Genomic DNA, 56,352 nt, shown 5'->3' with positions numbered 1-56,352 from the left:
ATGCTCGGCATCACCCGCCAGGCAGGGGGCACCCTCATCAACTCCGACCGCATGTGGCACTACACGGAGGGCATCACGAACTTCGATCCTGTCTGGCTGCGGCACGGCATCCGGATCCTGCCGGGCCCGTCGTCGCTCTGGCTCGACGCCACGGGGCGCCGTCTGCCCGTGCCGCTGTTCCCCGGTTTCGACACCCTCGGAACGCTCGAGCACATCCTCTCGACCGGGTACGATCACAGTTGGTTCGTGCTGACGCAGAAGATCATCGAGAAGGAGTTCGCGCTCTCGGGCAGCGAGCAGAACCCCGATCTGACCGGGAAGGACCTGCGGCTGCTGGCGGCGCGCGTCGGCCCGGGCGCCCCCGGGCCCGTCGAAGCGTTCAAGGCGAGCGGGGCCGACTTCGTCGTGGCCTCCTCACTGGAGGAGCTACTGGCGGGGATGAGGAGGCTTTCGGGCGACGCCCCACTCGACTCGGCGCGGGTGACCGCCGAGATCGAGGGGCGCGACCGGGAGATCGCGCACGAGTTCACGAAAGACGCCCAGATCACGGCGGTGCGCGGGGCCCGGCGGTATCGCGGCGACAAGCTGATCCGGGTGGCGGCTCCGCACCGGCTCCTCGACCCGGCGGCCGGGCCGTTGATCGCGGTGAAGCTGCACATTCTGACGCGCAAGTCGCTGGGCGGCATCCAGACCGACCTCTCGGGACGGGTGCTCGACGGGTCGGGGTCGCCGGTGCCGGGGCTGTTCGCGGCGGGCGAGGCGAGTGGTTTCGGTGGCGGCGGGATGCACGGTTACCGTTCGCTCGAGGGCACGTTCCTCGGGGGGTGCCTGTTCTCGGGTCGCCAGGTGGGGCGTGCGGTGGCGGCGGCGCTCTGACGCGCCGACTCCGGACTCCGGACTCCGGACTTCTCCGTGAGACTCCTGCGCGCAGGTGAGACGCGCGCGCTGGTCTCACCTGTCCGGAGGTGTCTCACGTGCGGGGGCGGGGCAGGGGGCAGGGGCGGGGGCACGGGGCGGGAACGCGTCAGCTGGGGGCCGGTCAGCGGGTCAGGATGTGGCCACGGCGGGTGCTGAGCCGCGTCCAGGGGCCCGACTCGTAGAGGGCGACGGGATCATCGGGGCGGAGGAATCCGAGGCTGACCGCGGCGAAGGCGGCGCCCGACGGTGTCGGGCGGCCGATGCCCTCGATCGGGCGACCCCAGACCTGGCTCCGCACGCGATGCACGAGCTGCTCTCCGGTGTCGGACGGTAGGGCCGCTGCAACCTCGGAGATGCCGTCGCCGGCGGTCTTCTCCAGCACGGCCGAATCGACGAGCCCCAGGTTCGTCCAGCCGCCGCGGGGCGGTGAGATCCCGGCCCAGGCCGTCGGGCCCTCGGAGGGCGGAAGAGTGACCTCGACAGGGCCTGTGTCCCCATTCGCGACGACCGAGAGCAGGGCGAGCCGGTCGAGCAGGGCCCGGATCGACACGATCTCGTCGAACTCCAGCTGCCCGTCGCTCAGGGCGAACGTGCGGAGGCCGAGAACCGTCGGGCCGGTGTCGAGTAGGCCCTTGGGCGCGAGCACGGACGCATAGACGGCGAGAACCCCCTGGCCGGCGATCAGGCGCACCGAGCCGGTGCCCACCCGCGCGGAACGCCCGAGATACACCTTGAGGTCGCCGAGGGAGAGTGCATCGACGAGGGAGAACGTTTGAACCATCAACTCCTAAACTACAGAAGGCGAGGACGCCCCGCATGACCATCGGGCAGCCGTGGCCGGATCGAGACGGAGAGAACATGACCGACGCCTTCACAAGCCTTCTGGCAGCGCTCGACATCACCGAGAGTGCGGTGAGAACGACCGAGGACATCTTCGTCGCTCCGTCGATCTGGACGCCGCTCGGTCGGGTCTTCGGCGGGCAGGTCCTGGCGCAGTCGCTGGTCGCCGCGAGTCGCACCATCGAGGGCGATCGTCCTGCTCATTCGATGCACGGCTACTTCCTCCGGCCCGGAGACGCCAACCAACCCATCACCTTCTCGGTCGACCGCATCCACGACGGGCGCTCGTTCTCGACCAGGCGCACGCAGGCCTACCAGAACGGGGTGCCGATCCTGTCGATGATCGCCTCGTTCCAGACAGACGACCCCGGTCTCGACCACCAGATCGGGATGCCAGAAGGCATTCCCGATCCCGAATCGCTGCCAACCACCGCGGACGTGATCGGGGCGCTGGATCATCCGGTGGCGCGCAGCTGGGCCCACGAGCGACCCTTCGACGTACGCCACATCTCGCAGCCGGTCTATCTCCAGGCGGATGAGAGTCGTGCTGCGCACCAGGCGGTCTGGGTGCGCGCTGTCTCGCGGCTGCCCGATGACCCGGTGCTGCACCGGGCGGCACTGGCCTACGCCAGCGACTATTCCATCCTGGAGGCGGTCTTCCGCCGGCACGGCCTCACCTGGATGACACCGGGCATGAAGGTCGCGAGCCTCGACCACGCGATGTGGTGGCACCGCCCCGGCCGCGCCGACGAGTGGGTGCTCTACACGCAGGAATCCCCTTCCGCGACCGGTGGGCGTGGACTGGCTCTCGGGCGGATGTTCTCGCAGGACGGAACGCTCCTGGCGAGCATCGCCCAGGAGGGGACGATCCGCGTCCCGGGCGTCTAGGCTTTTCCGGTCCTGCTCCGTCCGGCTCCTGCCCGCGTCAGCGACGGTGCGTGAACTCGAGCGGGGCCTCGACGAACGGCTCCCATGCCGCGCGTTCCGTGGCGGAGATGCGCCGGGGCCGCTCGAGTTCTGCGTCGAACAGCACGAGGGTGGTGGCTGCCCGGGTGAACAGCACACGTGTCTCGGATGCCACGGGGTTCCAGACCTCGTAGCAGACGTCGAGGCTCGCACCCGCGAGACGCCCGATCCACAGTTGGAGGTCGAGGGGCTCCCGCAGGTACGGGATCTGCGCGAGGTACTCGATCTCCTGGCGAGCGATCAGGGAGAGCGTACGCGCGTCGGCGCGGCCGTCGAGCACCGCCATGGCGGAGTTCCCGGTGAACTCGGTCACCTCGCCGTCTGCGGTCTGGTGCGTCGTGGACTCTGTCGACCAGAACGCCTCGATGCGCGCCTCTTCGAGGAGGCGCAGCATCGACACGTTGTTCACGTGCCCATAGGCATCGAGATCGGACCAGCGCAGTCTGGTCGGAACGTTCAGGCGCATCTCAGCGGCCCACTGGGTGCTCGTTCACGGCAGTCGATCGGCGGTTGCAGATCAGTCGCGTGTCAGCTTGCGGTACGCGGAGCGGTGTGGCTTCGCGGCATCCGGGCCGAGGCGTTCGATCTTGTTCTGCTCGTAGGCCTCGAAGTTGCCCTCGAACCAGTACCAGTTCGCCGGGTCATCCTCGGTGCCCTCGTAGGAGAGGATGTGCGTCGCGATGCGGTCGAGGAACCACCGGTCGTGTGTGATCACCACAGCACAGCCCGGGAACTCGAGCAGGGCATTCTCGAGGCTGCCCAGGGTCTCCACGTCGAGGTCGTTCGTCGGTTCGTCGAGCAGCAGCAGGTTTCCGCCCTGTTTGAGCGTGAGCGCGAGGTTCAGCCGGTTGCGTTCACCACCGGAGAGCACACCCGCGGCCTTCTGCTGGTCGGGGCCCTTGAAGCCGAACGTCGAGACGTAGGCGCGGGACGGGATCTCGGTCTTGCCGACCTGGATGTAGTCCTGGCCGTCGGACACGACCTCCCAGAGGGTCTTCTTCGGGTCGATGCCGCCACGGTCCTGGTCGACGTAGGAGATGTCGACCGTGTCACCGATGCGGAGCTCGCCCGAGTCGAGCGGCTCGAAGCCGACGATGGTCTTGAACAGGGTCGACTTGCCGACGCCGTTCGGGCCGATCACGCCGACGATGCCATTTCGGGGAAGAGTGAACGAGAGGTCGTTGATGAGCACGCGCTCACCGAAGCCCTTGCTCAGCTTCTTCGCGTCGATGACCTGCGAGCCGAGACGTGGGCCCACGGGGATCACGATCTCCTCGAAGTCGAGCTTCCTGGTGCGCTCGGCCTCGCTCGCCATCTCCTCGTAACGCGCCAGGCGTGCCTTCGACTTGGCCTGGCGGCCCTTGGCGTTCGAGCGAACCCATTCGAGCTCTTCAGCGAGGCGCTTCGAGAGCTTGGCGTCTTTCTTGCCCTGCACCTGCAGGCGCTCCTGCTTCTTCTCGAGGTAGGTCGAGTAGTTGCCCTCGTAGGGGTAGAGCTTGCCGCGGTCGACTTCGGCGATCCACTCCGCGACGTGGTCGAGGAAGTACCTGTCGTGTGTGACGGCGAGCACAGCGCCCGGGTACTTCGCGAGGTGCTGCTCGAGCCACAGCACGCTCTCGGCGTCGAGGTGGTTCGTCGGTTCGTCGAGCAGCAGCAGGTCGGGCTTCTGCAGCAGCAGCTTGGTCAGCGCGACCCGTCGCTTCTCTCCACCGGAGAGGTTCGAGACACTGGCGTCTCCGGGAGGGGTGCGGAGGGCATCCATGGCCTGTTCGAGCTGGGAGTCCAGATCCCACGCGTCGGCGGCGTCGATCTGCTCCTGGAGCGTACCCATCTCTTCGAGCAGGGTGTCGAAGTCGGCGTCAGGGTCGGCGAGCGCGGCGGAGATCTCGTTGAAGCGGTCGACCTTGGCCTTGATCTCGCCGACTCCCTCCTGCACGTTCTCGAGCACCGTCTTCGACTCGTCGAGCTCCGGCTCCTGCATCAGGATGCCCACGGTGTAACCCGGGGAGAGCGTCGCGTCGCCGTTGCTCGGAGTGTCGAGCCCGGCCATGATCTTCAGGATGGTCGACTTTCCGGCACCGTTCGGACCCACCACGCCGATCTTCGCCCCCGGCAGGAACGACATCGTGACGTCGTCGAGGATCAGCTTCTCGCCCACGGCCTTGCGGGCGCGCACCATGGAGTAAATGTATTCGGCCATGTCTAGAAGTCTATGGTGCGGGTCTCCCCGATCAGGCACTTGCCGGTGCCGAGCAAGGGGGCCACGAGGCTGTGGTACTCGCCGAAACCGTACTGGCCGATGAGGCACTGGCCACCGAGTGCCACCGAGAACTGGATCGAATCGGCCTTCACCCCGACCGTGGTGATGTCGGGGGTGACCTGCATGTCGGCGACGGTGAAACCCCCGTCGCGGAGCGCTGAGACGAATCCCTTGCCGTCGGCCGTCGAGTTCGCCGCGGTGGCAGCGCCGATCACCCCGTTGTTGACCGAGTCGAAGAACGGCAGGTTGTCGGTCGCCGATCCGCCGGGAACCAGCTTCGGTGCCGCAGTGGGCGGTGCGGTCGGGGCACCTGACTGCACCGAGGAGGACTCCGTCGGGGCCGGAATAGGGGTATCCGTCGCCGTGCAGGCGGCGAGGGCGAGCGCGGTGGCTGCCGTCAGAACCGCAGTGAGCATGACGCGATACGAGCGCGCTGGCATGAAAACTCCATTTGTTGTGGCGGGATCCCCTACAGACGGGTCGAGTCTAGGTGAGGAGTGAGCGCGTCATGCTCCGAATCGGCCGTGGACGCCGGGGTGAAACCGTCGGATTCGAGTCCGGCGGCGGGTTCGGACTGCGCTCCGGGTATCGCCCAGCCACCCGATCCGGTGACAGCCGGTGCGGCCACGTCGCTCGACCCGGACCCCCCGTCGCCCTGTCCGGATCCCACTCTGTGCCCTCCGCCAGGACCAGAGCCGAGCGCAGCGGACGATCCCCCGGCCTGCGCCTCGGGCTGCACGGTCCGGCTGAACTGGGTCGTTCCCCAGCTGAGGTCGTGGCCCACGGAGTCGACTTCGATCTCCACTGTCATCCCGCTCTTCTCCGCGTTCTCCCACTCACGGATGCGGAGCCTGCCCGCGGCCACCACCCTGTCCCCCTTGGAGACCGACGTCGCCAGGTTCGACGCGAGTTGGCGGAACGCCGTGAGGGTGTACCAGTTCGTGCCCATGTCGACCCAGCTGTTCTGGTGCCGATCGAACCGGCGCTGGCTGGACGCCAGCCGGAAACTCGTGATGTCGAGCCCCTCTGTGGTGGTGATGTGCCGCGGCGTGGTCGCGACGACCCCTGTCAGGGAAATGGTGTCGGGCATGGTGCGCTCCTCAAGATGATTGGGCCGACGTCCGACGCGGAATGCGAGGGGCGGTGGTTCGGGCCGCTGCGACGATTCTGGTGCCGTCATCCGGCTCCGCTGGGGCCTCGGCAGTCATCTGTGGAGAGATCGCTCGATGTCGTCGCTGTGGGGGACAAGACAGCCCGGCGTTCGCCCTCCGCCGATGTCGGTGGTCGCACATAGCCTGCAATCACACCATCAGCCGGGCCGGCGCGATCACAGGAGGTACGACATGAACACCCTCAGAGCCAGCCGATTCCCTTCGTCGCCCCCGACCCTCCGCCAGGTGCGCCCCACTCTCTGGCGGGTGCTCCGATCCGACGGCAGCATGGCCGGCTACATCGAGCAGGCGACCGAACGGTTCGAGGCCCGCCGGATGATCGCCTCCACCCGCCAGGTGGTGGGCGTCGGCGACTTCGCCTCGATCGACGACGCGCTCTCGTGCTTCCGCTGATGGCCGTTCTGCCGGTCGCAACACACGCCCGCGTCATCCGGAGCCAGACATCAGGCCGGAGGTAGTCTTCCCCCATGCAATAGTGGAGCGATTTTCTGAACTGGGCCAACACCGACGGGGGCGCCTATGTGATCACGAGCATCGCGGTGCCCGCGGTCTCGATCATCGTCGCCGGGCTGCTCGCGGCATGGATCGCGAGCGGTTCGATCAAGCGGCTGCTGGCAGGTCGTGACCGCGACCTCAAAGTCGCAGCGATCGGCGCGCTGGTGGATGCCGCGGAGCAGGCTTCCGTCTGGAATTCCCTCACCCCGCAGGAGCAGGTGCTCTCCGACCGCGCTACAGGGCAGGCCGACATCCAGGTTCGCCTGCTGCCGATCAAGGGCGCCGCGGTCGCGGCAAACTGGGCCACGCACTCTCTCGCCGAGATGAAACGGAGCTCTGCGACCTTCGGCTACCAGGTCGAACCGGCCGTCATCGTGTTCCGCGACCAGCTCGTCGAATGGCAGAACCGTCCCGGCCGCACGCGGCGCTCGTTCCAGAGCGACCTCGACCGCTGGTCGACGCAGGGCTCAGACACCGAGCGCACCCTGAAGGAGCAGCAGGAGGCCTGGGTGGCCCAGCAGCACCACGAGCAGCACGGGGCTCCCGCAGCACAGAAGCAGGGTGCCACGACCGCCGCGGCGCCGACGTCGGCCGAAACATCCACCGTGCGCGAAGCTGCGCCTGCCGCACCCGTGCGCCAGGCGCCCACCTACCAGGCCCCCACCTACCCTGCGCATTCGACCGAAGCCCCCCGCGCAACAACGGGCACGCTCGACACAGCACGCGTTCTGAATGATGTCGACGCGGTGCAGCGCCAGATCGACAACCCGGCCCCGCGCTGACAGCCCGCCCGGCAGGATCCCCCGCAGAAAGAGCATCCCCCCCGGAGTCCCCCCGGAGGGATTCGAACCCCCGGCCTGATGGGTAGAAACCATTTGCTCTTCCGCTGAGCTACGGGGGGAGGACTCCAGCACCCATTATGCCGTAGCGGCTCCGGTTGCTCCGAGCATCCGACAGACGGCTTATTTCTTTGCCGGGGTCTTTCGCGGTTTCGACTGGTTGTGCGCGATCGCCGCGCGAACCAACGCCGTGAAGGCTTTCTCATCGACGTCGTCGCCCTCGGCGAATTCCACAGAACGTCGCTGGTTACCGCCCAGCTCACCGTTGAACAGGCCGTCAGGGTCGTCGATCAACGCGCCGTACATAAACCCCAGCTTCACTTTGGTCTTGAAGATGTTGCCCACCACGAGGATGCCGTCGAGTTCCCAGACGGGGGCTCCCATCCACTTCCATTCCTCGACGATGGCCGGATCGACCCCGCGGATGATGCCGCGCATTTGAGCGAGCTTCACCCCCCGCCAGTCCGGGTGCTTCTCGATCAGGCTGTCGATCTGCTCGCTGGGGTTCATATCCGTCTCCATCGTCTGTGGGCCTGATCGTATGTCATCCGGTCGGCAGGAGGGTGCCGAGGAGTGCAGAAAGGCGCCGCTGCTCGGCGGGTTCCAGTGCAGCCCTGCTGGCCGAGGTCGGCGACGGCTGACGTGGATCGAGATCGGCTCGGTTGCGGGGGCCACGGCATCCATTCCGTCTGCCGCGCTCCGTTCATCACGGCTCAGCATCGTGGGCAGCGGCCAGGGGTCGGTGAGCCCGCGGGACATCCTCGGGGAGCTCCCCTCGCTGGTCGCCGCGATCTCTAAGGGCTCGTTCGAGGTCGAGACCCGCAGCATCCCGCTCCGAGACGTCGAATCGGCGTAGCTCGACTCGGCAGACCCGCGACGGGTCGTCTTCACACCGTGACCGGGCTCTGGGAGCAGGGACCTACACGCCGGCGCGCGGCGCGGGGGCGTTCCACAGCAGGACGACAGGCACATCGTGCTCGTAGCCGAGGGCGCTCATGGTCGACGTTCCGAGCGAGAAGACCTGCCCGCCCGTCGGCGGGAGCTCGACCCACGCCGCGGCGAGCGCGCGCAGGATGTGGCCGTGTGCGACCAGCAGCACGTCGTTGCCGGCAAGCACGTCGGCCCGCACCCGGCCGAGAACCCTCAGGGCCCGGGACTGCACCTCGGCGTTGTTCTCACCTGGCGTCTCGCCAGCGGGTACGCCGTCGGTCCAGAGGTTCCAGTGCCCGCGCTCGGCCTTGATCTGCACCGAGGTGAGGCCCTCGTAGGCTCCGTAGTCCCACTCGGCGAGGTTTGCGTCGACGGTGGCCTGGTCGCCGAAACCGATCAGGTCGGCGGTCGTGCGGGCACGGAGGCGGGGACTGGTCAGAACCTGGCTGAAACGGCGACCCGCGAGCGCCCGGCCCACTGCGCGTGCCTGCTCTTCACCGTTGGCGGTGAGCGGGATGTCGGTGACACCGGTGTGCTGGCCCGTCAGGCTCCAGGCGGTCTCGCCGTGCCGCACGAGCACGATCTGGCCGGGCGTCTGGGCGGGCGTCGGAGCGGGCGTCTGGCCGGGCGTCGGAGCGGGCGTCTGGCCGGGCGTCTGGGCGAGAGGTTCTGGTGACACGGGTGACACTCCACTTCAGTTGCAGCTTCAACCGTATCGCACGGCGCGAGGCGGGCAGCGGCCCGGCCGGTGTCGGGGGCCGACGGTAGACTCGCAGCATGAGTGCACAATCAGACCGATTGGTCTGGATCGACTGCGAAATGACCGGCCTCGACCTCAGCGTCGATGAACTCGTGGAGGTGGCTGTCGTCATCACCGACTTCGAGCTGAACCTTCTCGACCCCGGTTTCACCATCGTGATCAAGCCCGACGACTCCGCCCTCGAGCACATGGGCGACTTCGTGCGCAACATGCACGCCACGTCGGGCCTCGACAAGCTGATTCCGAACGGCGTGAGCCTCGCTGAGGCGGAGTTCGAGGTGCTCGAATACATTCTGAAGTTCGTTCCCAACGAGCTGAAGGCGCCGATTGCGGGAAACACCATCGGCACCGACCGCATGTTCCTCGCGAAGTACATGCCGCGGGTGGATGCCCACCTGCACTACCGCAGTGTCGATGTCTCCTCGATCAAGGAGCTTGCGCGCCGCTGGTTCCCGCCGATCTACTTCCACGCACCCGCGAAAGACGGCGGTCACCGTGCTCTGGCCGACATCCTCGAGTCGATCCGCGAGCTCGAGTACTACCGCAAGGCGATCTTCGTGGCGCCGCCCGGGCCGCCGTCAGCGGATCTGAAAGCCATCTCGGCAGAAGTGGTGAACGAGTTCGCCGCGAAGCTGTAGACTCGGTTCGTTCCAAAAAGCGCTTCGCCTCACGGCGGAGCCATGGTGGGTATAGCTCAGTTGGCAGAGCGCCTGGTTGTGGTCTAGGAGGCCGCGGGTTCGAGCCCCGTTACTCACCCCACCGAAGCGAGCGGCCCGGCACTGTCGGGTCGCTCGTTTTTCTTTCGCCTGGAGGTTCCGGATGCTCGAGCTCGACGCCGATGCCTTCGAAGCGCTCGTGGTGGCAGAACTCGACCTTCTCCCGGACGACATGATCGACGGGCTCGACAACGTCGCCTTCGTGGTCGAGGATCGCCCCGAGGACGGATCCCTCGACCTGCTCGGCCTCTACGACGGCGTCGCCCTGACGGAACGCGGGCAGTACGGTTTCGGCGAGATGCCCGACCGCATCGTGCTGTTCCGCGTGCCGCTGCTGGCGATGTGCGCCGACCTCGGCGAGCTGCGGGACGAGATCCACGTGACACTGGTGCACGAGATCGCGCACTTCTACGGCATCGACGACGAGCGGTTGCACGAGCTCGGCTGGGCCTGACCGCACCCGGAAGCAACCGAAGGGACGCAAAACGCTCCAACGTAGGCCCGCAAGAGCGCTTTGCGTCCCTTCGGCCGGGCGAACGTGGGCGGGGCGGGCGTGGCAGGGCGGCGCGCGGCGGGCGCTGGGTAGACGTGGGCGGGGCGGACGTGGGCAGGGCGGGCGGCGCGAGGCGCGCGGGTCGCTCGGGGCGATCAGGGCCACCCCGCGCTAGCTTGGGGGGCATGACCTCGACCGCCGCACATCGCATCCGGCGCGGCGTGGTGATCGCGATCGGCACCGTCGTGATCCTCGGGCTCGGGGTGTATGGGCCGGCCACGCTGCTGGGGCCGCTTCCGGCCGCGACCGCGCGGGTGCTCGACACCCCCGCCATCACTCCTGCCGCTGCCGCTCCGGCGCTGCCGTCGACCGGCGCGAGCGGGGTCACGGTGGCCGGCGGGAGCCCTGCCGCCGCGACATCCGGAGCCGCAGCCGGCACACCCGCGGCCCCCGGCGCGACCGCTGTACCCGGCACACCCGCGACCTCCGGCGCGACCGCTGCACCCTCAACTCCCGCCACCCCGGGCGCGACCACGGCACCCGGCACAGCCGCCACCCCCAGCGCGACCGCGCCACCGTCCGCGCCACCCGCGAGTGCCGTCACCACCGCGGGCATCGCAGATCCGGTGCCCCTCGGCGGCACCACCAAGGTCATCACGGCGCTCGTCGTGCTGAGCGCGCATCCACTCGCCGCCGGCACGCCGGGCGACCCTGTCGTCATCACGGCCGAGGACTATGCCGACTACGTGCGCTACATCTCGGAGAGCTCCCGCGCGGTGTCGTTCATCACGAACGAGAGCTGGTCGGAGCGCGACATGCTCATCGCGATGCTGCTCGGATCCAGCAACAACCACGCCGATGCCCTAGCGCGCTGGGCATTCGGCACGACGGACGCCTACGTCACGGCCGCGAACGCCTGGCTGGCGGCGAACGGGATGACCGGCACGACCGTCACGGACACCACCGGTCTCAGCGAGACGTCCGTCGGCACAGCCTCCGACCTCACCCGCATCGCAGAGCTCGCCTTCGAGACCCCGGTCATCGCCGAGATCATGGCCCTGCCGTCGGCCACCGTGAACGGCAACCGGCAGGTGCAGAACCTCGCGGTCTACCTGCCGGATCTGGGCATCACCGGGCTGTCGCTGAGCTACACCGACGAAGCGGGGCTGTGCCTGCTGTACCGGGCGACGGTGCCGCTGGCGGGAGCTGCAGGCGCGGCGGCGACCACGGATGCCACCGCGGACGCCACCGCGCCGGACGCCACCGCGCCGGCCACCGCCGCGGACGCCACCATCTACGGCGCGATGCTGCGGGAGCCCGACTACCCCACGCTCGAAGCCGACCTCACGGCGCTGGTGGGGAGCGCATCCACCGGCCTGAAACCGACCGAGATCGCGGCGGCCCAGACACCCTTCGTGGAGTACACCGCCGCCTGGGGGCAGACCGCGCGCGGAGTGACCTCAGAAGCGGAGTCGCGGATGCTCTGGGCCACCACTCCCGTGACACAGACGGCGACGCCGCTGACGCTCACCACCGCGCCCTCAGGCGCTCCGGCGGGAACGGTGACATTCGCGCTGCCCGAGGGTGCGGTGGATGCTCCGCTCACGCTCGACGGGCCGCTCACCGATCCCGGGCCGCTCTGGCGCCTGGCGCATCCGTTCGACGTGATCGGGGCGTTCATCGCCTCGCGCGGCTGATCTCCAGCGCTGCTGACCCGACTGTAGGAATGCGCCCAGCGAAACTGTGGCCCAGACGGGTGAGGATCGGCTCAGCGCATTCCATGGTGGCGGCAGGGCGAGAGGTCAGACGAGTGCCTCGCCGGGCTCCACGCCGTCTTCGTCGCTGACCGGGGAGTCGCTGTTCGCAGCGTCGAACGAGTACGTGACGTGGGTCTGGCCGTTCAGTTCGCGGGTGCCGGTCGCGTGGTATTCGAAGTTCGCTTCGATGCCGTCGACGAGGGCGATCACGCCGAACGTCTTGTCGTACTCTCCGCCGACGAAGATACGCGTGTCGGTCTGGCCGACGAGGGGGCCGTCGGTGTACTCGACGACATAGGAGTTCGGGGTCTGTGTTGCATCAGTCATGCTCCCACCGTACCGGGCGCAGCGGTCAGCTCTGGCTGCCGATGAAATTCCAGTATCCGGTTGACACGGACACCACCACTGCCGCCAGCGCCACGACGACGGCCAGGGCGATGAGCACACCTTCCCGCCAGCCCATGACGGATGCCCGGGCGTAGGTCCGCTCGCCGGGCGACCCGAATCCCCGCGCCTCCATGGCCGTCGCGAGCTTGCTGCCGCGGCGGATCGAGAGCACGAGCAGCGCAAAGCCCTGGCTGAAGAAACGCCGGAAGCGCCCGGAGTCTCCGACGCCCCGGGCGCGCCGGGCCAGTTCGAGCGAGCGCCAGTCCTCGACGAACAGACCGACGAGCCGGAGCCCCGCCAGCCCGCCGAGCACGAAGCGGCTGGGCAGATGCAGCACCTGCGCGAGGCCGTCGGCGAGGTCGGTCGGATCGATCGTCACGAACAGCACGATCGCGGGCAGTCCGATGGCGAGCACCCGGAGCCCGGTCGCCACGGCGAGCTCGATGGACCCGTCGGTGACATTCACCAGCGCGAACTGCAGGTAGACGTGGCCCGACGGGCGTCCGTAGAGCAGCGTGGTGAGCGCGGCGGCGGGCGAGGCGATCAGCACGGGCAGCGTGCGGAGGAGGAAGGTGCGGAACCCGAGCCCGGCCCAGAAGAACAGCACCGCCTCGAGCACGAGGGCGACACCGGCCGAGACCCAGTCGATCGAGAGCACGAGGGTGAGGCTGAGCAGGAGGGCCGCGACGAGTTTGGCGACCGGGTTGATCGCGTAGACGGCCTGCGTGCCGCGCACCGGGTTCAGGATGCTCATGCTGCGGTGCGCCGTGCCGTGCAGGTCGCCGAGGCGGGGCCAGCTGGGCCGGGCATCCGGAACTCTCGGGCGTTCACGATGCACCACCCGGAACCGGAGCCCCGGGCATCCGGAACTCGCGGTCGGCCAGCGCGTCGACGAAGTCGGCGTCGTGCGTGACGGCGACGAGGGCGGTTCCGGAGTCGAGCAGTTCGGCGAGGAGGGCGACGAGTTCGGCCCAGGTGCGGGAATCCTGGCCGAAGGTGGGTTCGTCGAGCACGAGGAGTGCGGGGCGGGTGGCGAGGGCGGTGGCGACGGAGAGGCGGCGCTTCTCGCCGCCCGAGAGAGTGAACGGGTTGGCCTCCGCGAGCGCTGTGAGGCGGAGGCGGGCAAGGAGTTCGTCGACCCGTTCGACGATCTCGCGCTGCGGGAGCCTGAGGGCGGCGGGGCCGACGGCGAGCTCTTTGCGGAGGGTGCTGGCGAGGAACTGGTGCTCGGGATCCTGGAAGACCGTTCCGATGCGGGTGAGGAGCTCGCGCGACCTCCAGCGGATGGGTTCGGGTCCAGCTCCTGCTGCAAAGTCGTCGCTCGCGACGAGGTCACCGCCGGCGGGTGGGATGAGGCCTGCGAGAGTGAGGGCGAGCGTCGATTTGCCGGCGCCGTTCGGTCCGGTGACGACTGTCGCGAATCCGGGATCGATGTCGAGCTTGAGGCCGGTCGCGACGGGTGGGCCGCCCTTCACCCGCGTAACGGCGAGGTCGCGTGCGCGAAGCAGTGGCGCGTCGACACCATCGGGATCGGGATCGTCGAATCGGCGGCCCTCCGCCAGACCGTCGCAGATAGCGGCGAGGTTTCGAGCAGGGCCGCCCGTTCGGTCTGCCGCGCCCGTCGCGATGCGGGTGGTGCGTGGCGGGCGGGCAGCGCGGGCGGCACGTGGCGGGCGGGCGGGCGGGAAGCCGGGCACCCAGACTCCGGATGCCGCGAGCTCCGCACCACGCGCGGCGAGTACCTCATCGGGCGGGCCGTCGGCCAGCACGCCGCCGCCGGACGCGAGCACGACCACGCGGTTCACCACGTGCCGCCAGACCGCGACGCGGTGTTCGATGACCACGAACGTCGCCTCCGAGTGCGCGAGCACGCGGGCAACGGCATCCCGCACTTCCTCGACGCCGGCCGGGTCGAGATTCGCCGTGGGTTCGTCGAGCAGCAGGAGCCCGGGCTGCATCGCGAGCACCCCGGCGAGCGCCAGCCGCTGCTTCTGTCCACCCGAGAGTGACGAGGAGGGGTGGGAGAGGGGAAGGTGGAGCCCGACGGCGTCGAGCGCGGAACCGACCCGCCGCCAGATCTCCTCCCGTGGCACGCCGAGGTTCTCGCAGCCGAAGGCGACATCGTCGCCGACCCGCGCGAGCAACACCTGGGAGTCCGGGTCCTGGAGCAGCAGCCCGACGCGGCCTCGGGCATCCTGGGGCCGCGTGCCGCCGACGAGCAGCGACCCGCGTTCCTCTCCCTCGTCGGCGGCGCCGAGCACCCCCGCGAGGGCGCTGATGAGCGTCGACTTGCCGGCCCCGGAGGCACCGAGCAGCAGCACCCGCTCCCCCGCCGCGATCTCGAGGTCGAGCCCGTCGACGGCCCAGGCCCGCCGCCCGGCGTGTCGCCACCCCCATCCCCGCGCCGACACCGTCGCACCGCCCGCGCGCCGCGACGCGCCGCCGCTCACGTGCCTGCCCGTTTGCTCGCGAGAACGCCACCTCGCACCGAGACCGACACGTCTACCTGTCGCTCTCGGCCGGATGTGTCGTTCTCGCGAGAAAACCGACGGGCGCGCGACGCGCGGAGCGCGGGCGCACGCGACACGCGGGGTGCGGCGCTCAGACCAGCGCCCGAGACTCGCGTCCGGCCGCGAATCGGTTCAGCGCTCCGGTCGCCGCGATGCCGCGCATCGCCAGCCACGACAGCAGCCCCGCGAGAACGATGCCCGACACGATCGACGTCGCCGAATAGATCAGGATGAACGGGGTGTCCGACCCCGGGTACGACAGCGTGAGGTCGGTGATCGAGAGCGCGATGCCCGCTCCCACTCCCGCGAGCAGCGCCACCCAGATGCGGTAGCTCGAGTACAGGAACAGCGCGAAGACGATCTCCGCGCCGATTCCCTGGATCGCCCCAGAGACGAGCGTCGTGATGCCCCACTGCGTTCCGATCAGAGCAGACACGATGGCGGCGACGAGCTCGGTGTAGAGAGCAGCGCCGGGCTTCCGGATGATCAACCCCCCGAGCACGCCGGCGAACAGCCAGCCGCCATTGAACAGCCCCTGGAGCCCCGGCAGCGCCGCGCTCAACGGAGTGGTCACGGGGTTGTAGGCGAGCCCCCACGCCCAGAAGATGAGGCCGGCGGCCACACCGACGACGCTGGCGACGATGATGTCGACCACCCGCCAGCGGAAGCGCCCACCCCCGGCCGGAGACGCTGGGGAAGAAGAGGAGGTCTTGAGGGTTGAGGTTGTCGCGTGCACTTGTCGTGCCCTTTCGTCGATACGAATTGTGTAGGGCACGGGTTGTGAGACGCCGCGAGCGGAAACTCCCACGGGCAGGACGCCTGTTTCAGTCAGCACAACGACGGCTCGAGAGATTGTCCTCCCTGCGCTGGCATGATCCAGATCAGGTTCGACGGTCGAAGGTTGAGAACCTTCCTCTCAGCCCGGCTCACCGGACTCCCGTGTTACGGCAAGTATCCCATAGTGTGAGGTTCCATGCAGGTACTCATCGTTCTTGCCGTGCTGATCGTGATCGCAGGGTTGTTCCTCGCCGTGCGCGCGCACCGGCACATGACCGAGACGTGGCTGCTGCGGAAGGGCACCCGCGCGCCGGGCCAGGCGGTCACGGTCGCGCCTCCGATGTCGGCCGGGCTGATCTCGCGGCTGACGTCGACCGTCACGATCATCTCGTTCACGTCGGCGGATGGCGCGGCCCGCAGCCTCGTTCCGCGTTCCGGCGCCGCCACGTTCAAGCTCTCGGGCGCCGGCGGCGGGGTGACCGTTCTCTATGACGGAGCGCATCCGCTGAAGGAGGACCGCATCCGTGTCGGCTTCGGAACCGCCCCCGAACGGTGGCACCGGGTGCGCATCCGCCAGGCAGCGTAGCCGCAGACAGCGACATGGCCCTGAGGGGTGATCGCCCGGCTCGCACCGAGAAGTGTGAAAAACTGGGGCCATGCAGTTGCGAATCTTCACAGAGCCACAGCAGGGCGCCAGCTATGACGACCTTCTCGCCGTTGCTCAGGCGACCGAGCGGCTGGGCTTCGACGCGTTCTTCCGCTCCGACCACTACCTGGCGATGGGCGACAGCGACGGCCTCCCCGGCCCGAGTGACGCCTGGACCACCCTTGCCGGCCTCGCCAGGGAGACCAGCCGCATCAAGCTGGGCACCCTCGTCTCGAGCGTCACCTACCGGCACCCGGGCATCCTCGCGATCCAGGTCGCCCAGGTCGACCAGATGTCAGGAGGCCGAGCAGAACTCGGCCTCGGCACCGGCTGGTTCGAGGCCGAGCACCTGGCATACGGCATCCCTTTTCCGGCGAAGCGGTTCGGGATGCTCGAGGAGCAGCTCGAGATCATCGAAGGCCTCTATCGCACCCCGGTGGGCGAGAAGTACTCGTTCGAGGGCGAGCACTACCGCCTCGTCGACTCCCCTGCCCTGCCGAAGCCCGTGCAGAGCCCGATGCCGGTTATCGTCGGCGGCAACGGCCCCCGTCGCACCCCGGCCATCGCCGCCCGCTTCGCCACCGAGTTCAACACGCCCTTCGCCGGCTTCGACGAGGTCGGCCCGCAGTTCGACCGGGTGCGGAGCGCCTGCGAGGCGATCGACCGCGACCCGGCGAGCATGGTCTACTCCTCCGCCCTCGTGGTGGCGGTGGGTGCCGACGAAGCGGAATTTCGCAAGCGCGCGACAGCGATCGGCCGCGACCCCGAAGAACTGCGGGCCTCGGGCATCGCCGGTACGGCATCCGAAGCCGTCGACCGCATCAACAGCCTCGCCCAGTTGGGCGCAGAACGTCTCTACCTCCAGGTGAACGACCTGCACGATCTGGAGCAGCTCGAATTCATCGCGGCCGAGATCACGCCGCACGTACAGTAGGACCGGTCTCTGACGAGCGCCCACCCGGGGCGCCGTAAGACCGTGCGATCTTTGAGGAGTTTCCTGTGGACAGTTGGCCTGGATCCGCGTATCCGTTGGGGGCGACCTTCGACGGCAGCGGCACCAACTTCGCCCTCTTCAGTGAGGGTGCCGAGAAAGTCGAGCTCTGCCTGTTCGGTGAGAAGGGAGCGGAGACCCGCGTGCTGCTGCACGAAGTCGATGCCTTCGTCTGGCACTGCTACCTCCCCCAGGTGCAGCCGGGCCAGCGGTACGGCTACCGCGTGCACGGGCCCTACGACCCGGCGAACGGACAGCGGTTCAACCCCAACAAGCTCCTGCTCGACCCGTACGCCAAGGCGACGAGCGGCACCATCGACTGGGACCAGTCCCTCTTCTCGTACAACTTCGGTGACCCCGACAGCGAGAACGACCTCGATTCGGCCAAGCACATGATGTTCGGCGTCGTGATCAACCCGTTCTTCGACTGGTCGGGCGACCGCGTGCTGAAGGTGCCCTACCAGGACACGATCATCTACGAGGCGCACGTGAAGGGGCTCACTGAGCTCAACCACGAGATCCCGAAGGACCAGCGCGGCACCTACGCAGGCATCGCGCATCCGGCGACCATCGAGCACCTGCAGAAGCTCGGCATCACCTCGCTCGAGCTCATGCCCGTGCACCAGTTCGTGCAGGATTCGACGCTGCTCGACAAGGGCCTCTCGAACTACTGGGGCTACAACACGATCGGGTTCTTCGCCCCGCACAGCTCCTATTCCTCGGCCGGCGAGCGCGGCCAGCAGGTGCAGGAGTTCAAGGGCATGGTCAAGGCCTTGCACGCGGCGAACATCGAAGTGATTCTGGATGTCGTGTACAACCACACCGCCGAGGGCAACCATCTGGGCCCGACGATCTCCTTCCGGGGCATCGACAACGAGGCGTACTACCGGGTCATGGACGATGACAAGCGGTACTACATGGACTACACCGGCACCGGCAACACCCTGAACGTGCGGCATCCGCACTCCCTGCAGCTCATCATGGATTCGCTCCGCTACTGGGTGACTGAGATGCATGTCGACGGCTTCCGTTTCGACCTCGCGTCGACCCTGGCCCGCGAGTTCTACGACGTCGACCGCCTGTCGAGCTTCTTCGAGCTCGTGCAGCAGGATCCGGTGGTATCGCAGGTGAAACTGATCGCCGAGCCCTGGGACGTCGGCCCCGGCGGCTACCAGGTGGGCAACTTCCCGCCCCAGTGGTCGGAGTGGAACGGCAAGTACCGCGACACGGTGCGCGACTTCTGGCGCGGAGAGCCGTCGACGCTCGGTGAGTTCGCCTCGCGCTTCACCGGCTCAGCCGACCTGTACGAGCACTCGGGTCGCCGGCCCGTCGCCTCGATCAACTTCGTCACCGCCCACGACGGTTTCACGCTGGCCGACCTCGTGTCGTACAACGAGAAGCACAACGATGCCAACGGCGAGAACGGCAACGACGGGGAGTCGTCGAACCGCAGCTGGAACAGCGGCGCAGAGGGCCCCACAGACGACACGGCCATCCGGAGCCTGCGCGCGCGCCAGCAGCGCAACTTCCTTGCTACTCTCCTGCTCAGCCAGGGCGTGCCGATGCTGCTGCACGGCGATGAACTCGGCCGCACCCAGAACGGCAACAACAACACCTACGCGCAGGACAACGAGATCTCGTGGGTGCACTGGAAGCGCGCCGACGAACCCCTCACCGAGTTCACCGCCGCGCTGATGCGGCTCCGCAAGGAGCACCCGACGTTCCGGCGTTCGCGCTTCTTCGACGGCCGGCCGGTCAGGCGGGGGCGCGGCGAGCCGCTGCCCGACATCGTGTGGCTGAACCCCGACGCGCTCGAGATGGAGCCGGAGGAGTGGGATGCGCCGCTACACCGTTCGCTCGGCGTGTTCCTCAACGGGCAGGGCATCCGCGGCCGCGACTACCGCGGTGAGCGGGTGGTCGACGTCAACTTCCTCGTCTATTTCAACGCCGATGACTCGGATGTCGCGTTCACGCTACCCGCGGCCGAGTACGGTTCCGCGTGGGACGTCGTGATCGACACCGCGGGCCAGGCCACAGACGAGGCGCCCTCCCGGCCCGGCGACGTGCTCACCGTCTGGCCCAAGTCGATGATGGTGCTCCGCGCCCATCGCCGCGAGACCACCGACCCCGATCACTCCGTGGCTGCCTCCCTCAGCAGCATGACGGGTGCGATCCAGACGATCATCCCAGCCACCCGGCCGTCGGCCGGCTAGCCCCTCCATCACCCCGCGGGTGCCCGGTTCGCCGGGTTCCCCGCGGGGCCTCCACGAGACGAGTCCCATGCCTGTCCCTGCCCCCAAGTCGACCTACCGCCTGCAGATCACCCCGTCGTTCACTCTGGACGACGCGGCGGCCACGGCGGACTACATCCACGATCTGGGAGCCGACTGGCTCTATTTCTCCCCGCTCCTGAAGGCGGAGAAGGGGAGCGATCACGGCTACGACGTGGTCGACCATTCGCTGGTGGACCCCGACCGGGGCGGCGCCGCGGGTCTGGATGCCGCGGTGGCAGCCGCACGCGCTCTGGGGCTCGGTGTGCTCATCGACATTGTGCCCAACCATGTGGGGGTCGCGACGCCGACGATCAGCGCATGGTGGTGGGATCTGCTGAAACACGGTCGTTCGTCGGCCTTCGCGTCGTACTTCGACGTCGACTGGTCGTTCGGCGGCGGCAAGGTGCGGATCCCCGTGCTCGGCTCGGCACCGGTCGCGGGTGAGGAGATCGAGGGCCTCGAGATCGTCGGCGACGAGCTGCACTACTACGACAACGCGTACCCGATCGCTCCGGGCACCGCCACGGCGGGCACCCCCACGGAGGTTCTCGCCCGCCAGAACTATGAGCTGATGGACTGGCGGCGCGCCGACGACAAGCTCAACTACCGACGCTTCTTCGCCGTGAACTCGCTGGCGGGCATCCGGGTCGAGGAGCACGTCGTGTTTGACGACTCGCACGTCGAGATCGCGCGCTGGTTCCGCGAGGGGCTCGCCGACGGGCTCCGCGTCGACCACCCCGACGGCGTGCGGGATCCGGAGGGCTACCTCGAACGGCTCGCGACGCTCACGTCGCACGGCTATGTGCTCGTCGAGAAGATCCTCGAGGGGCGCGAGCAGCTGCCGTCGTCGTGGGCCACGGCGGGCACGACCGGGTACGACGCGCTGGCCGACTTCGACCGGGTGCTCGTCGACCCGGCCGGGCAGGCGGCTCTGGATGCTCTCGATGAGGCTTCGGCCACGGATGACCGGCCCGTTCCGTCGTCGTTCGAGTCGCTCATCCACACCACCAAGCGGGGCATCGCCGACGGCATCCTCCGCTCGGAGGTGCTGCGCATCCAGCGCGACCTCGTGGCGAGCGGGGCGCTCGACGGCGATGCGGGTGCCCTCGCGGGCGGCGCGGCAGGGCCCGGCGCCTCGGGGCCGGGCGCATCCGGAATCGACGCCCACGACGATTCCGTCGCCGACGCGATCGCCGAGCTGCTCACCTGCTTCCCGGTGTACCGTTCCTACCTGCCGCTCGGCCTCGACCAGCTCGAAGCCGCCGCGGCCCTCGCCGTGTCGCACCGGCCCGAGCTCGCTGCCACGATCGAGGCGATCCTTCCGGCGCTCTCGGATGCCTCGAATGAGGCCGCGAAGCGCTTCCAGCAGACCTCCGGGATGGTGATGGCGAAGGGTGTCGAGGACACGGCGTTCTACCGCTACAACCGGCTCACGTCGCTGAACGAGGTCGGGGCCGATCCGGGTGAGTTCGCGGTCGATGTGGCCGAGTTCCACAAACGGCAGGTGACACGCCTGCGGGGCTACCCGAACGCCATGACCACCCTGTCGACACACGACACCAAGCGCGGTGAGGACACCCGGGCGCGCATCAGTGTGATCTCCGAGCTGCCAGCGGAATGGGCATCCACTCTGCAGCAGCTGCGCACGCTCGCACCGCTCGGCGACGCGCAGCTCGAGAACCTGCTCTGGCAGGCGATCGTCGGTGCGTGGCCGGCCTCACGGGAGCGCCTGCACGCCTATGCCGAGAAGGCGTCGCGCGAGGCTGGCGACTCGACCGGCTGGCTCGACGTGAACGACGCTTTCGAAGAGAAGATGCACGCGCTCATCGACAGTGTGTTCGACAACCCTCCCGTCGCTGGCGTGCTGTCGGCCTTCATCGCGAAGGTGGAGCAGCCCGGCTGGTCGAACTCGCTCTCGCTGAAGTTGCTGCAGCTCACCGCCCCCGGCTCGCCCGACGTGTACCAGGGCAGCGAGCTCTGGGAGACGTCGCTGGTCGATCCCGACAACCGGCGACCCGTCGACTATGCGAAGCGGCGGACTCTGCTGGCGTCCCTCGACGGCGGGTTCCGACCCGCGATCGATGCGACGGGTGCGGCGAAACTGCTCGTCACCTCGCGGGCGCTCCGGCTGAAGCGGGATCGGCCGGGGTTCTTCCAGGGCTATCGTCCCCTCGCGGCTTCCGGGTCGGCTTCGGTTCATGTCATCGCTTTCGACCGGGACTCAGCCGTCACCGTCGCGACTCGACTGCCGGTCGGCCTCGCTGCCGCCGGAGGCTGGGGCGACACGTGCCTCGACCTCGACTCCGAGCGCGTCGTGGATGTGATCACCGGGCGGTCGTTCGACGGCTCGCGCGTGATGCTGTCAGAGCTGCTCGATGAATACCCGGTTGCGTTGCTCGTGCCGGCACCCGAAGCGTAGGAGCGACACGAGATGACGATTAAACAGTTCGATGTGTGGGCGCCGCGGGCGTCAGCGGTGACGTTGCGGTTGCGGGAGGTGGCGGCTTCGGACGAGGCGGTCGACCTGGCGGCGGCCACAGCGGCGGCGAGCGCCGACCCGGCCACGACGGACGTGGATGCTGCGGGTGCGGGTGCTGCGGGTGCTGGCGCTGATGCTGGCGCCGCGGGTGCCGGCGCCGGCTCTGGCTCCGATGGGTCGCTCCGCTCCGTTCCGATGGAGCCGCGTGGCGACGGCTGGTGGACGGCGCCCGGACTCGACGGCTTCATCGAGGCCGACTACGGCTACGTCGTGGTTCCGGCCGACTCCGACAATGCTCCAGACGATGACGGCGACTCCTACGCCGACGCGGGTGGTCCCGGCCCCGTGTACGACGCGGTGGCGCCGAGCGTCGGAGATGAGCAGGTGCTGCCCGATCCGCGTTCCCGGCGCCAGCCCGCTGGCGTGCACGGGCTCTCGCGCAGCTACGACCCCACCACGTTCACCTGGCACGACCAGGCCTGGAAGGGCCGACAGCTCGCGGGTGGCGAGATCTATGAGCTGCACCTCGGCACCTTCACGCCGTCGGGAACCCTGGATGCAGCGATCGAGAAGCTCGACCACCTCGTGTCGATCGGGGTCGACTTCGTCGAGCTGCTTCCCGTGAATGCGTTCAACGGCACGCACAACTGGGGCTACGACGGTGTGCTCTGGTTCGCCGTGCACGAGCTCTACGGCGGGCCGGAGGGATACCAGCGATTCGTGGATGCCTGCCATTCGGCAGGTCTCGGCGTCATCCAGGACGTCGTCTACAACCACCTCGGGCCGAGCGGCAACTATCTGCCGCTGTACGGTCCCTACCTGAACGATGCCGCCGCGAACACCTGGGGCTCGGCGATCAACCTCGACGGACCGGACTCCGCCGAGGTGCGCCGCTACATCATCGACAACGCGCTGATGTGGCTGAACGACTACCACGTCGACGGGCTGCGGCTCGATGCCGTGCACGCCCTGCACGACTCATCCGACCCGCACCTGCTCGCCGAGCTGTCGACCGAGGTGGATGCCCTCTCGTCGTTCCTCGGCAGGCCCCTCACCCTCATCGCCGAGAGCGACCTGAACGACCCCGTGATGTTCACCCCGCGGGAGAGCGCCGGGTACGGGCTGACCGGGCAGTGGAGCGACGACTTCCACCACGCGGTGCATGTTGCGCTCACCCGCGAGACGACCGGCTACTACGAGGACTTCGATTCGCTCGCGGCGCTCGGCAAGGTGCTGACCGAGGGGTTCTTCCACAACGGAACGTACTCGTCGTTCCGCGAGAAGAACCACGGCAAGCCGATCGACACCGACCACACCTCTTCGTGGCGACTCGTGGTGGCGAACCAGAACCACGACCAGATCGGAAACCGGGCGACCGGCGACCGGCTCACCGCCTCGCTGACGGATGGCCAGCTCGCGATCGCCGCGGTGCTGACGCTGCTCGGGCCGTTCACCCCGATGCTGTTCATGGGTGAGGAGTGGGCGGCCTCGACTCCGTGGCAGTTCTTCACGTCGCATCCGGAACCAGAGCTCGGCGAGGCGACCGCCAAGGGGCGGATCGCGGAGTTCGCGAAGATGGGCTGGGACGAGGCGTCGGTGCCCGACCCGCAGGAGTTGTCGACGTTCGAGAACTCGAAGCTCGACTGGCGCGAGGCGGAGGGTGGCGCGGGTGCGAGCTCGGGCTCGGGCTCGGGCTCGGGCGAGACGCGGCACACGAAGCTCCTGCGCCTGTACCGCGAACTGGCGGTGCTCCGCCGGGAGGCCCCCGAGTTCACCGACCCCCGCTTCACGCAGGTGTCGGTACGATTCGACGAGGCAGCGCGCTGGTTCGAACTCCGCCGTGGTGACATCAGCATCCTGATCAACTTCGCGGACGCCCCCGTCGACGCGGCGACGATCGACGCCGGCGCTGCCGCGGGAGAACTGCTGCTCGCGACCGCGGACGTGCTCGCAGACGCCCGCCCCGCGACATCCACCCGCCCGCCGCTCGGTACCCTCCCCGCCCACTCGGCAACCGTCTACCGCCGCCCCTGACCCCACCCACCCGGCCACCCCACCCTCCCGCCCAGCCCTCCCGCCCAGCCGTCCCGAAGGGACCCATAGCGCGCCAAGCGGGAATTCGTATGACGATATGCGACCCTTGGGCCGCGGATCGGGTCGGATCGGATAGGGGTGGAGGGGGGCTAGGCGGGCGGAGCGGGGCGGTCGGGGCGGCGGCGCTCGCGGGGGCCCGGCTCGACGAGTGAGGCGCGCTTCAGGATGTCGCGGCCGAACTTCGCGGCGACACGGTCGACCGTGACCTCCGCGTCGCGCCAGCTCGACGGGGCCGCCGACTCGTCCTCCCAGAGCGAGGGCTGGTGCACGGTCTCGTGCGCCTCGACGAGGTTCTCGGCCCGCACGCCGATCAGGCGCACGCGCTGGTCGAGTCCGACATGGTCGAAGAGGTCGCGCGCCGCGTCGGAGATGGTCTGGGCGAGATCGGTCGGCTCGGTGAGCGTGCGGGAGCGCGAGATCGTCGAGAAATCGCTGAACCGCACCTTCAGTGCCACGGTCTTCGCCGCGAGGCCGGCGCGCCTGAGCCGCACCGCGACCTGGTCGGAGAGGCGCAGCAGTTCGAGGCGGAGCTGGCGCGGATCCGACAGGTCGAACTCGAACGTCATCTCGTGGCCGATGCTCTTCTCCACCCGTTCGGTCACCACCGAGCGCCGATCGTGACCGTTCGCCAGACTGTGGAGCTTATGGCCTGACGCCTCACCGACCCGCGAGACGAGCGTCTGCAGCGGGGTGACGGCGAGGTCGCCGACCGTGCGGATTCCGAGCCGGGTGAGCGCCTCGGCCGTGCTCGCGCCGACACCCCACAGGGCGCCGACAGGCAACGGATGCAAAAACGCGAGCGACTGCGCTGCGGGCACCACGAGCATCCCGTCGGGCTTCGCCCTGCCCGACGCCATCTTGGCGATGAACTTCGTCGACGCGGCACCGACGGAGCAGGTGAGCCCCGTCTCGGCGTAGACGCGCTCCCGCACGGCGGCACCGATCGCAGACGGCGACCCGAGCAGGCGTCGGGCGCCCGCCACGTCGAGAAACGCTTCGTCGATGCTCAGCGGTTCGACGAGCGGCGTGACGTCGCGGAAGACGTTCATCACCTGTGCCGAATAGTGCCGGTACTTCTCGTGGTGGCTCGGCAGCACGATGGCCTTCGGGCAGAGCTGCAGGGCACGGGCCGTGGGCATGGCGGAGTGCACCCCGAACCGCCGCGCCTCGTAGGTGGCACTGGTCACGACGCCCCGACCGCCCGCACCGCCGATGATCACGGGCAGGCCGCGGAGTTCCGGATGCTCGAGGAGCTCCACCGAGGCGAAGAACGCATCCATGTCGATGTGCAGCATTGTCGACGTGCCGTCGTCGGGGCCGCCCCCGAAGATGTGCTCCCCCGCGCTCGGCATGGCTCCGGATGCTGCGCGGTCCTCGCCCGGCGCCTTCGAGCTGCCCGGGGTGGGTGTGCGCTCAGGAATCGGCGTGCGCGACGGAATCGGCCGGGACTCCCACCCCGCCGCCCGCTTCGCTTCGCTCACCCCACCAGCCTAAGCGCCACCCCCGACACCCGCCCCCACCGAGCCTTCCCTCCCACATCCGCCCCTGTTTGTTGCTTCAGCGCATGCGCGCGCAGCCGCGGAAGCGACAGGTGGTGGCGGAATCCGACGAAGCGGGTGCGCAGGGCGGGTAGGCGAGGCGAATTCGCGCGGGGAGGGGAGGGGGAGGTCAGGTGGCGCGGGCGCGGAGGAGGGCCGCGAGCTTGTTCGCGGTGTTGACGTTGCGGGCGGTGTAGACGGGGCCGAGCCGCTTCCAGAAGGTGGCGGGCACACGGCTGTTCGAGATGCCGTCGGGATGCCAGGAGTAGACCGCATGGGGGCCCGCGGCAAAGACCTCGGGGAGGATGGATGCCGGGTCGGGGAGCTCGATCGCGGTGCCCACGACCGGCGGGGAAACTGCCACCGGCGCCGCAGCTGCGGTGGCTGGCAGGGCGGGGGTGGCTGCGGCGACCGGCTGGGCAGCATCCTGGGCCGGGGGGCCGGTCGGTGCGGCGGCGGACGGCGCGGCAGCAGCGGCCGTCGGGGCGGGAGGCACCGGGGCGGGATCCGGAGCCTGCGGCAGGAACGTGACGACGAGCCGCGAGAGGTCTGTGCCGACGGCGAGGAGCGGGTTCGCGTCGAGCACGGAGAGGAAATGCGCGGCCGACAGCACGACGAAGCCCGCGCGAAAACCTGCGGCGGCGGCGAAGGCGGCCTCGATGGCAGCGACATCCGCCAGAACGAGAGGGCGGGCCGCGGCGAAGACCACGTTGCCGCTCTGCAGGAGTGTCGCGACCTCCATGTAACCGAGACCCTCGAAGACTGCGCGGAAATCGGCCATCGTGATGCGGTTGTTGCCACCGACGTTGATACCGCGCACCAGCCCGACGTAGTGCTGCGGATCGGCCGCAGCCACGCCCGCTTCCGCAGCGGCAGGGCCGGACGCGCTCACAGCTCGCTCACCTGCCCCGCTTCCACACGCAACTGGCGGTTCAGCGTCACCGTCTCGAGCATGCGGCGGTCGTGGGTGACGAGCAGAAGCGTTCCCTCGTAGGCGTCGAGTGCCTGCTCGAGTTGCTCGATGGCCGGCAGGTCGAGGTGGTTCGTGGGCTCATCCAGAACCAGCAGGTTGACCCCGCGGGCCTGCAGCAGCGCCAGGGCCGCACGGGTGCGCTCACCGGGCGACAGGGAGTCGACGGGCCGGTCGACGTGGTCGGCCTTCAGCCCGAACTTGGCGAGCAGGGTGCGCACCTCGGCGAGCGGCATGTCGGGCACGGCCTGGCTGACCACCTCGAAGAGCACTGTCGCACCCGCCAACTGCGCCCGGGCCTGGTCGATCTCCCCGACGGCGACGCTCCGGCCGAGCGATGCCGATCCCGACGACGGCGCCTGGGTGCCGAGCAGCAGGCGTAGCAGCGTCGACTTTCCGGCACCGTTCGGGCCCGTGATGCCGATCCGATCGCCGCCGTCGACCTGCAGCGAGACGGGGCCGAGCGTGAACGATCCCTGCGAGGCGACGGCAGCGCTGAGCGTCGACACGACGGCGCTCGAGCGCGGCGCCTGCCCGATGGTGAACTGCAGCTGCCATTCCTTGCGCGGTTCGTCGACCTCGTCGAGACGCGCGATGCGGCTCTCCATCTGACGCACCTTCTGCGCCTGCTTCTCGCTCGACTCCGCGGCGGCCTTCCGTCTGATCTTGTCGTTGTCGGGCGACTTCTTCATGGCGTTCCGCACACCCTGAGACGACCATTCGCGCTGCGTGCGGGCGCGACCCACGAGGTCGGCCTTCTTGGCTGCGAATTCGTCGTACTCCTCGCGGGCGTGGCGACGGGCCGTCGTGCGCTCCTCCAGGAAGGACTCGTACCCGCCGTTGTACACGGAGATGCTGTTCTGGGCCAGATCGAGCTCCACGACGGTCGTCACGCAGCGCGCCAGGAACTCGCGGTCGTGCGAGACCAGCACCACTCCCCCGCGCAGCCCCTTCACGAAGCTCTCGAGACGGGCGAGCCCGTCGAGGTCGAGATCGTTCGTGGGCTCATCGAGCAGCACGAGATCGAAACGCGAGAGCAGCAGCGCGGCGAGCGCCACCCGGGCGGCCTGCCCGCCCGAGAGACCGGTCATGGGCAGGGTCACGTCGAGCCCGAGACCGAGTTCGGCCAGGGTGGCGGGGATCCGGTCATCCAGATCGGCGGCGCCGCTCGCCAGCCACCGGTCGAGCGCGACGGAGTACGCGTCGGCATCGGCGGCGTCACCCGACCCGAGCATCTCCGAGGTGCGCTCCATTTCGAGTGTCGCCGCGGTCGAACCGGTGCGCCGGCCGATGTATTCGGTGATGCTCTCGCCCGGGATGCGCTCGTGCTCCTGGGGCAGCCAGCCGACGAAGGCGTCCGCCGGAGCGAGGGAGACGGCACCGGCGAGTGGAGCATCCACTCCGGCGAGCAGGCGCAGCAACGTGGTCTTGCCGGCACCGTTCGCCCCCGTCAGACCGACGACATCGCCGGGAGCGACGGTCAGGTCGAGCCCGGAGAAGAGGGTGCGGTGGCCGTGGCCGCCGGAGAGGCCCTTGGCGACGAGTGTTGCTGTCATGCGTCCAGTCTGTCAGGGCCGGGCGCCGTCGGCGGGCTCTCCACAGCCCCGGCCCCCAGAGAGGGCGAAGAGACGCCCTGTGGACGAGAGGAGCTACCGTCGGGGCGGGTGATCGGCGAGGATCTGGTTCACATCGATCTGCTTCAGCAGGGCATCCCAGTCGATCTGGCGGGCCTGTTCGGCCACGTTCTCGTCAGCGAAGGCACGGCCGTTCCGGTGCACGACGACGCCGGCCGGAACCAGCCTGTTCAACTCGGCGAGCACGGCATCGTCGACCGCCTCGCTGTCGAAGTCCGCCCCGACTTCGGCGAAGTAGTCGGCCGAGACCGTGTACGAGACGATTCCCACATCAACTTGGCTCATGCACGGAGCCTACTCCGCCTGCCGAGCCCGCCCCCCTTCGGGTGAACGTCCGCCCACCCGACGCAGGTCTACGGTGATGGCATCGCGGCGACTCCTAAACTGGGTTCCATCAGACGGGGGGCGCCCACGCCCGCCGTCGCATCAAGGGGGCTCCACGTGGATCATTGGCTCGGCACCATCCCTCCCGTCGCGGTTCTGCTCGTCGTGCTCGTCTTCGTCGCGGTGGAGAGCCTCGGCGTGCCGCTGCCCGGGGAGACCATCCTCGTCGCAGGCACCCTGGTGTCGCTCGGCGGCAGTGTGTCCCCGTGGCTGGTCGGGCTCGCAGCCGCGGTCGGCGCGGTCGGGGGTGACACGGCGGGCTACTTCATCGGCCGCCGGTTCGGGGTGCGCCTGTTGGCGGTGCTGGCCAGGCGTTTTCCCGACCGATTCAGCCCCGACCGCATCCACCGCGCCATCGGCGTGATGAACCGCTGGGGCGCCCTCGCGGTGTTCGGCGGGCGGTTCGTCGCGTTCCTGCGGGTGATCGTCGGGCCGCTGGCCGGCACGCTCCGGATGCCGTACCGCCGTTTCCTCGTCGCCAATGTGCTCGGAGCCATCGTCTGGAGCGGAGCGGTGACGCTGGTCGTGACCCTGCTCGGCCGTGCTGCGGAGGAGTTCATCCACCAGTTCACCTGGTTCGCACTGCTCGCGGTGGTGGTGGGCATCGTGGTGCTCGCCACGGTCGCGGTCTACCGGTCGCGCCGCCGGGCAGCTGCGGCAGCGACCGAAGGCGGCACCCCCGTGTCGTCCGAGACTTCGGATGCCTCCACCCCCACCCTCACGATGAGCGACCTCTTCGAGACCGACGGCAGCCTCAGCCCCCTCGCCGCCTCGGCCGGCCTGAAGCCCGGCACCCCCGGCAGCGCCGCGGGCCCAGGCGTCGCCGGGCTCGCCGGAGTCGGGGCCGCCCTCGTCACCGTCTTCACCCCCGTCGGCCGCGCCATCAGGCGCACCCCGTTCACCGCAGCGCTTCTCGGCCTCTTCCTCGTGGCGGGCATCGCTACCGGCGCCCTCTGGGATCCGATCACCGAGCGGCCCTGGTACGCATCCATCGCCTACGGGGTGCCGGCAACACTCGACGGCCACTGGTGGACCGTCATCACCGGCACGTTCTTCGCACGCCTGCCGATCCACTACGCGATTCTGCTGGTCGGGCTGATCGTGGGGGTCGGCTGGGCCGAGCGCGCTTTCGGCACGTTCCGCACGTTCGGCATCTTCGTCGGGGGCCAGATCGTGGCCGTGACCGGAACCGTGTTCTTTCTGCTCGCCGCCCAGTCGTTCGACAGCGAATGGGCCAGCAGACTGTCGTTGCAGCACGACGTCGGGCCCTCCGGCGGCATGTTCGCCTGCCTCGCCGCGGTGCTCGTGACGCTCCGGGCACCCTGGCGACTCCGGGCACGCTTCGCGCTCTTCGCCTTCGTGACCGTGTCGCTCATCTACATCGGCACGCAGTCCGACATCCAACACTTCTTCGGAGTGATCGTCGTGATGCTCATCGTGCCGTTCCTGCAGCCGCGCGGAAGCCGCCTCGGCCGGCCGAGCAGCCGCGAATGGCGGATCCTGGCCTTCGCCAGCCTGGTCATCCTCGCCGTCGTCGAGGCCGTCGGCACACTGCTCCCCGCGGACGACGCCACCACCAGCGCCCTGGCGGGGGCGAGCACCTGGGTCGACGTGGCGATCGACGTCGTTGTCATCGCCCTCATCGCGAACGGCGTGCGCCTGGGGCACCGTCTGCCCTGGCTGATCGGAGTGGGCCTCGGGGTGTTCAACGTGCTCGAATTCCTGGGTCTCGCCGCCTACGCGATCGTCGCGCGCGACTTCCCGCCGGACCTGTTCGTCACGATGACGAACTCCTCCCTCTGGATCGCGCTGCTGGTCATACTGTGGCTCGGCCGTGGCTCCTACCGCGTGCCGTGGCGGCGATCGCGTCGTGTCGTCCGGCAGACGACGGATGCCCGCAAGACCCCTCTCGCCATCCTCACCAACGACGGCGGCGGCACCCTCTCCTGGATGACGATGTGGGACGAGAACCAGTACTTCGTCACCGCCGACGGCGAGAGCTTCGTCGCGTACCAGCGTCGCTCAGGCGTCGCGCTCGCCCTCGGCGACCCGATCGGCCCGGCCGACAAGCTCGGCGCGACGATCGCCGAATGGGTGGCCGAATGCGAGCGGATCGGTCTCGCGCCCGCCCTGTTCTCGGTCTCCGATGCCACCCTCGCCGTCGCCCCCGAGGGCTGGACGCACCTGCAGGTCGCCGAAGACACGATCATCGACCTGCCGACCCTCGAGATGACGGGGAAGAAGTGGCAGGTCATCCGATCGGCCCTCAATCGTGCGGATCGCGAGAAGGTGAGCTTTCGGATGACCGTGCTGGCCGACGAGCCGTGGGAGATCGTGTCGCAGGTGCGCGCCATCTCCGAGGAGTGGGTCGGCGACAAGGCCCTGCCCGAGATGGGCTTCACGCTCGGCGGTGTCGACGAGGCGCTCGACCCGCACGTGAAGACCGCGCTGGCTCTGGATGAATCGGGCACCGTTCAGGGCGTGCTGAGCTGGCTGCCCGTGTTCGGTGCCGACGACACCGTGCGTGGCTGGACGCTCGACCTGATGCGCCGCCGCGACGACGGCGCCTTCCGGCCCGTCATGGAGTACCTGATCGCTTCGTCGTGCCTGCACTTCCAGGCCGAGGGCGCGCTCTTCGTCTCCCTCTCGGGCGCACCGCTCGCGCACGCTGCGGGGTACGAGGCGAGCGGGATCGACGCGGTGCTCGACTCGCTCGGCAAGGTGCTCGAACCGCTCTACGGATTCCAGTCGCTGCACAACTTCAAGACGAAGTTCAACCCGCGCTACGAACGCATGAGCCTGCTGTACCGGGATGAGGGCGACCTGCCGAAGATCGCGCTCGGGCTCACGCGGGCCTTCCTGCCGCACGAGTCGCTGCTCGGCATTGCCAAGATGGGGCTGCAGCGCTGACCGATGCCCGGGGTACGGGTTCGCCGGGCATCCGCAGTCCACCGGCTGAGGCCCCGCCGGGCATCCGCCCACCCGGAGAAGCTACCCTGAGAACATGGAATTCAGGTACCTCGGCAACAGCGGGCTCAAGATCTCGGAGATCACCTACGGCAACTGGCTCACGCACGGTTCGCAGGTCGAGAACGAGGTGGCGCGCGCGAGCGTGGCCGCCGCCCTCGAGAACGGCATCACGACGTTCGACACCGCCGACGCGTACGCCGCGACCGCTGCGGAGAAGGTGCTCGGCAAGGCGCTGAAGAACGAACGCCGCTCGTCCATCGAGATCTTCACGAAGGTGTACTTCCCGACCGGTTCCGGCCCGAACGACACCGGTCTCAGCCGGAAGCACATCATGGAGTCGATCGAGGGCTCGCTGACGCGCCTCCGCACCGACTACGTCGACCTGTACCAGGCGCACCGCTACGACTACGAGACGCCGCTCGAGGAGACGATGACGGCTTTCGCCGACATCGTGCGCCAGGGCAAGGCGCTCTACATCGGGGTGAGCGAATGGACGGCGGCGCAGATCCGCGAGGCGTCGACCCTCGCCCACCGGCTCGGCTTCCAGCTCGTGTCGAACCAGCCGCAGTACTCGATGCTCTGGCGTGTGATCGAGGCCGAGGTGGTGCCCGCGTCTGTCGAGGCCGGTCTCTCGCAGATCGTCTGGTCGCCCGTCGCCGGCGGCGCTCTCAGCGGTAAGTACAAGCCCGGAGCCCCTGTGCCGGAGGGCTCGCGCGCGACCGACACGAAGGGCGGCGCGAACTTCATGACGCGCTGGCTCGACGACGACACCCTCACCCGGGTGCAGAAGCTGCAGCCGATCGCCGATGAAGCCGGGCTCACCATGGCGCAGCTCGCCGTGGCCTGGGTGCTGCAGAACCCCAACGTCGCCTCGGCGATCATCGGGGCATCCAAACCCGAACAGATCGCGTCGAACGTCGCCGCGTCCGGAGTGAAGCTCGAGGCCGGCCAGCTCACGGCAATCGACGAGGCGCTCGGCGACCTCGTCACGCGGGACCCCGCGCTCACGGTGTCGCCCGCCTCGCGGGTCGGTTAGGACTCCGGATGGATCGCGCCACACGTTTCTCGCTCCTCGGCCTCCTCGGGTCGTTCATCACGGTTGCGGCGGCCGTCGCGAGTGCGGTCACCCACGGCGCCTACGGCACGCCGCTCCTGATCGTGATGCTCGCCGGAATCGTCTTCGCCGCGGTCATGGTGGTCTCGGCGCGGCTCGAGCGGCGGCGCATCCGCAAGCTCTCGGAGCCCCCGAAGCCCCTGCCGCCCACCATGCGGTTCCGCTAGCCCCGCACCCGACTCGTCATCCGGTACTGCCACTGTTTGTCGCTTCCGCGCCTGCGCGCGCATGCGCGGAAGCGACACCGTGCGGCGGAACGGAAGCACAGCGCCTGGGCGGCGGGGGCGGAACGCGGCTACGCGCCCGCGCGGCTGGAGCGCTCGGCGGAGGCGAGGCGGGCGAGGCGCTTGCGAGCCTGCGTGGCGCTCGGCTCGTCGTGCCCGAGCATGTTCCCGATGATGCCGAGCACCACCGCCGTCGACCGGCGGGCGGGCAGACGCAGCGGCCCGAGGCGCGCCGGCTGAAGCCTGAGCATGTCGCGGTAGATCGGCGGAATCGACGAGACGGCACCGTTGAACAGCACCGCATAGCCGGGCATCATCCCCTTGCCGAGCGGCGGGCGCCGGATGAACCTCAGCGCCTCGGCAGCGCGTTCGTCGCTCTTCAGCACTCCGGCGTCGTGGAACGCCCGCAGCTGCGCGGCGAGCTCAGCCTCCGACCGGGGCGGATTCGGCACGCCCATCAACTCCCCCGCCTTCGCCCACTCACGCACATACGCATCGGGGCCACCCGGGATCGGAGTGCTCCAGAGCTTCGCCGTCGCCAGGAACGAATCGGTGAACGCCAGGTGCACCCACGACAGCAGTTCCGGATCGTTCGCCGAATACGGCTTCTCCACACCGTTCGCATCGAGGTAGGTGCCGTGCACCTTCTCGTGGAGTCTGAGCACCCAGTTCGACGTCGAGACGGCCGTGGCGGTGTCGGCGTAGCTGACGGTGAAGATCCAGCGGATCGTGCCGGCCAGCCGTCCCAGCGGATCCTCCTTGTAGCGCGACCAGTCGTGCACCCCGGCCATCGCTCCCGGGTGGAGCGCCTGCATCAGCAGGGCCCGCACACCGGCGACGATCGTAGCGGTCCGGCCGTGCACCGCCCATGTTGCCGAGTCGGGCGCGAAGAAGCCTGCGTCGTCACCCTGTTCGAGTGCGAGCACCCAGTCGGGCTGACCCTCGGGCTGATTGGTGAAGGTCGAACGCAGCCGATCGCGCATGGCCTGGGGAAAGATGTTCACCTCTCCAGTGTCTCCCGGCCCCAGAAGTGCGAGGGACCCTTGACGAACGACTCCCAGCAGTCTCGGGGTCGCCGGTTTCAGCGCGCGATGACCTCGACCGCCGCCGAGAACAGCCCGGGCATCCGCTCGGCGGTCGGAACGATCATCCGGCGAACCGGCGACTGCGAGGCGAGCAGCAGCCCCGCGGTGAACCTGTTGGCGGCACCGGATGCTCGATGCCACTCCCGCTCGTACGATGCCGCCGCGCGCACCCCCGCATTCCACCCCGACAACTCGGCGAGCGGCGTGTCGACGGTGCCGGCGATGGCCCGGACGGCGGCGGCGGCCTGCGCGAAACCGATCCGCATGCCCTCACCCGTGAGCGCGTCGAGGTAGCCGGATGCATCGCCGACGAGCAGCACGCGGCCCGAGGCGTGCGCCCTGACGCGCTGGCGGAGCGGCCCCGCGCCAGAGAGGGGGCCGGCGGGTTCGGCGCCGCGCAGGAATTCGGCAAGTAGCGGGATCCGCGCGATCTCATCGGCGAACACCAAGCCGCGTGGCCCGAGCATCGCGACGCCGACCAGTTCGTCGTCGACCGGGGTCACATAGATCTCCGCGCTGCCGCTCCAGAACACCTCGACGACATCACTCCACGGCGCCCGGCGGAAGTGCCGGCGGAGACCGTAGCGTCTCGCCGCGCCTCCTCGCGGGGCGGCCGCTTCGAGCCCGGCGAGGCGCCGCACGCCGGAGTGCAGGCCGTCGCATCCGACCAGCCACCGGCACCGGATGCTCGAACCGTCGGCCAGCGCCGCATCCACCCCCCGGGCATCCTGCGTCACACCCACGACCCTGCCCGCGCCAACGCCGACACCCGACTCAGCCGCCCGCTCGTGCAGCGCACGGGAGAGCTCGGTGCGGCGCACACCCAGCCCGGGCGACCCGCGGAACCGGTGCTCGGCTTCGTGCGAACCGTCGTGGTAGCTGATGCCGGCGATCGGATGCCCGTGCGGGCGCACCCCGAGCCGGTCAAGTTCGGCGAGCGCTCCCGGCATCAGCCCCTCGCCGCACGCCTTGTCGATCGGTCCGGGGCGCGGTTCCACGACGAGCGCCCGGAGCCCTGTGCGCCGGGCGCCGATCGCGGTAGCCAGGCCGACAGGTCCGCCGCCGACCACGAGCACATCCGGATTCTCCATGCCAGACCGCTCAGACGTTCCGCACGGTCTGGGCCAGCCCGAACTCGAGGGCCTTCTCCTCGACGGGGATGCGGAAGCGCAGCAGCAGAACGAGGTTCACGACGGTGAACACCAGTGCGGTGATCCACGCGGAGTACACCAGCGGCAGGGCGACGCCCTCGGCGATGACAGCGACATAGTTCGGATGTTTCAGCACGCGGTAGGGCCCCCTGTTCACCAGGGGAAGCCCGGGAACGATGATCACGCGCGTGTTCCAGCGCGGCCCGAGGGTGCCGATGCACCACCACCGAAGCGCCTGGCAGGCGAGAGCTGCGACCAGCATCGGCCAGCCGAGCCACGGCAGGAAGACACGCTGCAGCAGGAACACTTCGAGCAGGCACGCCAGCAGCATGCCCGTGTGCAGGCTCACCATGAAGGGGAAGTGGTTGCGCCCGAACTCCACCCCGCCGCGGGCGAACGCCCAACCGGCATTCCTGGTGGAGACCCGGAGTTCCACCAGACGCTCGACCCCGGTGGCGAGGATCAGAGCGGCGTAGAACAGCATCAGACGGCCTCGGCGGCTCGCGCGGCCGGCATCAGCTGCTCGCTTCCGGCCACTGGAGCAGCACGATCTCGGCACAGACGCCGGGGCCGAGGGCGAACAACAGCCCGAGGTCGCCCGGTTCGAAGGCATCCCGATCGAGCGTCATGGACAGCACGTCGAGGATGGATGCCGACGACATGTTGCCCTTTTCTGCCATCGACTCCCAGCTGACGTCGAGGGCGCCCTCGGGGAGCGAGAGTGCGGACGCGAAGGACTGCAGCACGCGCGGACCGCCGGGATGCGCCAGCCAGACGTCGATGTCATCGACAGCGCAGTCGTGCTCTTCGAGGAACCCGACCACGTCGGAGTCGAAGTGTTCGTCGATGACATCGGCCACGCCTGCGGTCAACACGATCCTGAAGCCGCTCTCGCCCGGGTTGAAGCCGAGAACGCTCTCGGTGCCGGGATAGAGCCTGCTGCGGGAATCCAGCACGTCGGGCCCTGTCACCGGAAGGGATCTGGCTCGCTCGTCGCCGACCATGACCACGGCGGCCGCTCCGTCACCGAAGAGCCCGCTCGCGACGAGGTTGGCCATCGAATCGTCTCCCCTCTGCACCGTCAGGGAGCAGAGTTCCACCGAGACGAGAAGGGCGACCGCGTCGGGGTGTCCGAGGAGGTAGTCGTTGAGCCGCGCGATGCCGGCAGCGCCCGCCACGCAGCCGAGACCGAACATCGGAACACGTTTGACATCCGACCGGAATCCGAGCCGGAGGGCGAGCAGGGCGTCGACCGAGGGGGCGGAGATTCCGGTCACCGAGGTGAAGATGATGTAGTCGACGTCTTCGGGCGCCAGGGCCGCCTTCTCGAGGGCCGCGGCGACAGCCTTCTCGGCCAGCTCCACCGCCGCCACGATGAACAGATTGTTGGTGAGGGTGAAGTTCAGGTCGCTCTCGCGGTACCAGTCGTAGGGCATCACCAGGTGGCGGCGATTGACCCTGCTGTTGGCGTGCAGCCGGTTCAGCAGGGCACGTTTCGAGGGATCCTTCGTGATCAGGGGTCCCAGGAGGTCTGTGATCTCGGATTGGCTGTACGACTGGGGAGGGAAGGCCGTGGCGACCCCCGAGATTCGTGGCATTTTTGCACGCTACCACGAGGAGGAAGGGCATCCTGAACCTGTCGGGCTCCGCGTCGCTCTGCTACAGCCTTTCACCCGTGTCGATTCGTCGCCGTGGGATCAGCGGGAGCGCCACCAGGGGCAGGGCTGCGGCCACGGCGAAGGAGGCGGCGAACCCGACCGCACCGATCAGGAGGCCGACCAGGGGCGCTGTCGCGGCGGCGGCGAGGAACTGGGCGGTGTTCTGGGCGCCGAGCGCGCGACCCGACCATCTGCTCCCCGCGATCTCCGCAACAGCAGTGAAGGCGAGGCCGTTGTCTGCCACAGTGACGGCAGACGCCAGCACGATCGCCACCGCGGCGAAACCGGAGAGGTGCAGCCAGTCGGTGAGGGCCAGCAGCACCATGACGAGGCTGGCCAGTGCGGCGACGACGCGAAGCGGCCCCATGCGACTGCCGACCCTGTCGGAGACCACACCGACCACGATGCGCCCGAGCGCCCCGACGAACTGGGCGACCCCGACGACGATGCCCGCGACGAGGGGCTCCCAGCCCTCTGAGTTGATGAGCCACACCAGCGCGAACGTCGAGACGACGAACTGGGGAACGACCAGCAGCACGGAGACGGAGTGGATCTGCCAGAGCAGGGACGACGACCGGTAGGGGTTCGCGAGCCTCCGCGCCCGAGCGAGCTCGGCACCGCTGTCGTCGTCGGCTGCGGTCACCGCTGCGCCTGCTTTCGCCGGGCGCGGCGGGTCGACGATGAACACCACCGCGGCGAGCGCCGCCAGAGTGACGACGATGAACGGGAACACCAGCGCAACCGGCAGCCCGCCGGCCGCTGCGAGCGGCGGGATCACGATCGCCGCGACAGCGACCCCGAGCGGCTGGGCCATCTGGCGGATGCCCATGGCCAGCCCCCGCCGGCCGGGTGGGAACCAGCCCACGACGAGGCGGCCCCCTGCGGCGTTGGCACTGGCGGCGCCCATCCCCGCGACCAGGAAGAACACCCCGGTGGAGACCAGGTCGCCGGCGAGCAGCGCTCCCAGCGCCGCCAGGGCGGCCACCGCGAGCCCCGCCCCGATGACCCAGTGCTCACCGATGCGGTCGGCGAGTGCACCCCAGAGGATGAGCGTCAGCACCATTCCGACCGAGGGCGCCGCGACGAGGAGGCCCGCCTCGGCGAGCGAGAGGCCACGGTCTGCATTCAGCGAGGGCACCAGGAATGCCGGAGTGGTCACGACGATCGTGCCGGCGACCTGGGAGAACAGGCCGAGGGCGAGCATGAACCAGGGGCGGGCTCCGAGAGTGGCCGTGCTGGAGGTGGCGGAGGTGGTCTGAGTGGTCACGGGTGTCCTTTCTGCACTGCCACTCTAGTGGTATACCAAAGCGGTATACCACTGTGCTATGCTCATTTTCGTGAACGAGACAGTGCAGGCCCCATCGCAGACAGAGCAGATCTACAACCGACTCCGGGAGAACATCCTGGCGCTTGAAGTGACTCCCGGGGCGCGCCTCACGGAACGGGGTCTCGAGGCCGAGCTGTCGGCGTCGCGCACTCCGGTCAGAGCCGCGCTGATGCGTCTCGAATCGGAGGGGCTGGTGCAGCGCGACGGGCGCGGCTGGATGGTGGCTCCGATCGACCTCGGCGAGGTGGGGTCTCTGCTCGAACTGAGGGTGGCCGTCGAGAGCGCCGCTGCCGGGCTCGCCATCGAACATGCGAGCGACGAAGACCTCGAGGCGCTCGACGAGCTGTTGCGCTCCTTCGACCCGCGTGACTCCCAGGCGGCCGGCCACCGCATGGGCACCGACTTCCATGTCGAACTCGTGCGGCTCAGCGAGAATCCGTTCATGGTCGCCTCGACCGTCGACTCCATGACGCGGCTCTCCCGCACACGGTGGCTCGAGGTGCGCACCGAGCAGTCCCGCGCGCTCGCGGTCGCCGAACACCGGGCCATCGTTGAAGCCCTGAAGGCGCGCGATGCCCCCGAGGCCGCGCGGCTGGTGGCCCTGCACATCACCAACACCCAGGAACGGCTGGGCGCGTCCCTCGACGAGGAACGTTCGAAGTCCCTCAGGGCCCGTGGATTCGTCGTGTTGCGGGGGCTACCCGGTGCCGCGCGCTGAGGCGTTACCAGCCGAGCGTGCCCGGCGCTCCCTTGAAGGGCCCGACAACCCGCGAGGTGATCCAGCCGCCGTAGAAGTCGCCCTCCTGGCTGAGCACCACCTCGCCGTCGACAGTGCACTCGTCCATCGCCGCCGGGTAGAGGGCAACCCTGCCCCGAAGTGCCTCGTAACCCGCCGAGGGAGTGGGGTAGAACCACGCCGCCCCCACCGCTTCCATGCCTCCGGCTCGCACGCTCAGGTACCCGGCGAGGCCCTTGAACTCACAGAACGAGGAACCCGGGGCGTCCACGAGCACGCCCGGCGCGAAAGCCTCCCGCGGCAGGTAGTACACCGGCGGATGACTCGTCTCGAGCACGCGGATCGAATCCGTCGAGTCGACGATGCGCTCACTCCCGAGAGTGACGACGATCCGTTCGACGCTCGGCTCCGCGCGGGGTGGCCGGGGGTAGTCCCAGACGGACTCCTGGCCCGGACCGGGAACATCTCTCCGGGAACGAGGTGGTTGCATGGGCCGAGCCTAGACCGCGCGGCCGAGAAGCGACACCACGACCGATCCACCCTTGGTCTGCTGGGTGTCGAGCTGTTTAAAACCGAGCCTGCTGTGGAACACCAGCGAACCAGGGTTCGGGGGCTCGATGTTGACCTCGCAGAACATCTCCGCGCACCCCGCCGCACGTGCGACGGCGAAGAGGTCGTCGTAGAGAACCTGCCCGAGACCCTGTCCCCGCGCTCGGCCTCCGACAACAATGCGGTCGACGTAAAGGAAACTTCTGGATCGAGCCTCGAACCAGCGGTAGTTTTCGCTCTCATACGCCGCACCGGTCAGCAGCGCCAGGGCGAAACCGACGGGTGTGGCGGGATCCGCGTCGTCCGCCACCGCCACGGCCCGGTGGCTGAGCGCAACCAGCGCCTCGAGCCCCTCTTCGTCGAGGTGGTTCACCGCCGGCACGGCATCGTTGTTCATCGCGAGAAGCACGGGCAGGTCATCCGTTCGCACGGCGCGGGTCAGGGCAGTCACGACTCGACGCTACACGCGGAATGCCCGGGTCTGCTCGAGGCTTTACTCTTGAGAAAGAAGGAGACCCCACCATGAGCATCGACTGGATCAGCCTCCACGAAACCGCGCACACCGAATTCGGTCGGCGCCTCGCCGCCGTCACGGACTGGTCGGCACCGACACCCGACACCGACTGGAACACCCACCAGCTCGTGCGGCACGTCATCGAAGAACAGCAGTGGGTGCCTCTGCTGTTGGCCGGCCGAACCGTTCGCGAGGCCAAGCCTCTGATCAAGCGGCTCGGCGACGACCTGATCGCCGAATGGCACAGGTATTCCGCCGCCGCCGCGTCCGCCTGGTCGAAGGCAGACAGCGAAACTCCCGTGCATGTCTCCTACGGCACCATCCCCGCCCACGAGTACCTTCGCGAACAGGTCTCCGACGTCACCATCCACACCTGGGACCTCGCCCGCGCCACCCACTCTGCAGACACGCTCGACGTCTCGCTCGTCGAAGCGGTCTACACGGTGTTCGAGCCGCAGAAGGACACCCTCGAAGCGAGTGGGCTCTTCGCCTCCCCGGTTCCCGTTCCCGAAGACGCACCTCTGCAGTCGCGACTGCTCGCGCTCACCGGCAGGGACGACAGAGTGTGACCAGCCCCGATCAGACTCCGACTCCCCCGTCTCGTCGCCACGACATCGACCTGCCCGACCTCACCGGTCGGCGGGCCCTCGTCACCGGCGGCAATTCCGGGCTCGGGTTCGAGACGGCCGCCCGCCTGGGTGCCGCTGGCGCCCACGTGACGATCACGGCCCGCTCTCCCGAGAAGGGCAGGGAGGCTCTGGCGCAGGTCCGCGATCGCCTCGCGGCGGCGTCGGATGCACGGAGCGATGGAGCGCGCGGCGTCGGAGCGCGCGGCGTCGGAGCGCGCGGCGAAGTCCACCTCGCCTCGCTCGACCTGGCGAACCTCTCGTCGGTGGCCCGGCTTGCCGACGAAGTGACCTCCTCCGGGCATCCACTCGACCTGCTGTTCAACAACGCCGGGGTGATGGCCGTGCCGAGACGCACCCTCACGGACGACGGCTTCGAACTGCAGTTTGGAACCAACCATCTCGGCCACTTCGCGCTTACCGGCCGGCTGATGCCCGCTCTTCTGGCCGCCGACGAACCGCGCGTCGTCACGATGTCGAGCATCGTGCACTGGATCGGGCGGCTCGACTTCGACGATCTCCAGCGCGAACAGCGCTACAACGCCTGGACTGCGTACGGTCAGTCGAAGCTCGCAAACCTGATGTTCGCCAAAGAGCTCGGCCGGCGAAGCCGGGAACTCGGCTGGGAGATCACCAGCGTGGCCGCCCATCCGGGATTCAGCCGCACGAATCTCCAGTCGTCGGGGCCGAATCTCGGTCGCGCGAAGCCGCGCGGAGGATCCCGGCGGTCGATGTCGTTCCCCGGCCTGTCGCAGTCGGCCGCCGAGGGCGCACTGTCCGAGCTCTTCGCTGCAACAACTCCGCATGCCCTGAACGGCGACTACTACGGGCCATCCGGGTTCTTGGAGTTGACGGGCACGCCCGGCTTCGCGCACTTCGCGAAACGCGCCGAGAAGGAGTCAGCGGCACGCCACCTGTGGTCGCGCTCAGAGGAACTCACCGGAGTGAGCTTCCCCACCGACTGAGGCTACGGCTGAGGCTGAGGCCGCGGCTACGACTGCGGCCACGGCCCAGCCGAGCCGGACTCGCACTGTCAGACCCCGAAGTCGCCGAAATCAGAACCGAAGTCCGACCCGAAATCGCCCTGCCCGTCGAAGCCTGTCTCTCTGCCGCCGTCCGCAAGCGTCGTCCCGTCGTCCACGGCAGCGAAGTCAGCGCCGTCCGATGCTGCGCCGTCTGAAGCCGAGCCCTCCGTGGCCGAGCCGTCGGTACCGGCATCCGAAGCCTGGTCGTATCCGATCGAGTCGGGAATGAACGCCTGGGCGATGACCGAACCGATGGCGAAGCCGGCGACCGACCCAAGCAGCGAACTTGCGAACATGCCGCCGAAGCCGATCCCACCCACTCCGCCCGCCGCCGTGCCGCCCGCAGTGCCGGCCGCACCCGCCGCCGCCGCGCCTGCGGTTCCGCCCGCACCCGCCGCCGCGCCCCCGCCGCCAGCGAACGACTTCTCGAGCGACCCGGGCTGGCGGAGCTCCGACCGGGTCGCCGAACGGGCGAGCGCCGCCGGGGATTCGTCCACGGGCGCGTCGCCCGCCGGCGCATTCCTCGTCAGCTCGCTGAAGACAAGGGCCCGCTGCTCGGTGGTCAGCCGACCGAACGCCTCCGTGTGCACCTGCTCGAGCGTCTCCGGTGGGGCCGTGCGCAGGAGGTAGCGGTATCGCTCCACGGCGATCTCGTCGTCGGTGCGCTTCGGGTTCGCGCGAGCATCCTGTTGCCGCGCATCTGCCAGAGACTCATCGCGGCCCAGAAGCCGATCCAGAAAGCCCATCGTCGTTCTCCCTCACACCGTTGGGGCCGTCGCCGGATGGCGCGCCGTCACCTGCAACGCTAGGTCCTGACGTCGAGTCTTCACTGAGCGCGCAGCGCAGCCACTCCCACTGCCGCTCCCACTGCGACTCACCGCACCGGCCTGCCCACCGGCCTCCCCATGATGGCGGAGGTCAGCGCCTCGATCGGCTCTGCCGCCGCCGACGGATTCGAAAGCAGCCGAAAGTCGACGTGCCCGAGTTCCGGCAGAGAGAAGCGTTCGCCCACGATCACGAGATCGTCGGGAATCAGCGACTGGGGGAAGACCGCGATCCCGAGCCCCGCCCGCACGGCGGCGAGCATCCCATTCACCTCACGGGTGTTGCACGTGATGCGCCAGGTGCGCCCACCCGCCTCGAGGGCATCGATTGCGCTCTGCCTGCTGATGCTCGGTGCCTGGTAGACGATCAGCGGCACGTGGGCGCCCGGTTCGATGAGTGTTCGCTCCTGCCCGACCCAGACCAGGTCGTCGCGCCGAACCAGGGAGCCCTCGTCCGAATCGGAGAGCTGTTTAATGAAGATGAGGTCGAGTTGCCCGCTTTTCAGCCGCCGGTAGAGGGGCGTGCTCTGGTTCACCGTCAGCTCGAGGTTGATCTGCGGATAGAGCTGCCGGAAGTGACGGAGGATGCGCGGCAGCTGGGTGATCGCGAGATCGTCGGCTGCTCCGAACCGCAACCGGCCGCGCATCGCAGACCCCGAGAAGTACGCCTCGGCCGAGGAGTGGGCCGCGAGGATGGTGCGCGCGAATCCCGCCATGGCGTCTCCGTTGTCGGTGAGCCTGACATCGCGCGTGTCCCTGGCCACCAGCTGTCTCTTCGCGGCCTCCTCGAGCTTGCGGATGTGCTGGCTGACCGTGGGCTGGCTCACCCCCAGCCTGCTGGCGGCAAGCGTGAAACTGTGTGTTTCAGCAACAGCAAGGAATGTGGCGAGCAGCACGGGATCGAGCACGGGACGGGCCTTTCATTCGAAAACGTAATGCGACTAATAGTCGTGATTCAGCCTAACAATGAACACGACACCAGTAACGTCGAAGTGACACATCATTCGAAACGTTCTTAGGTTCCTCCCCGTGACTCCCCCGTTCCAGCCCGCACTGCAGCACACCGCACCCCTCACCGTCATCACCGAACGGCCCGCCTGGCGCGACACCCTCGTGTCGCTCCGGATCCGCAACTACCGCCTCTTCACGTTCTCCAACCTGCTCTCCATGACCGGCACCTGGATGCAGCGCATCGCCCAGGACTGGCTCGTGCTCGAACTCTCCGGCAGCGTCGCCGCGGTGGGCATCGCCGTCGCGATGCAGTTCGCGCCGATGCTCTTGTTCGGGCTCTTCGGCGGCGTCTTCGTCGACCGGCACTCCCGCCGCGCCATCCTGATCGGCACGCAGCTCGCCCTGTTCTTCTTCGCCTCCCTTCTCGCGGCCCTCACCCTCACCGGCGTCGTCGAGGTCTGGCATGTCTACGTGATCGCGTTCCTCGTCGGCTCGGTGACGGTGCTCGACAACCCGGCGCGGCAGGTCTTTGTGAACGAACTTGTGGGCCCGAAGAACCTGCACAACGCGATCAGCATCAATTCGTCGGTCTTCCAGCTCGGCGGTCTGGTCGGTCCGGCGCTGAGCGGAGTGTTGCTGGTGGCGGTGGGGGCCGGATGGTCGTTCGCCATCAACGCTGTGAGTTGCCTGTTCGTCGTGGCAGCCCTGCTGATGCTGAAAGTCGCGGATCTCCACCCGATGAGACAGGCCGTGCGGGCCAGGGGCCAACTGCGCGAGGGGCTCCGCTACGTGGCATCCAAACCCGCCATCCTCTGGACGGTCATCATGATCGCCGTCCTCTCGCTCTTCACGTTCTCGATGCCCGTGCTGCTCGCGGCCTTCGCGAACGACGTGTTCCGGGTGGGCGCCAGCGGGTATGGACTGTTCAATTCGCTCCTCGCCGTCGGGGCCTTCACCGGGGCCATCGCCTCGACCCGCCGACGCGGCATCCGGCTCCGTACCGTGATCATCAGCGCCGGTGTGTTTGGCCTGCTCCAGGCTCTCGCCGGCTTCATGACCGACCAGCTCTTCTTCTCAGCCGTGCTGATCGGCGTCGGATTCGCCAACCTGCTCTTCATCACCGGGGCGAACTCGCTCGTGCAGCTCTCCTCGAACACCACCGTGCGCGGTCGCGTCATGTCGGTGTACGTCATCGTCCTGCTCGGCGGCCAGGCCATCGGCGGACCGCTGATGGGGTTCATCGTCGAGACGTGGGGTGCTCACGTGGGCATGGCGATCTCGGGGCTGGCACCCGTGCTGGCCGCCACCGTCATCGGGATCGTACTCGCCCGCCAAGGGCGCCTCCGCCTGCGGCTGCACCTTTTGCGGGCGCCCCGGTTCATCAGCATCGAGCCACAGCCGGGCTCGCGCGACACCGTCGTCGAGAAACCGCTGGTGGCGAGTCGGATGCCCGGCTGAGGGGATGCCTGGCTCAGTGCGTTCTGGCAGGACACAGTGCTTTCTGACAAGAAACTCACCGGCTGAGCACCCTTCATCAGGGAGCTCACGGCGACTCGGATGCTCGGCTGGGCATCCTCCGTCGGTCGACGTGGCAGGATTCCCCTCATGACCACTTCCCGACCGGCTCCCATCCCGCTGATGCACCGTTCCGCCGCCCGCGTCGTGGCGATGTTCGTCGTCGGTGTCGTTGCGGCGCTGCTCTGCGGCCTGTTGGGATACTGGTCGGGCGCGGCCGTGGTGGGGTGGATCTTCGCGGCTGCTGTCTACATCTCCGTCGTTGCCGTGCACACGCATGGCCGGGATGCTGAGCAGACGGCGAAGCATGCCACCCGCGAGGATCCATCGCGGGGAGTGAGTGAACTGCTCCTCCTGCTGGCGAGCCTCGCGAGCATTGCGGCCGTCGTCATCGTGCTGCTCGGCTCATCCGACTCCCGCGGTCTCGAACGTTTCGGGGTCGGAGCGCTGGCCGTGCTGAGCCTCACCCTCTCGTGGGTGCTCGTGCACACCCTCTTCATGCTGCGGTATGCCTCACTGTACTATCGCGAGCCCGATGGCGGGGTCGACTTCAACCAGAAGGAGCCGCCGCGCTACAGCGACTTCGCCTACATCGCGTTCACCATCGGTATGACTTACCAGGTGTCCGACACGAGCTTCCAGACGAGCGACTTCCGTTCGACAGCGCTCCGCCATGCACTCCTGGCATACGTGTTCGGGGCGGTCATCCTAGCGGCGACGATCAACCTGGTCGCGGGGCTCGCGGGCTGAGCCGCCCACCCCGCAACGGCTGACGCCGCGACCCGCGGACATCGCCGAACGTCGCGGGCGTAATTCAGGAGGAACGACCCGCCACGTCGTATCCCGACGCGCCAGCCGCCCCTGCCTGAATCACCGCACGGAAGTCAGGCGTTCGCGCGCTCCAGCACCAGCTCGCGCACGCGCGCAGCGTCCGCTTGGCCCTTCATCGCCTTCATCACTGCACCGATCACGGCACCGGCGGCCTGCACCTTGCCGTCGCGGATCTTGGCGAGCACATCGGGTTGCGAGGCGAGCGCATCGTCGATGGCGGCGATGAGTGCCCCGTCATCGGAGACCACGGCGAGCCCGCGGCTCGCAACCACCTCATCGGGGGTTCCCTCGCCTTCGATGACGCCCTCGAGCACCTGCCGGGCGAGCCGATCGGTGAGCGTACCGGCGTCGACGAGGGCGACGAGCTCGGAGACATGAAGCGGAGAGACAAGGGTCGACGCATCCACCCCCCGGGCGTTCGCGACGCGGGCGATCTCCCCGGTCCACCACTTGCGGGCGGACTGCGCGGATGCACCAGCCGCCGTGGTCTCGATGATCTCGTTCAGCAGGCCCGAGTTCACCACGTCCTGGAACTCGAGGTCGGTGAAACCCCAGTCCGCCTTCAACCGACGACGGCGGATGGCCGGCGCCTCGGGCAGTGCGGCCCGGAGCTCCTCGATCAGCTCGGCGGACGGCTCGACCGGCAGGAGGTCGGGCTCAGGGAAGTAGCGGTAGTCGTCGGCGTCGCTCTTCGGCCGGCCTGCCGAGGTCTGGCCCGTGTCCTCGTGCCAGTGCCGGGTCTCCTGGATGATCGTTCCGCCGCCCTCGAGAATCGCGGCCTGGCGCTGGATCTCGTAGCGGATGGCGCGCTCGACCGAACGCAGCGAGTTGACGTTCTTCGTCTCGGTGCGGGTGCCGAGCTTCGCGGGAGGTTCGCCCGGAGCAGTGCGGCGGCGAAGCGAGATGTTCGCGTCGCACCGCAGGTTGCCGCGCTCCATCTTGGCGTCGGAGATACCGAGCGACACCACGATGTCGCGGATGGTCGAGACATACGCTTTCGCCAGCTCGGGCGCGTCGTACTCCGCCCCGTAGATGATGTCGGTGACGATCTCCACGAGCGGAACACCGGCACGGTTGTAGTCGACGAGCGAGTACTCGGCACCCTGGATGCGGCCCGTGGCCCCGCCGACGTGCGTGAGCTTGCCGGCATCCTCCTCCATATGGGCGCGTTCGATCGGCACCGTGAAGAGCCTCCCGTCGGGCAGTTCGACCTCCACAGATCCACCGAAGGCGATGGGTTCGTCGAACTGGGAGATCTGGTAGTTCTTCGCCAGGTCGGGGTAGAAGTAGTTCTTCCTGGCGAAGCGCGACGAGGGGGCAATCGAGCAGCCGAGGGCCAAGCCGAGGCTGATCGAGTACTTCACGGCCTGCTCGTTCACCACCGGGAGCGAGCCCGGCAGTCCGAGGTCGACCGGGGTGACGTTCGTGTTCGGCTCACCGCCGAAGAAGTTCGGCGCATCGGAGAACATCTTCGTCTTCGTGTTCAGCTCGACATGCACCTCGAACCCGAGAACCGGCTCGAAGAGTTCGAGCGCCCTGTCGTAATCCATCAATTCGGCCTTGGCCATCAGACTGCACCTTCTTCAGAGGCGAACATTTCCTGCGGGGCGAGATCCGGGGCCTGGCTGAGCAGCGTGTGCCCCCAGCGGTCTTCGAGCAGCGTTTCGAGCGTCGCCCCCACCGAATAGAGCCGGGCGTCTTCACGAGCCGGTGCCATGAACTGGATGCCCACCGGCAGCCCGTCCTCGGGAGCAAGCCCGACGGGCAGGCTGATTCCCGGCACACCCGCGAGGTTCGCCGGGATCGTGGTGAGGTCGTTGAGGTACATCGACAGCGGGTCGTCGAGCTTCTCGCCGAGCTTGAAGGCGGTGGTCGGCGCACTCGGGCTGACCAGCACATCGACGTCGGCGAACACCCGGGCGAAGTCGCGCTGGATGAGCGTGCGGACCTTCTGCGCGCTGCCGTAGTAGGCGTCGTAGTACCCGGCGCTGAGGGCATAGGTACCAAGGATGATGCGCCTCTTCACCTCGGGGCCGAAACCGGCCTCGCGGGTGGCCGACATGACGTCTTCGACCGTGCCTCCGCCTGTCGGGTTGATACGCAGGCCGAACCGCACGGAGTCGAACTTGGCGAGGTTAGACGAGGCCTCGGCCGGGAGGATCAGGTAGTACGCCGCGATCGCGTACTCGAAGCTCGGGGTGCTGACCTCAACGACCTCCGCACCGGCCGAGGTGAGCAGTTCCAGCGCTTCCTGGAAGCGCTGGGTCACACCGGCCTGGAAGCCGTCGCCACCAAGCTCTTTGACGACGCCGATCTTCAGACCCTTCAGGCTGAGGTTCTGCTGGCCGGCGCGCGCGGCTGACGCGAAGCTCGGCCAGGCGTCCTTCAGGCTGGTCGAGTCACGCGGGTCGTGGCCGCCGATCACGTCGTGAAGCAGGGCCGCGTCGAGCACGGTGCGGCTGACAGGCCCGACCTGGTCGAGACTCGAGGCGAGCGCGATGGCGCCGTAACGGGAGACACCGCCGTAGGTGGGCTTCATCCCGACGGAGCCGGTGACGGCGGCGGGCTGGCGGATCGATCCGCCCGTGTCGCTGCCGAGCGCGAGCGGTGCCTCGAAGGCGGCTACGGCCGCGGCCGAACCTCCACCCGAGCCGCCGGGGATGCGGTCGAGGTCCCACGGGTTGTGGGTCGGACCGTAGGCGGAGTGCTCGGTGGAGGAGCCCATGGCGAACTCGTCCATGTTCGTCTTGCCGAGCGGAATCAGATCGGCATCGCGGAGCTTCCGCACGACTGTCGCGTCGTAGGGCGGAACCCAGCCCTGAAGGATCTTCGACCCCGCCGTCGACGGCATGTCGAGGGTGCAGAGCACGTCTTTGATCGCGATCGGAACGCCGGCCAGTGTACCGAGCGTCTCGCCCGCTGCGCGGCGGGCGTCGACGGCACGTGCGGCGGCGCGGGCGCCCTCCGCCGCAACGTGCAGGAACGCGTGCACGTCACTGTCGACGGCGTGGATGCGGTCGAGGTGGGCATCCGTCACCTCGAGGCTCGAGACCTCGCGGCTGGCGAGTTTCGACGCGAGGTCGGCCGCACTCAGCCTGGTGAGGTCGTGCTGGCGGGTCGCTTCGGGGCTCACTGCTCTTCTCCCAGGATCGCGGACACCCGGAACCGGCTGCCGTCATGGTCGGGGGCACCGGAGAGCGCCTGCTCCTGGGTCAGCGTCTCGCCGACGACGTCGGGACGATAGACGTTGGAGAGCGGGATCGGGTGGCTCGTCGCAGGCACGTCGGGCGTGGCGACCTCTGTCACCTTGGCGACGTTCTCGACGATTGCGACGAGTTCTCCCGTGAGCTTGGTGATCTCCTCGGGCGACAGGTTGATGCGGGCGAGTCCCGCGAGGTGAGCCACCTGGTCTGTCGTGATCTCACCGGGCGTACCCGAACCGGCCGGGCGGCTGTTGGCGCTCGTGCTGACGGTCGGGGGTGTTTCAGATGACATGCGACTCCGTAATGCTTCTGCCCGCAGGATCGCGGGCTGGACAACCAATCGATTCTATTCGGTGGTGCTGTCGGCGGGCGGCTCGGGGGTTTCGACGTCTGTCTCCGGAACGGCCGGTACCAACAGAGCGCCCGGACCCTCGGCCAGCAGCAGCGCGAACTGGGCGGCGTCGATGATGCGCACGCCGAGCGCCTCGGCCTTCGGGAGCTTGGAGCCGGCACCCGGGCCGGCGGCCACGAAGTCCGTCTTCTTGCTGACCGACGATGCGGCCTTGCCGCCCGCGGCGATGATCGCCTCGATGGCGCCCTCGCGGGTGAACCCTTCGAGGCTGCCTGTCGCGACGACGGTGAGACCGTCGAGAGTTCCGCCCGCACCGACGGCAGCACCGGGCCCCGGGTGCCCAGGGGTGCTGAACTGCACTCCCGCGGCCGCCCACCTGTCGACGATCTCGGCGTGCCAGTCCACCTCGAACCAGTCGATGAGCGCGTCGGCGATGATACCGCCGACACCATCGACCGCAGCCAGCTCCTCGCGGGTTGCGGCGCGGATCGCCTCGAGCGAGCCGAAGTAGTCGGCGAGCGCACGAGCCGCCACCGGGCCCACATGCCGGATGCTCAGGGAGACGAGGATACGCCAGAGGGGGCTGGTGCGAGCCTTCTGGATGTTGTCGATGAGCTTGATGGCGTTGCTCGACGGCACGAAGAGTTCATCGCCGTCGAACGGGCCCTCGGGGTCGTAGGCGCCGTCTTTCTTCTGCCGGCGCCGGCGGAAGGGCGACTCGCGCTTGGGTGCACCGGAGTCGCCGAGCTTCTCGAGCCCGGTCTCCGAGTCGCGCACGACCGTCGTGATGGGAAAGATGCGTTCGACCGTGAGCTCGAACATGCCCGCCTCCGTGTCGAGCGGCGGCTCTGACGGCTCCACGGGCTGCGTGAGGGCGGCGGCCGCCACTTCACCCAGCACCTCGATGTCGAGCGCGCCTCGCGAACCGACGTGCTCGACCCGCCCGCGCACCTGCGCGGGGCAGCTCCGCGCGTTGGGACAGCGCAGATCGATGTCGTTCTCCTTCGCCGGCGCGAGTCGTGTTCCGCACTCCGGACAGAACTCGGGCATCACGAACTCCCGCTCCGTACCGTCGCGCAGCTCGACCACGGGCCCGAGCACTTCGGGGATAACGTCGCCGGCCTTCCGGAGCACGACCGTGTCGCCGATGAGCACGCCCTTCGCCTTCACCACGTCCTGGTTGTGGAGCGTCGCCTGGCGCACCTCGGAGCCGGCGACGCGCACCTTCTGCATCACCGCGAACGGGGTGGCCCGACCTGTGCGGCCCACGCTCACCACGATGTCGAGGAGTTTCGTCTGCACCTGTTCGGGCGGGTACTTGAAGGCGATCGCCCAACGTGGGGCGCGGCTGGTTGCACCGAGCTCCGTGTGCAGTGCGAGCTCATCGACCTTGACCACGACGCCGTCGATCTCGTGCTCGACGCTGTAGCGGTGCTCTCCGAAGTATTCGATGAACTCGGCGGCGCCGGCACTGTCTGGCGTGACGCGGTAGTGCGTGCTGGTGGGCAGGCCCCACGACGCCAGGAGCTCGTACACCTCGGACTGCGAGTCGACGGGAGGGTTCGGCCAGGCGCCGATGCCGTGCACGAGCATCCGGAGCCGGCCGAGCCGTGCCCGCATGAGGGCGAGCTGCGCCTCGGTCTTGTTCTCGGACTTCTGCCGGAGAGAACCGCTGGCAGCGTTACGGGCGTTGGCAAAGATGCGGTCGCCTGCGGCAAGCTGCGCCGCATTCAGGTCGTCGAACGCCGCCGTCGGAAAGAAGATCTCTCCGCGGACCTCCATCAACGCGGGAGGAACCTCCGCCTCGCCGAGCGCCGCACCCTCCGGTCCGCCCTGCCAAGCCAGCGACTTCGGGATGCCCGGGATCAGGGCGACGTTCTCGGTGACGTCTTCGCCGACGACCCCATCGCCCCGGGTCGCTGCAGAGACCAGCTCCCCGTTCACATACCGGAGGTTCATCGCGAGACCGTCGATCTTCAGCTCGCAGAGGTAGTGCACACTCCGTCCGGAGTCCCGTTCGACCTTCGCTGCCCACTCCGCGAACTCATCGAGCGAGAACACATTGTCGAGACTGAGCATGCGCTCGGCGTGCTCCACCGGTGAGAAGAGTGTGGTCTCGGCTCTGCCGCCCACCGTCTGGGTCGGGCTGTCCTGGCTCTGCAGCTCAGGGAACAGCCGTTCGAGTTCGCCCAGCCGCCGAAGCAGCGCGTCGTACTCCTCATCGGCCACGAGCGACGCGTCACGGTCGTAGTAGGCATCACGAAGCTGCTGGATCTTCGTGGTCGCCGCCGCAGCCTCGGCAGCCGCCGCCTCGAGGCTCAGTTCTTCGGTGTCGTCAGGCATGGCTCAGGCTGCACCCACCGGCACAGCGCTCACGGTTCGGTCGATCGTCGTCTGCCCGAGCACGCGGGTGCCGATGTAGACCACCGCGGTCTGCCCCGGGGAGACACCCACCAGCGGTTCGTGCGGGCGGATGACCAGCTCTCGCGCACCGTCGGATGCCGCCACGACCTGCGCCGTCGCGGGCACGGGGTCCGCGTGGGCGCGGATCTGCACCTCGCATTCGAACGCGGCCTCGGGACTCTCGGGTGCGAGCCCCGCCCAGGTGTACCGCGACCCGGCGATCTCACCGATGGCCAGCGCCTCCTTCGGACCGACCACGACCGTGTTCGTCGCCGGCTTCACTTCGAGCACAAATCGCCGCCGGCCGTCTTCAGCCAGGCTGCCGAGGTGCAGGCCCCGCCGCTGGCCGACCGTGAACCCGCGTGCACCGTCATGGCTGCCCACCAGGGTGCCGTCGCGTTCGACGATCTCGCCTCCCGGCTGGGTTCCGACCTTGTCGGCAAGCCAGCCCCGCGTGTCACCGTCGGGAATGAAGCAGATGTCGTGGCTGTCGGGCTTGTTCGCCACGCTGAAGCCGCGCTCGGCCGCCTCAGCACGAACCAGCGCTTTCGAGGGTGTTGCGCCGAGCGGGAACATCGAGTGCGCGAGCTGCTCCGCCGTGAGAACCCCCAGCACGTAGCTCTGGTCCTTCGCCCAGGCGCTGGCCCGGTGGAGCTCCCTGTTGCCGTCAGCATCGGTGAGGATCGTGGCGTAATGGCCCGTGGCCACGGCGTCGAAGCCGAGGTCGAGCGCCTTCTCGAGCAGCGCCGCGAACTTGATGCGCTCGTTGCAGCGCATACACGGGTTCGGCGTGCGGCCCGCTTCGTATTCAGCGATGAAATCATCGACCACGTCGAGTTTGAACCGTTCGGAGAAATCCCACACGTAATAGGGGATGCCGATGATGTTCGCGGCCCGCTGGGCGTCGGAGGAGTCTTCGATGGTGCAGCACCCCCTGCTGCCGGTTCGGAGCGTGCCGGGCATCCGGCTCAGCGCCAGGTGCACACCCACGACGTCGTGCCCCGCCTCCACCGCGCGTGCCGCGGCCACCGCGGAATCGACGCCGCCACTCATTGCTGCCAGAACCTTCATGTTTAAAGTGTAGGTGCCGCCACCGACGCCGGTCGGGGGTTGCTCACATCTGTGGAGAACTCGCGACACGATGCGGTTGTGGAGGACTCTGACACGATCTGCTCAGACTGTTCGGCGATGATGAGTCAGATGTCCCTGATCTCCTCACCACCTCGCGACCGGCCCGCCGCCCGTACGGCCCCGGTGGGCGCCCGCCTCGGCGGGGCCGCCCGGACCGGCCCCGGAAAAGGGCCGCACGGTCGCCGCGCCCACCGCCGCTCAGTCTTGGCCGCGTGCGTGGTCGTGTTCTCCGTGCTGCTCAGCGCGGTGCTGCTGTTCCACCGTGCGATCCCGGATGTCGCGGGTGTCGGCCTGCTCGTCGACAGTGTCGCCCCGTGGTTCGGCCTCTTCATCCCGGTGCTGGCGGCGTTCGCCCTGATCAGCCGCTACCGCCGCACGCTTGTCGGAGTTCTCGTGCCCGTCGTCATTTGGGCGCTGCTGTTCGGTCCGGGCATCCTGCCGCTGCAGGCTGACGCGCCGACACCCGCAGCAGCCGCGGGCGCCACAGGCCAGCTCTCCGTGGCCAGCCAGAACATCGAGGCCTCCTCCGGAACCGGCGACATCTCGGCGCGTGCCCTCGCCGCCACCGGAGCCGACGTGATCGCGCTCGAGGAGATGACCTCCGACGACTTCGATGCCATCTCGGCCACACTCGCCGCCAAATACCCGTACTCCTACGGGGTCGGCACGGTCGGGCTCTGGAGCACCTACCCCGTCGTGAACGCGCAGCCCCTCACCCTCGGGCTCGGCTGGAACCGGGCCCTCGCCGCCGACCTCGAGACACCTCAGGGGCTGGTGAGCATCTACGTGATCCACGCCGCCTCGGCCCGGCCCGGCGACGTCTCTGCGCGCGACTCGATGCTCACGGCTCTGGCCGACACGTTGCCGAACGACGAGAACGAGCGGATCATCGCGGTGGGCGACTTCAACGCGGCATCCACCGACCGTTCGCTCAGCGGGATCGACAGCCAGCTCTCGGAGCCCAATCAGACCGGTGGGATGTTCGGAAACACGTGGCCGTCGAACCTGCCGGTCACGCGCCTCGACCATCTCTTCCAGCGCGGGATGACGGCCACCTCGAACACGACCTTCTCGGCCGGGGCCAGTGACCACCGCGCCATTCTGACGACGCTCGCGCTCTGACGCGGGTTCCTGGTCAGGCGCCGCGCCGCGACACCCTTCTCGGTGGAGCCGGGCCGATCTAAGCTGGCGGAATGACCGACGACGCGCTCCGAATCGCCCAAGAGGAGGCCGCCGCCGCGGTCGCAGCCGCCCGCAAGGCGCAGGAGGCTGCCGAGGCGGCGCTGAAGCGGGCTCAGGATGCCCAGTCCTTCGCCGAGGCGAATGCTGAAGCCGCTGCGGCCGCCGTGACAGCCGCTGCAGAGGCGGACGCCGGAGCTACTCCGGCCGTGGTGACGGAGAGTCCCGCCCCCACCAGCCCCACGACATCCGCTCCCATAGGCCCCCTCGACCCCGCAGCCGTCGACGCCATCCGTGCCGGCTACGCGTTCACCGGCCCGGCCCTCGAGATGGGCGCACTGGTTAACGGCGACGCGCAGCCCGGCGTGCAGGTGCGCATCCCGCTCGCCATGACCAACCGCCACGGCCTCGTCGCTGGCGCCACCGGAACCGGCAAGACCAAGACGCTGCAGGTGCTCGCCGAGCAGCTCGCGGCCGCTGGCGTGCCCGTCTTCGCCGCCGACATCAAGGGCGACCTCTCGGGAATCGCCAGCGCCGGCGCGAGCAGCGAGAAGCTCCTCGAACGCACCGGCGGAATCGGACAGGACTGGCAGCCGGTCGCCACCACGACCGAATTCTTTAGTCTGGGTGGCGTCGGGCGAGGCATCCCGATCCGCGCGACCGTCGCCGGCTTCGGCCCCCTCCTGATGAGCAAGGTGCTCGGCCTGAACGACACGCAGGAATCGAGTCTCGGCCTGGTCTTCCACTACGCCGACAAGGCGGGCCTCCCCCTGCTCGACCTGAGCGACCTCCGCTCCGTGCTGAGCTTTCTCGCCAGCGACGACGGCCGGAAGGAGCTCGTCGACCTCGGCGGCATCTCACCCGCCACCGTCGGCGTGATCCTCCGCGAACTCATCACGTTCGCCGACCAGGGCGCGGACGTGTTCTTCGGCGAGACCGAGATCGACACGGCCGAGTTCCTCCGCACGACGGCTGACGGGCGCGGCATCGTCAGCCTGCTCGAAGTGCCGGGCGTCGCCGACAAACCGGCCCTGTTCTCCACTTTCCTGATGTGGTTGCTGGCGGATCTCTACAACGACCTGCCCGAAGTCGGCGACCTCGACAAACCGAAACTAGTCTTCTTCTTCGACGAGGCGCACCTTCTCTTCTCCGGCGCCTCGAAGGATTTCATCACCTCCATCACCCAGACGGTGCGCCTCATCCGTTCGAAGGGTGTCGGCATCTTCTTCGTCACGCAGACGCCGAAAGACGTGCCGGGTGACGTGCTCGCCCAGCTCGGATCGCGCATCCAGCACCAACTGCGCGCCTTCACCCCCGATGACGCGAAATCCTTGCGGGCGACCGTGTCGACGTACCCGAAATCGGGTTACGACCTTGCCGAAGTGCTTCAGAACCTGGCCACGGGCGAGGCGATCGTCACCGTCATGAACGAGCGCGGCGCCCCCAGCCCTGTCGCCTGGACCCGGCTTCGTGCGCCGCAGGGGTCGATGTCTCCGACTCCGGATGACCGGATCGATGCTTCCGTCGCCGCCTCCCCGCTCCTGCCTGTCTACGGGCCCGTCATCGACCGGGAGTCGGCCCGGGAGATCCTGACAGCAAAGCTGAACGCGGCTTCGGATGCCGCGGCCTCCGCAGCACAGGCGGTTTCCGACGCGAAAGCGGCCGCCGAGGCTGCGAAAGAGCAGGCTGCGGCGGAGAAGGCGGCATCGAAGGCCGCGGCCGACGCGGCCAAAGCCGACGCGAAGGCCTCAGCCGACTATGAGCGGGCGCTGGCGAAGGCGCGGGCTGCGGACGCCGCGGCCGACCGCGAACGGAACCGCCGGGCATCCGGCACCCGCACCACCTCCCGCGCCGAGCCGAACATCCTCGCCGATGTGCTCGGCTCGAAGGCCACCCGCTCCATCCTCACCAGCGTGGTCTCCGGCATCTTCGGCACCCGCCGTCGCCGCTGACCCGCCGGCCGCATGCTGCCGCCGCACGCTGGCGCCACCCGAACGATCGCGGAGTCGATTTCCGCCCTAAATCGCCGGCGGCGTCAAGTGGTGGTTGCAACTGGGGGGTCAGGCTGCCTCGGTGAGGAGTCTGTTCAGCCGTGTGGCTGGGGTGTCGTAGTCGAGGGTGGGGCGGGGGCGGCTGTTCAGGGTCGCCGCGACGC

General features: G+C 68.7%; 52 protein-coding genes and 2 tRNA genes (1 of these 54 only partly in view). 24 read left to right on the top strand and 30 right to left on the bottom strand.

All coding sequences use genetic code 11. The annotated features are described in order from the left end of the window. On the top strand, positions 1 to 876 hold the 3' portion of the coding sequence (locus B7R22_RS05220; protein ID WP_116410733.1) for an FAD-binding dehydrogenase. It extends 777 nt beyond the left edge of the window; only the last 876 of its 1,653 coding nucleotides appear in the window; its start codon lies beyond the left edge, outside the window; it ends in the stop codon at positions 874 to 876. A gap of 163 nt (positions 877 to 1,039) precedes the next feature. Here the strand turns inward: B7R22_RS05220 and B7R22_RS05215 are convergent, their stop codons facing one another. Beyond that, the gene (locus B7R22_RS05215) at positions 1,040 to 1,699 is read right to left on the bottom strand and encodes a hypothetical protein (RefSeq protein WP_116410732.1); all 660 of its coding nucleotides are present in this window, start codon (positions 1,697 to 1,699) and stop codon (positions 1,040 to 1,042) included. 77 nt (positions 1,700 to 1,776) lie between these two features. Here B7R22_RS05215 and B7R22_RS05210 point away from each other — a divergent pair, with 77 nt between their 5' ends. Next, positions 1,777 to 2,646, top strand: coding sequence for an acyl-CoA thioesterase (locus B7R22_RS05210; RefSeq protein ID WP_116410752.1), 870 nt, complete (start codon positions 1,777 to 1,779; stop codon positions 2,644 to 2,646). Between the two features lie 37 nt (positions 2,647 to 2,683). Here B7R22_RS05210 and B7R22_RS05205 read toward each other — a convergent pair whose 3' ends face one another. Genes B7R22_RS05205 through B7R22_RS05190 form a run of 4 tightly spaced genes read right to left on the bottom strand, consistent with a single transcriptional unit; the run spans position 2,684 to position 6,074 of the window. After that, on the bottom strand, positions 2,684 to 3,190 hold the full coding sequence (locus B7R22_RS05205) for an acyl-CoA thioesterase (RefSeq protein WP_116410731.1): 507 nt from the start codon (positions 3,188 to 3,190) through the stop codon (positions 2,684 to 2,686). Positions 3,191 to 3,241: 51 nt separating this feature from the next. Beyond that, entirely contained in the window at positions 3,242 to 4,924 is a 1,683-nt protein-coding gene (gene ettA, locus B7R22_RS05200; protein WP_116410730.1) for an energy-dependent translational throttle protein EttA, read from the bottom strand. A gap of 2 nt (positions 4,925 to 4,926) precedes the next feature. Beyond that, entirely contained in the window at positions 4,927 to 5,400 is a 474-nt protein-coding gene (locus B7R22_RS05195; RefSeq protein WP_116410729.1) for a DUF6993 domain-containing protein, read from the bottom strand. Between the two features lie 53 nt (positions 5,401 to 5,453). Beyond that, positions 5,454 to 6,074: a single-stranded DNA-binding protein gene (locus B7R22_RS05190; RefSeq protein WP_116410728.1), complete on the bottom strand. Its 621-nt coding sequence runs from the start codon at positions 6,072 to 6,074 to the stop codon at positions 5,454 to 5,456. A gap of 253 nt (positions 6,075 to 6,327) precedes the next feature. Between B7R22_RS05190 and B7R22_RS05185 the strand changes: the two genes are divergently transcribed. Continuing rightward, positions 6,328 to 6,549, top strand: a complete 222-nt coding sequence (locus tag B7R22_RS05185; RefSeq protein WP_116282367.1) for a hypothetical protein — start codon at positions 6,328 to 6,330, stop codon at positions 6,547 to 6,549. A gap of 128 nt (positions 6,550 to 6,677) precedes the next feature. Beyond that, complete coding sequence (locus B7R22_RS05180; RefSeq protein ID WP_116410727.1) at positions 6,678 to 7,433, top strand: hypothetical protein; 756 nt, start codon at positions 6,678 to 6,680, stop codon at positions 7,431 to 7,433. A gap of 47 nt (positions 7,434 to 7,480) precedes the next feature. On the opposite strand, the gene B7R22_RS05175 is transcribed toward B7R22_RS05180, so the two are convergent. Continuing rightward, positions 7,481 to 7,552: transfer RNA gene (locus tag B7R22_RS05175), tRNA-Arg, on the bottom strand. Between the two features lie 61 nt (positions 7,553 to 7,613). Then, entirely contained in the window at positions 7,614 to 8,000 is a 387-nt protein-coding gene (locus tag B7R22_RS05170; protein ID WP_116410726.1) for a DUF1801 domain-containing protein, read from the bottom strand. Positions 8,001 to 8,031: 31 nt separating this feature from the next. Between B7R22_RS05170 and B7R22_RS05165 the strand changes: the two genes are divergently transcribed. Further along, positions 8,032 to 8,346, top strand: coding sequence for a hypothetical protein (locus B7R22_RS05165; RefSeq protein ID WP_116410725.1), 315 nt, complete (start codon positions 8,032 to 8,034; stop codon positions 8,344 to 8,346). Between the two features lie 63 nt (positions 8,347 to 8,409). On the opposite strand, the gene B7R22_RS05160 is transcribed toward B7R22_RS05165, so the two are convergent. After that, complete coding sequence (locus B7R22_RS05160; protein ID WP_172582217.1) at positions 8,410 to 9,099, bottom strand: histidine phosphatase family protein; 690 nt, start codon at positions 9,097 to 9,099, stop codon at positions 8,410 to 8,412. Positions 9,100 to 9,197: 98 nt separating this feature from the next. Between B7R22_RS05160 and orn the strand changes: the two genes are divergently transcribed. From orn to B7R22_RS05140, 4 genes are all read left to right on the top strand, one after another. Continuing rightward, positions 9,198 to 9,818 carry an oligoribonuclease gene (gene orn / locus B7R22_RS05155; protein WP_116282350.1) on the top strand — a complete coding sequence of 207 codons (621 nt, stop codon included), beginning with the start codon at positions 9,198 to 9,200 and terminating at the stop codon, positions 9,816 to 9,818. Positions 9,819 to 9,863: 45 nt separating this feature from the next. Beyond that, positions 9,864 to 9,939, top strand: a tRNA-His gene (locus B7R22_RS05150). Positions 9,940 to 9,999: 60 nt separating this feature from the next. After that, positions 10,000 to 10,350: a metallopeptidase family protein gene (locus tag B7R22_RS05145; protein ID WP_116410723.1), complete on the top strand. Its 351-nt coding sequence runs from the start codon at positions 10,000 to 10,002 to the stop codon at positions 10,348 to 10,350. A 224-nt stretch (positions 10,351 to 10,574) separates the two neighbouring features. Continuing rightward, positions 10,575 to 12,086, top strand: coding sequence for a hypothetical protein (locus B7R22_RS05140; RefSeq protein WP_116410722.1), 1,512 nt, complete (start codon positions 10,575 to 10,577; stop codon positions 12,084 to 12,086). Positions 12,087 to 12,191: 105 nt separating this feature from the next. Here the strand turns inward: B7R22_RS05140 and B7R22_RS05135 are convergent, their stop codons facing one another. From B7R22_RS05135 to B7R22_RS05120, 4 genes are all read right to left on the bottom strand, one after another. Next, positions 12,192 to 12,473, bottom strand: coding sequence for a hypothetical protein (locus B7R22_RS05135; protein WP_116410721.1), 282 nt, complete (start codon positions 12,471 to 12,473; stop codon positions 12,192 to 12,194). A 25-nt stretch (positions 12,474 to 12,498) separates the two neighbouring features. Continuing rightward, positions 12,499 to 13,287: an energy-coupling factor transporter transmembrane component T family protein gene (locus tag B7R22_RS05130; protein WP_116410751.1), complete on the bottom strand. Its 789-nt coding sequence runs from the start codon at positions 13,285 to 13,287 to the stop codon at positions 12,499 to 12,501. 73 nt (positions 13,288 to 13,360) lie between these two features. Beyond that, on the bottom strand, positions 13,361 to 14,983 hold the full coding sequence (locus B7R22_RS05125; RefSeq protein WP_116410720.1) for an ABC transporter ATP-binding protein: 1,623 nt from the start codon (positions 14,981 to 14,983) through the stop codon (positions 13,361 to 13,363). Positions 14,984 to 15,134: 151 nt separating this feature from the next. After that, positions 15,135 to 15,779, bottom strand: coding sequence for an ECF transporter S component (locus B7R22_RS05120; RefSeq protein ID WP_116410719.1), 645 nt, complete (start codon positions 15,777 to 15,779; stop codon positions 15,135 to 15,137). A 237-nt stretch (positions 15,780 to 16,016) separates the two neighbouring features. Between B7R22_RS05120 and B7R22_RS05115 the strand changes: the two genes are divergently transcribed. From B7R22_RS05115 to treZ, 5 genes are all read left to right on the top strand, one after another. Further along, positions 16,017 to 16,406 carry a DUF3592 domain-containing protein gene (locus B7R22_RS05115; RefSeq protein ID WP_116410718.1) on the top strand — a complete coding sequence of 130 codons (390 nt, stop codon included), beginning with the start codon at positions 16,017 to 16,019 and terminating at the stop codon, positions 16,404 to 16,406. A gap of 70 nt (positions 16,407 to 16,476) precedes the next feature. Then, positions 16,477 to 17,400 (top strand): LLM class F420-dependent oxidoreductase, encoded by a 924-nt coding sequence (locus B7R22_RS05110; RefSeq protein ID WP_116410717.1) that lies wholly within the window; start codon positions 16,477 to 16,479, stop codon positions 17,398 to 17,400. Between the two features lie 65 nt (positions 17,401 to 17,465). After that, a complete protein-coding gene (glgX, locus tag B7R22_RS05105; protein WP_116410716.1) occupies positions 17,466 to 19,670 on the top strand; it encodes a glycogen debranching protein GlgX in 2,205 nt (734 codons plus the stop codon). 67 nt (positions 19,671 to 19,737) lie between these two features. Beyond that, positions 19,738 to 22,149, top strand: a complete 2,412-nt coding sequence (treY, locus tag B7R22_RS05100) for a malto-oligosyltrehalose synthase (RefSeq protein WP_116410715.1) — start codon at positions 19,738 to 19,740, stop codon at positions 22,147 to 22,149. Positions 22,150 to 22,161: 12 nt separating this feature from the next. Further along, positions 22,162 to 24,243, top strand: coding sequence for a malto-oligosyltrehalose trehalohydrolase (gene treZ / locus B7R22_RS05095; protein WP_437184135.1), 2,082 nt, complete (start codon positions 22,162 to 22,164; stop codon positions 24,241 to 24,243). Between the two features lie 149 nt (positions 24,244 to 24,392). On the opposite strand, the gene B7R22_RS05090 is transcribed toward treZ, so the two are convergent. The 4 genes from B7R22_RS05090 to B7R22_RS05070 all read right to left on the bottom strand — a co-directional run bounded on the left by B7R22_RS05090 (position 24,393) and on the right by B7R22_RS05070 (position 28,730). Next, entirely contained in the window at positions 24,393 to 25,655 is a 1,263-nt protein-coding gene (locus tag B7R22_RS05090) for a DNA polymerase IV (RefSeq protein WP_116410714.1), read from the bottom strand. Between the two features lie 316 nt (positions 25,656 to 25,971). Next, positions 25,972 to 26,733: a DUF1697 domain-containing protein gene (locus tag B7R22_RS19105; protein WP_172582216.1), complete on the bottom strand. Its 762-nt coding sequence runs from the start codon at positions 26,731 to 26,733 to the stop codon at positions 25,972 to 25,974. Then, the gene (locus B7R22_RS05075; RefSeq protein ID WP_116410713.1) at positions 26,730 to 28,367 is read right to left on the bottom strand and encodes an ABC-F family ATP-binding cassette domain-containing protein; all 1,638 of its coding nucleotides are present in this window, start codon (positions 28,365 to 28,367) and stop codon (positions 26,730 to 26,732) included. The genes B7R22_RS19105 and B7R22_RS05075 overlap by 4 nt, the downstream gene beginning before the upstream one ends. 93 nt (positions 28,368 to 28,460) lie before the next feature. After that, positions 28,461 to 28,730 (bottom strand): hypothetical protein, encoded by a 270-nt coding sequence (locus B7R22_RS05070; RefSeq protein ID WP_116410712.1) that lies wholly within the window; start codon positions 28,728 to 28,730, stop codon positions 28,461 to 28,463. A 156-nt stretch (positions 28,731 to 28,886) separates the two neighbouring features. Here B7R22_RS05070 and B7R22_RS19445 point away from each other — a divergent pair, with 156 nt between their 5' ends. The 3 genes from B7R22_RS19445 (at position 28,887) to B7R22_RS05055 (ending at position 33,080) form a co-directional block, all read left to right on the top strand. Then, on the top strand, positions 28,887 to 31,739 hold the full coding sequence (locus tag B7R22_RS19445) for a phosphatidylglycerol lysyltransferase domain-containing protein (RefSeq protein ID WP_116410711.1): 2,853 nt from the start codon (positions 28,887 to 28,889) through the stop codon (positions 31,737 to 31,739). A 94-nt stretch (positions 31,740 to 31,833) separates the two neighbouring features. Continuing rightward, complete coding sequence (locus B7R22_RS05060) at positions 31,834 to 32,835, top strand: aldo/keto reductase family protein (protein WP_116282325.1); 1,002 nt, start codon at positions 31,834 to 31,836, stop codon at positions 32,833 to 32,835. A gap of 8 nt (positions 32,836 to 32,843) precedes the next feature. Then, entirely contained in the window at positions 32,844 to 33,080 is a 237-nt protein-coding gene (locus tag B7R22_RS05055) for a hypothetical protein (protein WP_116410710.1), read from the top strand. 128 nt (positions 33,081 to 33,208) lie between these two features. Here B7R22_RS05055 and B7R22_RS05050 read toward each other — a convergent pair whose 3' ends face one another. The 5 genes from B7R22_RS05050 to B7R22_RS05030 form a co-directional block, all read right to left on the bottom strand. Beyond that, positions 33,209 to 34,141 (bottom strand): oxygenase MpaB family protein, encoded by a 933-nt coding sequence (locus tag B7R22_RS05050; protein ID WP_367379175.1) that lies wholly within the window; start codon positions 34,139 to 34,141, stop codon positions 33,209 to 33,211. A gap of 77 nt (positions 34,142 to 34,218) precedes the next feature. Continuing rightward, complete coding sequence (locus tag B7R22_RS05045; protein ID WP_116410709.1) at positions 34,219 to 35,313, bottom strand: NAD(P)/FAD-dependent oxidoreductase; 1,095 nt, start codon at positions 35,311 to 35,313, stop codon at positions 34,219 to 34,221. A gap of 10 nt (positions 35,314 to 35,323) precedes the next feature. Then, the gene (locus B7R22_RS05040; RefSeq protein ID WP_116410708.1) at positions 35,324 to 35,857 is read right to left on the bottom strand and encodes an isoprenylcysteine carboxyl methyltransferase family protein; all 534 of its coding nucleotides are present in this window, start codon (positions 35,855 to 35,857) and stop codon (positions 35,324 to 35,326) included. Positions 35,858 to 35,888: 31 nt separating this feature from the next. Then, entirely contained in the window at positions 35,889 to 36,971 is a 1,083-nt protein-coding gene (locus B7R22_RS05035; RefSeq protein ID WP_116410707.1) for a type III polyketide synthase, read from the bottom strand. Positions 36,972 to 37,032: 61 nt separating this feature from the next. After that, positions 37,033 to 38,298: an MFS transporter gene (locus B7R22_RS05030; RefSeq protein WP_253258891.1), complete on the bottom strand. Its 1,266-nt coding sequence runs from the start codon at positions 38,296 to 38,298 to the stop codon at positions 37,033 to 37,035. A gap of 70 nt (positions 38,299 to 38,368) precedes the next feature. On the opposite strand from B7R22_RS05030, the gene B7R22_RS05025 reads away from it, so the two are divergent. Then, the gene (locus B7R22_RS05025; RefSeq protein ID WP_253258890.1) at positions 38,369 to 39,076 is read left to right on the top strand and encodes a GntR family transcriptional regulator; all 708 of its coding nucleotides are present in this window, start codon (positions 38,369 to 38,371) and stop codon (positions 39,074 to 39,076) included. Between the two features lie 4 nt (positions 39,077 to 39,080). Here B7R22_RS05025 and B7R22_RS05020 read toward each other — a convergent pair whose 3' ends face one another. After that, on the bottom strand, positions 39,081 to 39,584 hold the full coding sequence (locus B7R22_RS05020; RefSeq protein ID WP_116410705.1) for a DUF427 domain-containing protein: 504 nt from the start codon (positions 39,582 to 39,584) through the stop codon (positions 39,081 to 39,083). 9 nt (positions 39,585 to 39,593) lie between these two features. Then, positions 39,594 to 40,094, bottom strand: coding sequence for a GNAT family N-acetyltransferase (locus B7R22_RS05015; RefSeq protein WP_116410704.1), 501 nt, complete (start codon positions 40,092 to 40,094; stop codon positions 39,594 to 39,596). A gap of 71 nt (positions 40,095 to 40,165) precedes the next feature. Between B7R22_RS05015 and B7R22_RS05010 the strand changes: the two genes are divergently transcribed. Beyond that, a complete protein-coding gene (locus tag B7R22_RS05010; RefSeq protein WP_116410703.1) occupies positions 40,166 to 40,726 on the top strand; it encodes a TIGR03086 family metal-binding protein in 561 nt (186 codons plus the stop codon). Next, positions 40,723 to 41,748 carry an SDR family oxidoreductase gene (locus B7R22_RS05005; RefSeq protein WP_172582215.1) on the top strand — a complete coding sequence of 342 codons (1,026 nt, stop codon included), beginning with the start codon at positions 40,723 to 40,725 and terminating at the stop codon, positions 41,746 to 41,748. Before B7R22_RS05010 ends, B7R22_RS05005 begins: the two co-directional genes overlap by 4 nt. A gap of 68 nt (positions 41,749 to 41,816) precedes the next feature. Here B7R22_RS05005 and B7R22_RS05000 read toward each other — a convergent pair whose 3' ends face one another. Both B7R22_RS05000 and B7R22_RS04995 read right to left on the bottom strand, forming a co-directional pair. Continuing rightward, positions 41,817 to 42,554, bottom strand: a complete 738-nt coding sequence (locus tag B7R22_RS05000; protein ID WP_116410702.1) for a hypothetical protein — start codon at positions 42,552 to 42,554, stop codon at positions 41,817 to 41,819. A gap of 128 nt (positions 42,555 to 42,682) precedes the next feature. Further along, positions 42,683 to 43,540, bottom strand: coding sequence for a LysR substrate-binding domain-containing protein (locus B7R22_RS04995; RefSeq protein ID WP_116410701.1), 858 nt, complete (start codon positions 43,538 to 43,540; stop codon positions 42,683 to 42,685). A 121-nt stretch (positions 43,541 to 43,661) separates the two neighbouring features. On the opposite strand from B7R22_RS04995, the gene B7R22_RS04990 reads away from it, so the two are divergent. Both B7R22_RS04990 and B7R22_RS04985 read left to right on the top strand, forming a co-directional pair. Further along, positions 43,662 to 45,041 carry an MFS transporter gene (locus B7R22_RS04990; RefSeq protein WP_253258889.1) on the top strand — a complete coding sequence of 460 codons (1,380 nt, stop codon included), beginning with the start codon at positions 43,662 to 43,664 and terminating at the stop codon, positions 45,039 to 45,041. 147 nt (positions 45,042 to 45,188) lie between these two features. Then, positions 45,189 to 45,848: a DUF1345 domain-containing protein gene (locus tag B7R22_RS04985; RefSeq protein WP_116410700.1), complete on the top strand. Its 660-nt coding sequence runs from the start codon at positions 45,189 to 45,191 to the stop codon at positions 45,846 to 45,848. Positions 45,849 to 45,982: 134 nt separating this feature from the next. Here the strand turns inward: B7R22_RS04985 and gatB are convergent, their stop codons facing one another. Genes gatB through mnmA form a run of 5 tightly spaced genes read right to left on the bottom strand, consistent with a single transcriptional unit; the run spans position 45,983 to position 52,958 of the window. Then, positions 45,983 to 47,497: an Asp-tRNA(Asn)/Glu-tRNA(Gln) amidotransferase subunit GatB gene (gene gatB, locus B7R22_RS04980; protein WP_116410699.1), complete on the bottom strand. Its 1,515-nt coding sequence runs from the start codon at positions 47,495 to 47,497 to the stop codon at positions 45,983 to 45,985. After that, the gene (gene gatA, locus B7R22_RS04975) at positions 47,497 to 49,062 is read right to left on the bottom strand and encodes an Asp-tRNA(Asn)/Glu-tRNA(Gln) amidotransferase subunit GatA (RefSeq protein ID WP_116410698.1); all 1,566 of its coding nucleotides are present in this window, start codon (positions 49,060 to 49,062) and stop codon (positions 47,497 to 47,499) included. The genes gatB and gatA overlap by 1 nt, the downstream gene beginning before the upstream one ends. Next, positions 49,059 to 49,424: an Asp-tRNA(Asn)/Glu-tRNA(Gln) amidotransferase subunit GatC gene (gene gatC / locus B7R22_RS04970; RefSeq protein ID WP_116282315.1), complete on the bottom strand. Its 366-nt coding sequence runs from the start codon at positions 49,422 to 49,424 to the stop codon at positions 49,059 to 49,061. Before gatC ends, gatA begins: the two co-directional genes overlap by 4 nt. A gap of 54 nt (positions 49,425 to 49,478) precedes the next feature. Continuing rightward, a complete protein-coding gene (ligA, locus tag B7R22_RS04965; RefSeq protein WP_116410697.1) occupies positions 49,479 to 51,827 on the bottom strand; it encodes an NAD-dependent DNA ligase LigA in 2,349 nt (782 codons plus the stop codon). Between the two features lie 3 nt (positions 51,828 to 51,830). After that, positions 51,831 to 52,958 carry a tRNA 2-thiouridine(34) synthase MnmA gene (gene mnmA, locus B7R22_RS04960; protein WP_116410696.1) on the bottom strand — a complete coding sequence of 376 codons (1,128 nt, stop codon included), beginning with the start codon at positions 52,956 to 52,958 and terminating at the stop codon, positions 51,831 to 51,833. A 129-nt stretch (positions 52,959 to 53,087) separates the two neighbouring features. On the opposite strand from mnmA, the gene B7R22_RS04955 reads away from it, so the two are divergent. Both B7R22_RS04955 and B7R22_RS04950 read left to right on the top strand, forming a co-directional pair. Beyond that, positions 53,088 to 54,140 (top strand): endonuclease/exonuclease/phosphatase family protein, encoded by a 1,053-nt coding sequence (locus B7R22_RS04955; RefSeq protein WP_147305301.1) that lies wholly within the window; start codon positions 53,088 to 53,090, stop codon positions 54,138 to 54,140. A gap of 71 nt (positions 54,141 to 54,211) precedes the next feature. Continuing rightward, positions 54,212 to 56,149 carry a helicase HerA-like domain-containing protein gene (locus tag B7R22_RS04950; RefSeq protein ID WP_116410694.1) on the top strand — a complete coding sequence of 646 codons (1,938 nt, stop codon included), beginning with the start codon at positions 54,212 to 54,214 and terminating at the stop codon, positions 56,147 to 56,149. Positions 56,150 to 56,352 lie beyond the last annotated feature (203 nt).

Origin of the sequence: Subtercola boreus, assembly GCF_003399635.1 — a bacterium.
GTDB lineage: Bacteria > Actinomycetota > Actinomycetes > Actinomycetales > Microbacteriaceae > Subtercola > Subtercola boreus_B.
Note: the sequence above shows the minus strand (reverse complement) of the source record. Positions and strands in the feature narration are given on the sequence as shown.

Excerpts from the sequence above, each read along its gene's own strand:
- B7R22_RS05215 (WP_116410732.1), bottom strand. The coding sequence starts at position 1,699 with ATGGTTCAAACGTTCTCCCTCGTCGATGCACTCTCCCTCGGCGACCTC.
- B7R22_RS05210 (WP_116410752.1), top strand. The coding sequence starts at position 1,777 with ATGACCGACGCCTTCACAAGCCTTCTGGCAGCGCTCGACATCACCGAG.
- B7R22_RS05205 (WP_116410731.1), bottom strand. The coding sequence starts at position 3,190 with ATGCGCCTGAACGTTCCGACCAGACTGCGCTGGTCCGATCTCGATGCC.
- ettA (WP_116410730.1), bottom strand. The coding sequence starts at position 4,924 with ATGGCCGAATACATTTACTCCATGGTGCGCGCCCGCAAGGCCGTGGGC.
- B7R22_RS05195 (WP_116410729.1), bottom strand. The coding sequence starts at position 5,400 with ATGCTCACTGCGGTTCTGACGGCAGCCACCGCGCTCGCCCTCGCCGCC.
- B7R22_RS05190 (WP_116410728.1), bottom strand. The coding sequence starts at position 6,074 with ATGCCCGACACCATTTCCCTGACAGGGGTCGTCGCGACCACGCCGCGG.
- B7R22_RS05185 (WP_116282367.1), top strand. The coding sequence starts at position 6,328 with ATGAACACCCTCAGAGCCAGCCGATTCCCTTCGTCGCCCCCGACCCTC.
- B7R22_RS05170 (WP_116410726.1), bottom strand. The coding sequence starts at position 8,000 with ATGAACCCCAGCGAGCAGATCGACAGCCTGATCGAGAAGCACCCGGAC.
- B7R22_RS05165 (WP_116410725.1), top strand. The coding sequence starts at position 8,032 with ATGTCATCCGGTCGGCAGGAGGGTGCCGAGGAGTGCAGAAAGGCGCCG.
- orn (WP_116282350.1), top strand. The coding sequence starts at position 9,198 with ATGAGTGCACAATCAGACCGATTGGTCTGGATCGACTGCGAAATGACC.
- B7R22_RS05145 (WP_116410723.1), top strand. The coding sequence starts at position 10,000 with ATGCTCGAGCTCGACGCCGATGCCTTCGAAGCGCTCGTGGTGGCAGAA.
- B7R22_RS05140 (WP_116410722.1), top strand. The coding sequence starts at position 10,575 with ATGACCTCGACCGCCGCACATCGCATCCGGCGCGGCGTGGTGATCGCG.
- B7R22_RS05135 (WP_116410721.1), bottom strand. The coding sequence starts at position 12,473 with ATGACTGATGCAACACAGACCCCGAACTCCTATGTCGTCGAGTACACC.
- B7R22_RS05130 (WP_116410751.1), bottom strand. The coding sequence starts at position 13,287 with ATGAGCATCCTGAACCCGGTGCGCGGCACGCAGGCCGTCTACGCGATC.
- B7R22_RS05115 (WP_116410718.1), top strand. The coding sequence starts at position 16,017 with ATGCAGGTACTCATCGTTCTTGCCGTGCTGATCGTGATCGCAGGGTTG.
- B7R22_RS05110 (WP_116410717.1), top strand. The coding sequence starts at position 16,477 with ATGCAGTTGCGAATCTTCACAGAGCCACAGCAGGGCGCCAGCTATGAC.
- treY (WP_116410715.1), top strand. The coding sequence starts at position 19,738 with ATGCCTGTCCCTGCCCCCAAGTCGACCTACCGCCTGCAGATCACCCCG.
- treZ (WP_437184135.1), top strand. The coding sequence starts at position 22,162 with ATGACGATTAAACAGTTCGATGTGTGGGCGCCGCGGGCGTCAGCGGTG.
- B7R22_RS05090 (WP_116410714.1), bottom strand. The coding sequence starts at position 25,655 with ATGCCGAGCGCGGGGGAGCACATCTTCGGGGGCGGCCCCGACGACGGC.
- B7R22_RS05075 (WP_116410713.1), bottom strand. The coding sequence starts at position 28,367 with ATGACAGCAACACTCGTCGCCAAGGGCCTCTCCGGCGGCCACGGCCAC.
- B7R22_RS05070 (WP_116410712.1), bottom strand. The coding sequence starts at position 28,730 with ATGAGCCAAGTTGATGTGGGAATCGTCTCGTACACGGTCTCGGCCGAC.
- B7R22_RS05060 (WP_116282325.1), top strand. The coding sequence starts at position 31,834 with ATGGAATTCAGGTACCTCGGCAACAGCGGGCTCAAGATCTCGGAGATC.
- B7R22_RS05055 (WP_116410710.1), top strand. The coding sequence starts at position 32,844 with ATGGATCGCGCCACACGTTTCTCGCTCCTCGGCCTCCTCGGGTCGTTC.
- B7R22_RS05045 (WP_116410709.1), bottom strand. The coding sequence starts at position 35,313 with ATGGAGAATCCGGATGTGCTCGTGGTCGGCGGCGGACCTGTCGGCCTG.
- B7R22_RS05040 (WP_116410708.1), bottom strand. The coding sequence starts at position 35,857 with ATGCTGTTCTACGCCGCTCTGATCCTCGCCACCGGGGTCGAGCGTCTG.
- B7R22_RS05035 (WP_116410707.1), bottom strand. The coding sequence starts at position 36,971 with ATGCCACGAATCTCGGGGGTCGCCACGGCCTTCCCTCCCCAGTCGTAC.
- B7R22_RS05020 (WP_116410705.1), bottom strand. The coding sequence starts at position 39,584 with ATGCAACCACCTCGTTCCCGGAGAGATGTTCCCGGTCCGGGCCAGGAG.
- B7R22_RS05010 (WP_116410703.1), top strand. The coding sequence starts at position 40,166 with ATGAGCATCGACTGGATCAGCCTCCACGAAACCGCGCACACCGAATTC.
- B7R22_RS05000 (WP_116410702.1), bottom strand. The coding sequence starts at position 42,554 with ATGGGCTTTCTGGATCGGCTTCTGGGCCGCGATGAGTCTCTGGCAGAT.
- B7R22_RS04985 (WP_116410700.1), top strand. The coding sequence starts at position 45,189 with ATGACCACTTCCCGACCGGCTCCCATCCCGCTGATGCACCGTTCCGCC.
- gatB (WP_116410699.1), bottom strand. The coding sequence starts at position 47,497 with ATGGCCAAGGCCGAATTGATGGATTACGACAGGGCGCTCGAACTCTTC.
- gatC (WP_116282315.1), bottom strand. The coding sequence starts at position 49,424 with ATGTCATCTGAAACACCCCCGACCGTCAGCACGAGCGCCAACAGCCGC.
- ligA (WP_116410697.1), bottom strand. The coding sequence starts at position 51,827 with ATGCCTGACGACACCGAAGAACTGAGCCTCGAGGCGGCGGCTGCCGAG.
- mnmA (WP_116410696.1), bottom strand. The coding sequence starts at position 52,958 with ATGAAGGTTCTGGCAGCAATGAGTGGCGGCGTCGATTCCGCGGTGGCC.
- B7R22_RS04955 (WP_147305301.1), top strand. The coding sequence starts at position 53,088 with ATGTCCCTGATCTCCTCACCACCTCGCGACCGGCCCGCCGCCCGTACG.
- B7R22_RS04950 (WP_116410694.1), top strand. The coding sequence starts at position 54,212 with ATGACCGACGACGCGCTCCGAATCGCCCAAGAGGAGGCCGCCGCCGCG.